This is a genomic window from Amycolatopsis anabasis, from assembly GCF_009765355.1.
GTDB classification, from domain to species: Bacteria; Actinomycetota; Actinomycetes; order Mycobacteriales; family Pseudonocardiaceae; genus Amycolatopsis; species Amycolatopsis anabasis.
Window position 1 is genome coordinate 1 of sequence record NZ_VTHK01000069.1, and the last position, 42,616, is coordinate 42,616.

The 42,616-nt window shown below is 69.8% G+C and carries 39 protein-coding genes, 1 tRNA gene and 1 pseudogene; 23 read left to right on the top strand and 18 right to left on the bottom strand.

The window, feature by feature from the left end:
* Positions 1 to 182: 182 nt before the first annotated feature.
* The 3 genes and pseudogenes from FXO23_RS44255 to FXO23_RS44265 all read right to left on the bottom strand — a co-directional run.
* Positions 183 to 371 (bottom strand): annotated as a pseudogene (locus tag FXO23_RS44255) (hypothetical protein); the annotation flags it as partial.
* Between the two features lie 8 nt (positions 372 to 379).
* Entirely contained in the window at positions 380 to 1,507 is a 1,128-nt protein-coding gene (locus FXO23_RS44260) for a fatty acid desaturase family protein (protein WP_158893841.1), read from the bottom strand.
* 13 nt (positions 1,508 to 1,520) lie between these two features.
* Entirely contained in the window at positions 1,521 to 2,627 is a 1,107-nt protein-coding gene (locus FXO23_RS44265; protein WP_158893843.1) for a ferredoxin reductase, read from the bottom strand.
* 124 nt (positions 2,628 to 2,751) lie between these two features.
* Between FXO23_RS44265 and FXO23_RS44270 the strand changes: the two genes are divergently transcribed.
* The 4 genes from FXO23_RS44270 (at position 2,752) to FXO23_RS44285 (ending at position 6,311) form a co-directional block, all read left to right on the top strand.
* Positions 2,752 to 3,405, top strand: a complete 654-nt coding sequence (locus tag FXO23_RS44270) for a TetR family transcriptional regulator (RefSeq protein WP_179957052.1) — start codon at positions 2,752 to 2,754, stop codon at positions 3,403 to 3,405.
* Positions 3,406 to 3,514: 109 nt separating this feature from the next.
* Positions 3,515 to 4,618: a Re/Si-specific NAD(P)(+) transhydrogenase subunit alpha gene (locus FXO23_RS44275; protein ID WP_158893847.1), complete on the top strand. Its 1,104-nt coding sequence runs from the start codon at positions 3,515 to 3,517 to the stop codon at positions 4,616 to 4,618.
* Positions 4,618 to 4,929 carry an NAD(P) transhydrogenase subunit alpha part 2 gene (locus FXO23_RS44280; protein WP_158893849.1) on the top strand — a complete coding sequence of 104 codons (312 nt, stop codon included), beginning with the start codon at positions 4,618 to 4,620 and terminating at the stop codon, positions 4,927 to 4,929. The genes FXO23_RS44275 and FXO23_RS44280 overlap by 1 nt, the downstream gene beginning before the upstream one ends.
* A complete protein-coding gene (locus FXO23_RS44285; RefSeq protein ID WP_158893851.1) occupies positions 4,926 to 6,311 on the top strand; it encodes an NAD(P)(+) transhydrogenase (Re/Si-specific) subunit beta in 1,386 nt (461 codons plus the stop codon). The genes FXO23_RS44280 and FXO23_RS44285 overlap by 4 nt, the downstream gene beginning before the upstream one ends.
* Before the next feature lie 97 nt (positions 6,312 to 6,408).
* On the opposite strand, the gene FXO23_RS44290 is transcribed toward FXO23_RS44285, so the two are convergent.
* Positions 6,409 to 7,050: a histone-like nucleoid-structuring protein Lsr2 gene (locus tag FXO23_RS44290; RefSeq protein ID WP_179957053.1), complete on the bottom strand. Its 642-nt coding sequence runs from the start codon at positions 7,048 to 7,050 to the stop codon at positions 6,409 to 6,411.
* Between the two features lie 139 nt (positions 7,051 to 7,189).
* On the opposite strand from FXO23_RS44290, the gene FXO23_RS44295 reads away from it, so the two are divergent.
* Positions 7,190 to 8,581: a dihydrolipoyl dehydrogenase family protein gene (locus tag FXO23_RS44295; protein ID WP_179957054.1), complete on the top strand. Its 1,392-nt coding sequence runs from the start codon at positions 7,190 to 7,192 to the stop codon at positions 8,579 to 8,581.
* 6 nt (positions 8,582 to 8,587) lie between these two features.
* Here the strand turns inward: FXO23_RS44295 and FXO23_RS44300 are convergent, their stop codons facing one another.
* Positions 8,588 to 10,108 (bottom strand): hypothetical protein, encoded by a 1,521-nt coding sequence (locus FXO23_RS44300; RefSeq protein ID WP_158893853.1) that lies wholly within the window; start codon positions 10,106 to 10,108, stop codon positions 8,588 to 8,590.
* Positions 10,109 to 10,333: 225 nt separating this feature from the next.
* Between FXO23_RS44300 and FXO23_RS44305 the strand changes: the two genes are divergently transcribed.
* From FXO23_RS44305 to FXO23_RS44325, 5 genes are all read left to right on the top strand, one after another.
* Positions 10,334 to 11,803 carry a S8 family peptidase gene (locus tag FXO23_RS44305; protein WP_158893855.1) on the top strand — a complete coding sequence of 490 codons (1,470 nt, stop codon included), beginning with the start codon at positions 10,334 to 10,336 and terminating at the stop codon, positions 11,801 to 11,803.
* Positions 11,804 to 12,008: 205 nt separating this feature from the next.
* Positions 12,009 to 12,512 carry a DUF3145 domain-containing protein gene (locus FXO23_RS44310; RefSeq protein WP_158893857.1) on the top strand — a complete coding sequence of 168 codons (504 nt, stop codon included), beginning with the start codon at positions 12,009 to 12,011 and terminating at the stop codon, positions 12,510 to 12,512.
* 24 nt (positions 12,513 to 12,536) lie between these two features.
* On the top strand, positions 12,537 to 13,124 hold the full coding sequence (locus tag FXO23_RS44315; RefSeq protein ID WP_158893859.1) for a hypothetical protein: 588 nt from the start codon (positions 12,537 to 12,539) through the stop codon (positions 13,122 to 13,124).
* Positions 13,125 to 13,192: 68 nt separating this feature from the next.
* On the top strand, positions 13,193 to 15,574 hold the full coding sequence (locus tag FXO23_RS44320; RefSeq protein WP_158893861.1) for a cation-translocating P-type ATPase: 2,382 nt from the start codon (positions 13,193 to 13,195) through the stop codon (positions 15,572 to 15,574).
* A 131-nt stretch (positions 15,575 to 15,705) separates the two neighbouring features.
* The gene (locus FXO23_RS44325; protein ID WP_158893864.1) at positions 15,706 to 16,368 is read left to right on the top strand and encodes an HAD family hydrolase; all 663 of its coding nucleotides are present in this window, start codon (positions 15,706 to 15,708) and stop codon (positions 16,366 to 16,368) included.
* On the opposite strand, the gene FXO23_RS44330 is transcribed toward FXO23_RS44325, so the two are convergent.
* On the bottom strand, positions 16,317 to 17,735 hold the full coding sequence (locus FXO23_RS44330; RefSeq protein ID WP_158893866.1) for an aminotransferase-like domain-containing protein: 1,419 nt from the start codon (positions 17,733 to 17,735) through the stop codon (positions 16,317 to 16,319). The genes FXO23_RS44325 and FXO23_RS44330 overlap by 52 nt on opposite strands.
* A gap of 64 nt (positions 17,736 to 17,799) precedes the next feature.
* Here FXO23_RS44330 and FXO23_RS44335 point away from each other — a divergent pair, with 64 nt between their 5' ends.
* Positions 17,800 to 18,129, top strand: a complete 330-nt coding sequence (locus FXO23_RS44335; protein ID WP_158893868.1) for a cupin domain-containing protein — start codon at positions 17,800 to 17,802, stop codon at positions 18,127 to 18,129.
* Positions 18,130 to 18,181: 52 nt separating this feature from the next.
* Here the strand turns inward: FXO23_RS44335 and FXO23_RS44340 are convergent, their stop codons facing one another.
* The 5 genes from FXO23_RS44340 to FXO23_RS44360 form a co-directional block, all read right to left on the bottom strand.
* Positions 18,182 to 19,429, bottom strand: a complete 1,248-nt coding sequence (locus tag FXO23_RS44340) for a beta-ketoacyl-[acyl-carrier-protein] synthase family protein (RefSeq protein ID WP_158893870.1) — start codon at positions 19,427 to 19,429, stop codon at positions 18,182 to 18,184.
* 39 nt (positions 19,430 to 19,468) lie between these two features.
* On the bottom strand, positions 19,469 to 19,714 hold the full coding sequence (locus FXO23_RS44345; RefSeq protein WP_158893872.1) for an acyl carrier protein: 246 nt from the start codon (positions 19,712 to 19,714) through the stop codon (positions 19,469 to 19,471).
* A gap of 66 nt (positions 19,715 to 19,780) precedes the next feature.
* Positions 19,781 to 20,761: a beta-ketoacyl-ACP synthase III gene (locus tag FXO23_RS44350; protein WP_158893874.1), complete on the bottom strand. Its 981-nt coding sequence runs from the start codon at positions 20,759 to 20,761 to the stop codon at positions 19,781 to 19,783.
* The gene (locus FXO23_RS44355; RefSeq protein WP_158893876.1) at positions 20,758 to 21,687 is read right to left on the bottom strand and encodes an ACP S-malonyltransferase; all 930 of its coding nucleotides are present in this window, start codon (positions 21,685 to 21,687) and stop codon (positions 20,758 to 20,760) included. The genes FXO23_RS44350 and FXO23_RS44355 overlap by 4 nt, the downstream gene beginning before the upstream one ends.
* 165 nt (positions 21,688 to 21,852) lie before the next feature.
* Positions 21,853 to 23,067 (bottom strand): PucR family transcriptional regulator, encoded by a 1,215-nt coding sequence (locus tag FXO23_RS44360; protein ID WP_158893878.1) that lies wholly within the window; start codon positions 23,065 to 23,067, stop codon positions 21,853 to 21,855.
* A 334-nt stretch (positions 23,068 to 23,401) separates the two neighbouring features.
* Here FXO23_RS44360 and FXO23_RS44365 point away from each other — a divergent pair, with 334 nt between their 5' ends.
* From FXO23_RS44365 to FXO23_RS44380, 4 genes are all read left to right on the top strand, one after another.
* Entirely contained in the window at positions 23,402 to 24,241 is an 840-nt protein-coding gene (locus tag FXO23_RS44365) for an ABC transporter ATP-binding protein (RefSeq protein ID WP_158893914.1), read from the top strand.
* Between the two features lie 17 nt (positions 24,242 to 24,258).
* Positions 24,259 to 25,443 carry an ABC transporter permease gene (locus FXO23_RS44370; protein WP_158893916.1) on the top strand — a complete coding sequence of 395 codons (1,185 nt, stop codon included), beginning with the start codon at positions 24,259 to 24,261 and terminating at the stop codon, positions 25,441 to 25,443.
* Positions 25,444 to 25,669: 226 nt separating this feature from the next.
* The gene (locus FXO23_RS44375) at positions 25,670 to 26,449 is read left to right on the top strand and encodes a mechanosensitive ion channel family protein (RefSeq protein WP_158893880.1); all 780 of its coding nucleotides are present in this window, start codon (positions 25,670 to 25,672) and stop codon (positions 26,447 to 26,449) included.
* Between the two features lie 129 nt (positions 26,450 to 26,578).
* The gene (locus tag FXO23_RS44380; protein ID WP_158893882.1) at positions 26,579 to 27,214 is read left to right on the top strand and encodes a nicotinamide mononucleotide transporter family protein; all 636 of its coding nucleotides are present in this window, start codon (positions 26,579 to 26,581) and stop codon (positions 27,212 to 27,214) included.
* Here the strand turns inward: FXO23_RS44380 and FXO23_RS44385 are convergent.
* The 3 genes from FXO23_RS44385 to aceE all read right to left on the bottom strand — a co-directional run bounded on the left by FXO23_RS44385 (position 27,195) and on the right by aceE (position 33,142).
* A complete protein-coding gene (locus FXO23_RS44385; protein ID WP_158893884.1) occupies positions 27,195 to 28,811 on the bottom strand; it encodes an L-lactate permease in 1,617 nt (538 codons plus the stop codon). The two genes, FXO23_RS44380 and FXO23_RS44385, sit on opposite strands and share 20 nt — an antisense overlap.
* Positions 28,812 to 28,992: 181 nt before the next feature.
* Positions 28,993 to 30,204: an alpha-hydroxy acid oxidase gene (locus tag FXO23_RS44390; protein WP_158893886.1), complete on the bottom strand. Its 1,212-nt coding sequence runs from the start codon at positions 30,202 to 30,204 to the stop codon at positions 28,993 to 28,995.
* Between the two features lie 145 nt (positions 30,205 to 30,349).
* Positions 30,350 to 33,142: a pyruvate dehydrogenase (acetyl-transferring), homodimeric type gene (gene aceE / locus FXO23_RS44395; protein WP_158893888.1), complete on the bottom strand. Its 2,793-nt coding sequence runs from the start codon at positions 33,140 to 33,142 to the stop codon at positions 30,350 to 30,352.
* A 385-nt stretch (positions 33,143 to 33,527) separates the two neighbouring features.
* On the opposite strand from aceE, the gene FXO23_RS44400 reads away from it, so the two are divergent.
* The 3 genes from FXO23_RS44400 (at position 33,528) to FXO23_RS44410 (ending at position 34,609) form a co-directional block, all read left to right on the top strand.
* Positions 33,528 to 33,959, top strand: a complete 432-nt coding sequence (locus tag FXO23_RS44400) for a DUF3052 domain-containing protein (RefSeq protein ID WP_158893890.1) — start codon at positions 33,528 to 33,530, stop codon at positions 33,957 to 33,959.
* A gap of 79 nt (positions 33,960 to 34,038) precedes the next feature.
* The gene (locus tag FXO23_RS44405; RefSeq protein ID WP_158893892.1) at positions 34,039 to 34,503 is read left to right on the top strand and encodes a peroxiredoxin; all 465 of its coding nucleotides are present in this window, start codon (positions 34,039 to 34,041) and stop codon (positions 34,501 to 34,503) included.
* A 34-nt stretch (positions 34,504 to 34,537) separates the two neighbouring features.
* Positions 34,538 to 34,609: transfer RNA gene (locus FXO23_RS44410), tRNA-Val, on the top strand.
* Positions 34,610 to 34,822: 213 nt separating this feature from the next.
* On the opposite strand, the gene FXO23_RS44415 is transcribed toward FXO23_RS44410, so the two are convergent.
* Complete coding sequence (locus tag FXO23_RS44415; RefSeq protein WP_158893894.1) at positions 34,823 to 35,464, bottom strand: hypothetical protein; 642 nt, start codon at positions 35,462 to 35,464, stop codon at positions 34,823 to 34,825.
* Positions 35,465 to 35,579: 115 nt separating this feature from the next.
* Here FXO23_RS44415 and FXO23_RS44420 point away from each other — a divergent pair, with 115 nt between their 5' ends.
* Positions 35,580 to 35,915: a cytochrome P450 gene (locus FXO23_RS44420; RefSeq protein ID WP_281356729.1), complete on the top strand. Its 336-nt coding sequence runs from the start codon at positions 35,580 to 35,582 to the stop codon at positions 35,913 to 35,915.
* A gap of 69 nt (positions 35,916 to 35,984) precedes the next feature.
* Here the strand turns inward: FXO23_RS44420 and FXO23_RS44425 are convergent, their stop codons facing one another.
* Positions 35,985 to 37,064 carry a serine hydrolase domain-containing protein gene (locus tag FXO23_RS44425; protein WP_218952347.1) on the bottom strand — a complete coding sequence of 360 codons (1,080 nt, stop codon included), beginning with the start codon at positions 37,062 to 37,064 and terminating at the stop codon, positions 35,985 to 35,987.
* A gap of 442 nt (positions 37,065 to 37,506) precedes the next feature.
* Between FXO23_RS44425 and FXO23_RS44430 the strand changes: the two genes are divergently transcribed.
* Positions 37,507 to 38,436 carry an HAD family acid phosphatase gene (locus FXO23_RS44430; protein ID WP_158893918.1) on the top strand — a complete coding sequence of 310 codons (930 nt, stop codon included), beginning with the start codon at positions 37,507 to 37,509 and terminating at the stop codon, positions 38,434 to 38,436.
* A 59-nt stretch (positions 38,437 to 38,495) separates the two neighbouring features.
* On the opposite strand, the gene FXO23_RS44435 is transcribed toward FXO23_RS44430, so the two are convergent.
* On the bottom strand, positions 38,496 to 38,924 hold the full coding sequence (locus FXO23_RS44435) for a tautomerase family protein (protein WP_158893900.1): 429 nt from the start codon (positions 38,922 to 38,924) through the stop codon (positions 38,496 to 38,498).
* 93 nt (positions 38,925 to 39,017) lie between these two features.
* Between FXO23_RS44435 and FXO23_RS44440 the strand changes: the two genes are divergently transcribed.
* Positions 39,018 to 39,593, top strand: a complete 576-nt coding sequence (locus FXO23_RS44440) for a TetR/AcrR family transcriptional regulator (protein ID WP_158893902.1) — start codon at positions 39,018 to 39,020, stop codon at positions 39,591 to 39,593.
* On the opposite strand, the gene FXO23_RS44445 is transcribed toward FXO23_RS44440, so the two are convergent.
* Positions 39,590 to 40,087 (bottom strand): pyridoxamine 5'-phosphate oxidase family protein, encoded by a 498-nt coding sequence (locus tag FXO23_RS44445; RefSeq protein WP_158893904.1) that lies wholly within the window; start codon positions 40,085 to 40,087, stop codon positions 39,590 to 39,592. The genes FXO23_RS44440 and FXO23_RS44445 overlap by 4 nt on opposite strands.
* A 152-nt stretch (positions 40,088 to 40,239) precedes the next feature.
* Here FXO23_RS44445 and FXO23_RS44450 point away from each other — a divergent pair, with 152 nt between their 5' ends.
* Together FXO23_RS44450 and FXO23_RS44455 are read left to right on the top strand one after the other, a co-directional pair.
* Positions 40,240 to 41,124, top strand: coding sequence for an AAA family ATPase (locus tag FXO23_RS44450; RefSeq protein ID WP_246258439.1), 885 nt, complete (start codon positions 40,240 to 40,242; stop codon positions 41,122 to 41,124).
* Entirely contained in the window at positions 41,121 to 42,479 is a 1,359-nt protein-coding gene (locus FXO23_RS44455; RefSeq protein ID WP_158893908.1) for a vWA domain-containing protein, read from the top strand. The genes FXO23_RS44450 and FXO23_RS44455 overlap by 4 nt, the downstream gene beginning before the upstream one ends.
* The last annotated feature ends 137 nt before the right edge of the window (positions 42,480 to 42,616 follow it).

The following is a 42,616-nucleotide window of genomic DNA, read 5'->3' on the forward strand; positions in this document are numbered from 1 at the left end:
CACCCGGTCAACCCCACCCCACCAGCAAAAACCAAGATGAAAAATGCCCATTGGGGGACTCACTCGGTGGGGTCGGGGTCCACGACTCGGGGTGGGGGTTCTGAGGTGCGGTCGCGGGGGAAGGGTTCGGGTTCGGTGTCGGGGCGCAGCGACTCGCCGGTGACCGGCTCGGCCGCCGAGTTCTCCTCGTCGGCCTGGGCCCGCCGGGAGGCTTCGCGCATCTCGATGAAATCGGTGAGCCAGTCGCCGGTCTCCCGGGCGATGTCCCGGATCGCGCCGGTGATGATGGTCGCGATGTTGCCGATGTGCGTCGCCGCCGATTCGGTGAGCTCCTGAACCGTGTCCTTGTTGCGCTCGAACTCTCCCACCATGTCCGTCCCTACGCCGCCGTGAGCTTCCTGTCCCGGTTGAGGGTAGTGGGCTTGGGGCCGGGTTCGCTGCGTTCGCCGGTCCACGGGAGGGCGAGTTTCACGATCTTCTTCGCGACCGAGAAGAGTTGCTTGTGCAGCGGGCCGGTGTGGTAGGGCAGCCCGTATTTCTCGCAGATCGCCCGGACCTCGTCGGCGATTTCCGGGTAACGGCGCGCCGGGATGTCCGGGAACAGGTGGTGTTCGATCTGGTGGGAGAGGTTTCCGGTCATGATGTGGAACAGTTTGCCGCCGGTGATGTTCGCCGAGCCGAGGATCTGGCGCAGGTACCACTGGCCGCGGGTTTCGTTCTCGGTCTCCTCTTCGGTGAAGCTTTCCACGTCGGCCGGGAAATGACCGCAGAAGATGATCGCGAACGCCCAGAGGTTGCGGGTCAGGTTCGCGGTCGCGTTGCCGAGCAGGGTCAGCGGGGCGAGCGGGCCGGTGAGGAGCGGGAAGAGAACGTAGTCCTTGCCGATCTGGCGGGAGGCCTTCCGGATGATCCGGGCGCGGACCTCCTTGAACTCGGACCATTTGCGTTCGCCCTTGAGTTGGCGGTCGACCTCGAGATCGTGGAGCATGACGCCCCATTCGAAGAAGATGGCCAGCAGGGTGGCGTACAGCGGATTGCCGAGGTAGTACGGGCTCCATTTCTGCGCCGGGTCCATCCGCAGAATGCCGTAGCCGATGTCCCGGTCCTTGTCCAGGATGTTGGTGTAGGTGTGGTGGATGTAGTTGTGCGAATGGCGCCAGTTCTCCGCGGGGGCCACGGTGTCCCATTCGAACTGCTGCGAGCTCAGCGCCGGAATGCGCGTCCAGTCGTACTGGCCGTGCATCACGTTGTGGCCGATCTCCATGTTGTCCAGGATCTTGGCGACCGAAAGCGCGGCCACCCCGGCCACCCACGCGGGCGGGAAGAACCCGGCGAAGAGCAGCCCGCGGCCGGTGATCTCCAGCGCCCGCTGGGTTTTGATGATGTTCTGGATGTAGTCGAGGTCCGCCTTGCCGAGGTCGTCCACGATCCGCTGCCGGATCGCGTCGATTTCCCGGCCGAACTCCTCGACCTGTTCCGGCGTCAGCCGGTCTTGCAAGCCAGTCATGGGCGAAACTCCTTCAGCAGTTGATTTCGACGTCGCCGACCGGCACCGAGATGCAGAGCTGGATTTCCTCGTTCTCCTCGGTGGACAGCGCGCCGGTTTTGGCGTTGCGCACGCAGCCGGTGGTCTTGACCTTGGTGCAGGAGAAGCAGATGCCCATCCGGCAGCCGTGCTCCGGCCGCAGGCCCGCCTCCTCGGCCTGCTCCAGCAGCGGGCGGCCGGTATTGGTGATCTCCCTGCCGCTGTGGGTGAACCGGACCTGGCCGGTCGCGTTCTCGGTGTCCAGCTCGAGCACCGGCGGCGCGAACTCCTCAGTGTGCAGCCGTTCACTCAAGCCGTCGGCGCCGAACAGTTCGCGGACCGAATCCATCAGCGGGGTCGGCCCGCACAGGTAGGTTTCCGCCTCCCGGTACCACGGGGCGACCGCCTCGAGGTGCTCGGCCGAGAAGAAGCCGCGCAGTTCGCCGCCGCGGGCGTGGGTGTACGCGAAGACCACGCGCACCGCCGGGTGCCGGGCGGCCAGGTCCGCCAGCTCGTCCCGGTAGAGCACGTCCTCGGCGGTGTTGGCGTAGTGCAGGAAGGTGATCCGGCCGACGTGCCGCTCGTCGGCCAGGGTCCGCAGCATCGACAGCACCGGGGTGATCCCGCTGCCGCCACTGATCATCAGCACCCGGCGCGGCCGGCGCTCGGGCAGGGTGAACCCGCCGTCCGGCCGGGACAGCCCGAGCACCATGCCCGGCGCCGCGTTCTCGTGCAGGTGACGGGAAACCAGGCCCTGCGGATCCGCCTTGACGGTCAGTTCCAGCAGGCCGTCGCTCCGGTGCTGCGAATTGGCGGGGGAGTAGCACCGGGTGCGCCGGACGCCGTCGATGTCCACCGAGACCCGGACGTACTGACCCGCGGTGAAACCGCCCCACGCCCGGCTCGTGCGCAGGGTGAGGGTCACCGTGTCGGCGGTCTGGTGCCGCACCTCGGTCACCACCCCGCGGATTTCGCGGCGGACCAGCATCGGATCGATCAGCTCGAGGTAGCGGTCCATGCCGTGCGGCGTGAGCAGCGCCTCGGCGAGGGACGCGAGCCGCCGCATGCGGGGGCGGGCGCGTCGCGGGAGGAGCGCGGCCATCACAACTCCAGTTCCAGTGAACAGATGTACACTGAACAGTGGAGTGGATTCCGCGGACACTGTCAACTGCGAGGGCGAATGATGTGACGTGAGCGATAGCGCGAAGATCAAAACCTTGGCGGACATGCGTACTCTGACCACCGTGTCGCCGTCTGAACCAGTGAGCCGCCAGGAACGAAAACAGCGCACCCGGCAGGCATTGCTCGATGCCGCACTGGATCTGGTGAGTGAGCGAGCGTTCGCCAGCCTCAGCCTGCGCGAGGTGACGAAGAAGGCCGGAATCGTGCCGACCGCGTTCTACCGGCACTTCGCTTCGATGGACGAACTCGGCGTCGCACTCGTCGAGGAATCGATGCGCACGCTGCGCCGGATGATCCGGTCGGCCCGCAGCGATCCGGCCGCGTACCCCGACCTCATCCGCGCGTCGGTGCGCACGCTGTACGAGCACGTGCGCGCGCACGAGGACCACTTCCGGTTCCTGACCAGGGAGCGCTACGCGGGGACCGGCGCGCTTTCCCGCGCGATCGGCACCGAGCTGAAGCTGTTCGCCAGCGAACTCGCGATCGACCTGGCCCGGTTCGACGAACTGCGCGGCTGGTCGACCGAGGACCTGCACATGATGGCCGAGTTGATCGTCACCGCGATGCAGGCGACGGTGCTCGATCTCATCGAAGCGCGTCCGCGACACGCCGAAACCGACGAGCGCATCATCCGAACAGCGGAGAAACGCCTGCGGCTGATCGTGCTAGGGGTGCCGAACTGGCGTAGCACACCCTAAGGTGGTGCCGCTCCACTGATCTTTCATGGTAAAACCTGACTAGGCGTATTCGGGTGACGACGCCCGGTAACACCGCGCGGGCGGCCCTCACTCGCGAGGAGGTCGTGCAGTGGCAGACAGTGAATCGCTGAGTGTCGGGGTGGTGAAGGAGTCGAAACCCGGCGAGCGAAGGGTCGCGCTGGTGCCCAAACTCGTCGAACGGCTCTCCCGGCGCGGACTGCGCATCGTCGTGGAGAAGGGCGCCGGGGCGGGTGCCCAGCTCGCCGACGACGTCTTCGAGGCGGCGGGTGCCCGGATCGGGGATCCGTGGTCCGCGGACGTGGTGCTCAAGGTGGCCCCGCCGACCAGCGCGGAGGTGGGCAAGCTCGCCGCGGGCACCGTGCTCATCGGCTTCCTCGCCCCTCTGTCCAATGTGGACGGCGTGGCCGCGCTGGACAAGGCCGGGGTGACCGCGTTCGCCGTGGAGTCCATCCCCCGGATCTCGCGGGCGCAGGCGATGGACGCCCTGTCCTCGCAGAGCAGCGTCGCCGGGTACCGCGCGGTCCTGCTGGCGGCGCAGAAGCTCACCCGGTTCTTCCCGATGCTCACCACCGCGGCCGGGACCGTGCCACCCGCGAAGGTCCTGGTGCTCGGCGCCGGGGTCGCGGGGTTGCAGGCGCTTGCCACGGCGAAACGGCTCGGCGCGCAGACCACCGGCTACGACGTGCGGCCCGAGGTCGCCGAGCAGGTGCGGTCGGTCGGCGCGCAGTTCCTCGACCTCGGCATCGAGGCCGTCGGCGAAGGCGGCTACGCCCGCGAGCTGACCGAGGACGAGCGGGCCAAACAGCAGCGCCGGCTCACCGAGGCGATCACCGGATTCGACGTCGTGATCACCACCGCGCTCGTGCCCGGCCGCACCGCGCCGATCCTGGTCACCGAGGAGGCCGTGCGGGGAATGCCCGCCGGTGCGGTGGTCGTCGACCTGGCCGGGGAATCCGGCGGCAACTGCGCGCTGACCGAGGCGGGCACGGACGTGGTCGCCTACGACGTGACCATCACCTCGCCGCTGAACCTGCCCGCCGAAATGCCCGCCCACGCGAGCGAGCTCTACGCCCGCAACGTGACCGAACTGCTGGAGCTGCTCGTGGACTCCGACGGGAAGCTGGCTCTCGACTTTTCCGACGAGATCGTGGCCGGCGCGTGCGTCGCCGGCCGGGAGAAGGGGGAAGCCTGATGCTGGTGGAGAGCCTGGCGATCCTGGTGCTCGCCGGATTCGTGGGTTTCGCGGTGATCTCGAAGGTGCCGAACACCCTGCACACACCGCTGATGTCCGGTACCAACGCGATTCACGGCATCGTGCTGCTGGGCGGGCTGATCGTGCTCGGCCTCGGCGCGGACGGGGTGCTGAACAAGATCCTGCTGGTGATCGCGATCGCGTTCGGCACGATCAACGTCGTGGGCGGATTCCTGGTCACCGACCGGATGCTGTCGATGTTCAAGCAGAAGCCGGCGCCGAAGGACTCCGAGGGCGGGGAAGGCAAATGAGCAGTTTCATCGCCGTTCTCTACATCATCGCGTTCGCGCTGTTCATCTACGGCCTGATGGGCCTGACCGGACCGCGGACCGCGGTGCGCGGCAACTGGATCGCCGCGGCCGGGATGGTCATCGCCGTGGTCGCGACCCTGCTCACCCCCGGGATGGGCAACTGGCTGCTGATCATTCTCGGCGTGGTGCTCGGCACGGTCGTCGGCGTCCCGGCCGCCCGCAAGGTGAAGATGACCGCGATGCCGCAGATGGTCGCGCTGTTCAACGGCGTCGGCGGTGGCGCGGTGGCGCTGATCGCGTGGGTGGAATTCCGGACCACCGAGGGCTACGCGCACGAACCCGAGTACGTGGCGATCGCGTCGCTGTTCGCCGCGCTGGTCGGGTCGATCTCCTTCTGGGGCTCGAACATCGCGTTCGGCAAGCTGCAGGAGCTGATCTCCGGGCGCCCGATCACCCTCGGCAAACTGCAGCAGCCGCTGAACGTGATCGTGCTCGTGGCGGCCCTCGCGCTCGCCGTGGTCATCGCGGCCGGCGGCGATTCCGAATGGCTGATGATCGGGCTGCTGGTCGCCGCGGCGGTGCTCGGGGTGCTGGTGGTGCTGCCGATCGGCGGCGCCGACATGCCGGTGGTGATCTCGTTGCTCAACGCGCTCACCGGGCTTTCGGCCGCCGCGATGGGGCTGGCGCTGGACAACACCGCGCTGATCGTGGCCGGGATGATCGTCGGCGCGTCCGGTTCGATCCTGACCAACCTGATGGCCAAGGCGATGAACCGGTCCATCCCCGCCATCGTGGCCGGCGGGTTCGGCGGCGGGGCCGCGGCGACCGGTGGGCGGTCCGCCGAGGACCGGCCGGTGCGCAGCACGAGCGCGTCCGACACCGCGATCCAGATGGCCTACGCCGGCAAGGTCGTCGTCGTGCCCGGGTACGGGATGGCCGTCGCCCAGGCCCAGCACGCCGTCCGGGAGATGGCGCAACTGCTGGAGTCCAAGGGGATCTCGGTCGCCTATGCGATCCACCCGGTCGCGGGCCGGATGCCCGGGCACATGAACGTGCTGCTGGCCGAGGCGGACGTGCCCTACGACCAGCTCAAGGAAATGGACGAGATCAACTCCGAATTCGCGCAGACCGACGTGGCACTCGTGATCGGCGCGAACGACGTGACCAACCCGGCGGCCGAGACCGATCCCGGTTCGCCGATCTACGGGATGCCGATCCTCAAGGTCAACCAGAGCCGATCGGTGATCGTGCTCAAGCGCTCGATGAGTTCGGGATTCGCCGGAATCGACAACGAGCTCTTCTACGACGCGAAGACCAGCATGCTCTTCGGCGACGCGAAGACCTCGGTCGGTGACATCGTCGAGGAACTCAAGGCGCTGTAGCGCGTCCCTGCCGTCCCTACGGCAAAGCGCCCCCTTTCGATTCGTCGGAAAGGGGGCGCTTCGCTTTGGACCGATCAGCGCATTCGACTCACTCGGCTCACTCGGCGGCGGAGAACAGCACCGGCGGCGCCTTCCGGACACTCGAAGTCCGAGAAGTCTTCTTCGCGGCCGTCGTCGTCTTCTTTTCGGTGGTCTTCTTTTCCGCGGTCGCCTTACGGGCGGCGGTGGCCTTCTGCACGGGCGCGGTGGCCTTCGCGGTCGTGGTCTTCTTCGCGGTGGACTTGGCGGGCGCCTTCGCGGCGGTCTTGGCCGTCGCGCGTTTGGCCGTGGTCGCCTTGGCCGCCGTGGACTTGGTGCCCGCGGACTTCGCCGTGGCTTTCGCGGACGACCGAGTGCCACCGGTCCTGGTGGTGGCCTTCGCGGCGGTCGCGCGCCCGGCGGGTTTCTTCGCGGCCGCCCGTTTCGGTTCGGCCTTCTTGGCCGTGGCCTTCGTCGCGGTGGTGCGGCCCGCGACCTTCCGCCCGCGCTTCGGCCGTCCGATGCGGCGAATCGCGCGCTTCCGGCCGCCGACCCGGCGGCCGTGTTCGACATACGTCTCAAGGATTTCCCGCAGCGCGTCCGCGTTCTCCCCGGACAGGTCGATGTCGTATTGGACACCGTCCAACGCGAACCGGACCGTCTCCTCCGCGGGCTCGCCATTCAGGTCATCCAGCAACTGCACCGCTGTGTTCCTAGCCACGAAAACCTCCCGTGCTCGATGTCGAAGGGCAATCGGCATCGCGACCGTCGTGAAGAACGTTGCCGCCGACCTTTTCAACTTGCCAGCGAGACTACCGTTTAGGTTGCGCGCGGCGCGCGTGTGGTGTGCGCTGGGATGCATGACGGAGACTTTCGATGTGATCGTGGTCGGCGGCGGACCGGTCGGGGAGAATGCGGCGGGCCGTGCGGCTCAAGGGGGACTGACGGTCGCACTGGTCGAGCACGAGCGGTTCGGCGGCGAATGTTCCTACTGGGCCTGCATTCCGAGTAAAGCATTACTCCGCCCCGCGAACCTGCTCGCGGCCGCGCACCGCATGCCCGGCGTGCCGGTCGGCGACGCGCTCGACGCGGCCAAAGTGTTCGAGCGCCGGGACTCGTTCACCAGTAAGGGCGACGACTCCGCGCAGGAGGACTGGGTGCGCGGCGCCGGTATCGAACCGGTGCGCGGGCACGGCCGGATCACCGGCGAGCGTGAGGTCACAGTGGACGGCGGTCGCGTGCTGCGGGCGCGGCACGGTGTCGTGGTCTGCACCGGCAGCGTGCCCAAGACCCCGTCGATTCCCGGGCTGGACGAGGTGCCGACCTGGGGCTCGCGGGAGGCGACCTCGGCGAGTGCGGTGCCGGGCCGGCTCGCCGTCCTCGGCGGCGGGGTCGTCGGGGTGGAAATGGCGCAGGCATGGGCCAGGCTCGGCTCGCGGGTTGACCTGATCGTGTCCGGTCCGCGGCCGTTGCCGAAGTACGCGGACTTCGCGGGCGACGCGGTGGCCGAGGGATTGCGCGAGGCCGGGGTGGAAGTGCACCTGGAATCCGGGCTGACGGCGGTGTCCGAAGTGGACGGCAAGACCCGGCTCGAACTGCGTGGCGGGGCGACGTTGACCGCGGACAAGCTGCTGGTCGCCACCGGGCGGCGCCCGGCGACCGATGACCTCGGGCTGGAATCCATTGGCATGACTGGGGGTCAGTCGCTCGCCGTGGACGACTCCGGGCAGGTGTCCGAAGTGGACGGCGGCTGGCTGTACGCGGCCGGGGACGTGACCGGCCGGGCGCCGCTGACCCACCAGGGCAAATACGCGGCGCGTGTGGTCGGGGACGTGCTGGTGGCCAAGGCGAAGGGGGAGCGCGTCGAAACGCGACCGTGGACCCGGTACGCCGCGACCGCCGACCACCACGCGGTGCCGCAGGTGGTGTTCACCGATCCCGAGGTCGCCGCGGTCGGGCTGGCCGGGCCGCGGGAGGGCAGCGCCGATCGCGTGGTCGATCTGGACATCGCGGTCGCCGGTTCGTCGTTGCACGCGGACGGGTACCAGGGCAAGGCGCGGATCGTCGTGAACACCGAACGCGAGGTGCTGCTCGGGGTGACGTTCGTCGGCCAGGACGTCGCCGATCTGCTGCACGCGGCGACCATCGCGATCGTCGGCGAGGTTCCGCTGCACCGGCTGTGGCACGCGGTCCCCGCGTTCCCGACCATCAGCGAGGTCTGGCTCCGCCTGCTGGAGGAATACGGGTTGTGACCCGGATCAGAGGGCGAGGGTCAGGGCGGTGGCGGCGGCCTGGATGAGGGCCGGGTCGTCCGGGGTGGACGGGCCGTCGAGCCAGCAGGCCTGCACGAGCCGGACCGCCGCGCCGTCGGCGGCGCTGGCGTAGGCGCTGCCCTCGAACCGGGGTTTGGGATCGGGCCATTTGCCGGTCTCGGTCGCGAGATCGGTGATCCCGCCGCCGCCCGGGGCGTCGGCGACCTTCTTGAAGTCGGCGGCCATTCCCGGATTGGCGAAGGTGACCACCCCGATCGTCACCGCGGCCGGGCGTCCGTCCACGGTCGCGGTGAAACTGGCGCGCTGGACGCCGTCGCAACTGGTGCGCTGCAGGCTGCCCTGGACGTCCCCGAAGGCGTGCGACGCGCAGCGCTGGTCGGCGTTCGAAACCAGCGGGGTGAACTGAACGCTCGCCGGGGGTTTGCTCGCCGGCGCGCTCGAGGGCGTACTGGCGGGCGCGCTCGGCGGTGGCGGGGCGGCCGGGGACGGGCTCGGCGAGTTGGCGGGCCGCGGCGGTTCCGGCCCGTCCTCACCGCTGGCCGCCACGGCGATCGCCGCGATCAGCAGCGCCACGAGCAGCGCGATGGCGCCCAGGGGCAGCCAGCGGACCGTTCGCGGGGACCGCGGCGCGGGCGGCGGGGCCGGTTCGGGTTCCGGGGGTTGTTCCGCCTGCGGCGGCGAACTCGGCGGCGCCGGTGGACTCGGCTGCGGCTGTGGCGGTGGGCTGGACGGCACCGGCGGCGCGGGCGGGCGCTGCGCGGTGACGACGGGTTTCGGGGCCGGATCGGTCGGGGCGGACAGGGGTTCCGCCGAAGCCTCGGCCTTCGGATGGTCGGCCGGGACCGTCGTCGCGAGCGCGGCCGGCGGATGTTCGGCCGCGGCGGCCGGTTCGGGCTCGTCCCGATCGCTGAACCCCTCGCCGAGCAGCAGTTCGTCGGCCAGTTCCGGCGCGTCCGGCGCCAGCAGTTCCAGGAGCGTGCGGGCATGCCGGATCGAGCACGGTTCGGCGGCCGAGGCGAGGGACACGGTCGCGGCCAGCATGCTGGTCGGCGTCGGGTGCAGGACGCGCACCGGTCCGGCGAGGTCGGCGGCGGGCTGCTCGACCGTCTCGACGAACGGGCCCACCGCGACCACGGTCCCGATCGGGACGGCCGCGTGCACGGACGAACGGATCCGTTCGGCGACCGCTTCGGACCGCGCGAGCGCCTCGGTCGCCGGGTTCACCGCGTCGTCGGCGCTGACCAGCGGCCAGCCGTCCGCCTTCCACTGGCCCCGCAGCGGCGCGTCCAGCCGCATGGCCGGATCCGGCAGGTCCACCCCGATGATGACGAGCAGCCCGCGGGGGAGCAGCGCGACGGCGTCCACGACCTGCGAGCTGTCCGGCAAGCGCACCCCGATGAGCGCGACGCCGCCGACCACCGTGCTGCCGCGCCCGAGTGAGGCCAGCGCGGCCCGGATGTCGTCGGCCACCCGCGACGGCTGTCGAGCAAGGCGAACCAGCCGCACTGCGCACCTCCCCGAGTCCAACTTGTGCTCGGGTGCACACGCTAGCGCGGGACCGTCGATTCCCTGCGTATGACGGCACCGACCGGCCGAAGGACCTCGATCGGCTGAAAGTGCGCGGTCCGGAGAGCGGGACGTGACCATTGACAGTGGTCCTTGTCACCTAGTTGAGTGCCTACCCGTTGGTAACAACCGGGGGGTCTTCAACGGAGAAGACAGGAGACCGAGATGCACAGACGAATCGGGCGATGGCGAAAGCCCGGCGCCCTGGCCGCGGCTTTGCTCGCACTCCCGTTCGCCGGGACCGCCCCGGCGAACGCCCAAGGCTCGGCCCCGGTCTCCGGGTCCCTCGGCAGGCTGCTGTCCACGCTCGGCGGTTCCGCCGAGGTCACCGCGCTCGTGCACGGGACCGACCTCGCCACCGCGGACCGGGCGGTCGGCCGGGCCGGACTGCGCAAGGTCGGTTCGTTCGACCGGATCGGCGTGGTCGCCGCGCAGGGCACCGCCGACCAGGTGCGGGCCGTGCGGCGCGCCGCGGGCGTCACCTACGTGGAGAACAACGATCCGCTCGTCGCCCGCGGCGGCACCGGCACCGCGGCCACCCGCAGCGCCGCGGCCCAGGCCACGCTGACCGGGACGAACGGCAAACGCCTGGACGGCAGCGGTGTCTCCGTCGCGATCATCGACACCGGCGTCGACCCGAACCACCCGGCGTTCCGGGCGGCCGACGGCGGCACCCGGGTGGTCCGCAACCTGAAGAGCCTCTGCCTCGACGGCACGGCGACGAACTGCATCACGGACGTGCCGAACTTCGTCGACACCGACGGCCTCTCCCTCGGCGGGCACGGCACGCACGTCACCGGGATCGCGGCCGGTAACCCGCGCACGCTGTCCGACGGCACGAAGGTCGGCGGCTCGGCGCCCGGGTCCAAGATCGTCTCGATCTCGACCGGCGCGGCGATCCTGGTGCTGGGCACCGATGCCGCGTTGAACTGGGTCCTGGAGAACCACGCCGCGCCCTGCGGCCCCGGGGTGCCCGCCTCGGCCTGCCCGCCGATCAAGGCGATCAACAACTCCTACGGGCCGAGCGGTGGCGGCGCCTTCGACCCGAACTCGGCGACGGTGAAACTGCAGCGCGCGCTGGCCGCCGAGGGCGTGGTCACGGTGTGGGCGAACGGCAACGACGGCGGCGACGGCTCGGCGAACCTGTCCAACCCGCCGGGTCAGGACCCGACCCCGGGCGTGCTGTCCGTGGCCTCCTACAACGATCAGGGCACCGGGACCCGGGACGGCGCGGTTTCCGGCTTCTCCTCGCGCGGGCTGGCCACCGATCCGGCGACCTGGCCGGACGTGTCGGCGCCGGGCGAGAACATCCTGTCCGCCTGCCGGCCGTGGCTGGTCATCTGCACCCAGGGCCTGCAGCCGAAGAACGGTCCCGGGCTGCTCGACCTCGGCACGTACAACGTGATCAGCGGCACCTCGATGGCCGCGCCGCAGATCACCGGCATCGTGGCGCAGTTGTTCCAGGCCAAACCGGCCGCCACCCCGGCCGAGATCGAGAACGCGATCAAGGCGACGGCGCACAAGTTCACCAACGGCGCGCCGTATTCGCCGGTCGGCGGCGGTTTGACGTCCAGTGTGGACAAAGGCGCGGGCCTGGTCGACACGGTGGCCGCGGCCAACCTGCTCGGTTCCTGAGGCGGAAGCAAGGGAGCTTTACCCCTCAGTTGAGGGAGTAAAGTTCCCTTGCTCCACATCTGTGGTGCGATTTCTGGGGTTCGTGTGGCCAAAGTGCACTCATGGGGTGCACAATGTCGGGGCAAGCGTCACGGACGGGATCGGACCGCCGGAACTCGCGAGGTCGTAGGGGAAGACGCCCCTCGTCGAGTAGCGGAGGTCAGCAGTGAGCACCCGTGGAAACACCCGTGGCGTGGTGTACGTCCACTCGTCGCCGTCTGCGGTTTGCCCGCACGTCGAGTGGGCCATTTCGGGCACCCTGGGTGGCCGAGTCGATCTACAGTGGACGGCGCAACCAGCCGCTCCAGGGCAGTTGCGTGCCGAATGCGGCTGGAGCGCGGCCGCGGGCACCGGCGCCAAACTGGTCGCCGCGCTCAAGGCGTGGCCGATGCTGCGCTTCGAGGTCACCGAGGAGCCCAGCTACGGCGTGGACGGCGAACGGTTCTGCTTCGCGCCCGGGCTCGGGCTGTGGCACGGGCGCACGAGTGCCAACGGCGACATCGTGGTCGGCGAGGACCACCTGCGCGCCCTGGTCGCGCAGTGCCGCGCGGGCGAGCAGCTCGCGCACAAGCTCGACGAACTGCTCGGCGCGAACTGGGACGAAGCGCTCGAACCCTTCCGCCACGCCGGCGACGGCGCGCCCGTTACCTGGCTGCACCAGGTCGGGTGATCGCTCCCGGCTAGGCTGCCGGGTATGCCAGCCACCTCGACCACCCGCCTGCGCTGGCTGGTACCCGCGCTCATCGTGGTGCTCTCGCTCACGGTCGGCGGGGGCCTGCTGGCGCGGGAGTTGTACCGGCAGCCGGTGGAGGAACTCGGCACCGCCGACGAGCTGCCGACGTCGAGTTCGCTCGCCCCGGAGCAGCAGCCGGGCGATCCCACGGTGAAGCTCAGTGCGGACGCCGTCTTGCACCCGCACGACGAGGACGTCCGGGACCTGCTGCAGAACTTCTTCGACGCCATCAACCACCGCAACTTCGAGCAGTGGCGCGACACGGTGACCCGGGAACGGCTCCAGTCCAGGACCCAGTCGCAGTGGGAGCGGGAATACGAGACGACCAGGGACGGCAGCATCGTCGTCCACCGCATCGAAGCGGTCGGGCCGAGCGCGCTGCACGTGCTGGTCACCTTCACCAGCACCCAGAACGTCAAGTACGCGCCGCCGGAGTTGCCGGAGGGCTGCATCCGCTGGCGGCTGGTGCTGCCGGTGGTCCAGGAGAGCGGCCGGTGGCGGGTCGACCAGGTGTTGCCGGGTACTACACCCGAGCACGAGAAATGCTGACTTTGGTCATCCGGTAGTAGTCCCGAAGGGTGACGCGGGGGCACAACCCGGACGAATAGAGTCGGCACATGTCGAGCGACCAGCACGTGCTCCTGCCGGACGTCGCGAACGGGTTGAGCGCCGCGGAGGTCGCCGAGCGCGTCGCCGCCGGCCAGACCAACGACGTCGCGACCAAGGCGAGCCGGACCACCGGCGAGATCATCCGGGCGAACGTGTTCACCCGGATCAACGCGATCTACGGGGTGCTCTTCGCGATCATCCTGTCCACCGGATACCTGGTCGACGGCTTGTTCGGCGGGCTGATCATCGTGAACAGCGCGATCGGCATGATCCAGGAGCTGCGCGCCAAGCGGACCCTGGAGCAGCTCGCGATCGTCGGGCAGGCCCGGCCCCGGGTGCGCCGCGACGGGGAGAGCCGGGAAATCGATCCGGCCGAGGTCGTGCTGGACGACGTGATCGAACTGGGGCCCGGGGACAAGGTCGTGGTGGACGGGGACGTGCTCGCCTCCGACGCCCTGGAGGTCGACGAGTCGCTGCTCACCGGGGAATCCGATCCGGTCGTCAAACAACCCGGCGACCACGTGATGTCGGGCAGCTTCGTGGTCGCCGGATCGGGGGCGTTCCGCGCGACGAAGGTCGGGAAGGACGCCTACGCGGCGAAACTGGCCGAGGAGGCCAGCAAGTTCGCCCTGGTCAAATCCGAGCTGCGGTCCGGAATCGACAAGATCCTCAAGTTCATCACCTACCTGCTGATCCCGGCCGGGGCGCTGACCATCTACAACCAGCTGGCCGGGGACCAGGCGCTGCCGGACGCGCTGCGCGGCATGGTCGCCGCGCTGGTGCCGATGGTGCCCGAGGGGCTGGTGCTGATGACCAGCGTCGCGTTCGCGGTCGGGGTCATCCGGCTGGGCAAGCGGCAGTGCCTGGTGCAGGAGCTGCCCGCGATCGAGGGGCTGGCCCGCGTCGACGTGGTGTGCGCGGACAAGACCGGCACGCTCACCGAGAACGCCATGCGGCTGGGCGAGGTGCGGGGCCTCGCCGAGGACGGCGTGCCGGTGCCGACCGCGCTGGCCGCGCTCGCCCGGGCCGACGCGCGGCCGAACGCGAGCCTGCAGGCGATCGCCGAGGCGTTTCCCGACGACCCCGGGTGGCGGGTCGAGGCGGTCATGCCGTTCTCGTCGGCGCGCAAGTGGAGCGGCGCGAGCTTCGCCGGGCACGGGAACTGGGTGCTCGGCGCGCCGGACGTGCTGCTGGACGCGGATCATCCCGAACGCGCGGAGGCCGAGCGGATCGGCGCGCAGGGGCTGCGGGTGCTGCTGCTCGGGCAGGCCGAGCGCCAGGTCGACGCGCCGGACGGACCGGGTGCGGTGACCCCGCTGGCGCTGGTCGTGCTCGAGCAGAAGATCCGCCCGGACGCCAAGGACACCCTGGACTACTTCGCGCACCAGTCGGTCACCGTGAAGGTGATCTCCGGGGACAACGCGGTGTCCGTCGGCGCGGTCGCCGGTGCGCTGGACCTGCCCGGATCCGGGAACCCGGTGGACGCGCGGAAGCTTCCCGAGGACGCGGCGCTGCTCGCGGACACGGTGGAGAACTCGGCGGTGTTCGGCCGGGTGACCCCGTTGCAGAAGCGGTCGATGGTCGGCGCGCTGCAGTCGAAGGGGCACACGGTCGCGATGACCGGCGACGGCGTCAACGACGTGCTCGCGCTCAAGGACGCCGACATCGGGGTGGCGATGGGCGCGGGCAGCCCGGCGACCCGCGCGGTGGCGCAGATCGTGTTGCTGGACAACAAGTTCGCGACGCTACCGCATGTGGTCGGCGAGGGCCGCCGGGTGATCGGCAACATCGAGCGCGTCTCGAACCTCTTCCTCACCAAGACCGTGTACTCGGTGCTGCTGGCGCTCGCGGTCGGCCTCGCGCAGGTGCCGTATCCGTTCCTGCCGCGGCACGTGACCATCACGGCGTGGTTCACCATCGGGCTGCCCGCCTTCGTGCTGTCCCTGGCGCCGAACAACGAACGCGCCCGCTCCGGGTTCGTCGGCCGGGTGATGCGCACGGCGATCCCGGCGGGCGTGGTGATCGCCGCGGCCACCTTCGTGTCGTATCTGCTGGTGTACCAAGGATCCGGCGCCACCGAACTGGACAAGGAACAGGCCGGGACCACGGCCCTGATCACCCTGATCTCGATCGCGCTGTGGGTGCTGGCGATCATCGCCCGGCCCTACGCCTGGTGGAAGATCGGGCTCATCGCGGGCATGGTGGCGCTCACCCTGGCGATGTTCCTGATCCCGTTCACCCAGGACTTCTTCCTGCTCGACCCGAGCAACCTGGGCTACACCGGCATCGCCTTCGCCTGCGCCGCGGTCGGCATCGTCCTGGTCGAAGCCGCCTGGTGGATCAACGGCTGGGCCCGCGGCGAAAAACGCACCCTCATCGCCCCGAACTGAGTTCCACGTTCGGGCAAGCGAGTTTCACACTCAGGTAAGCGAGTTTCACACTCAGGCACCTGAGTTCGACGTTCGGGCACGCGAGTTCCGCTTTCGGTGCTCAGTTCGTCTTCGAGTGGTAGCAGTGGTACATGGAGATCAACTGTTCCGCCCTGCTGCTGGACATCGACGGCACCCTGGTGAATTCGCTCGGAGCGGTCGAGCGGACCTGGCGGGCCTGGGCCGCCGAGTACGGACTCGACGGCGACGCCGTGCTGCGGGTGTGCCACGGTCGCCGGTCCGAGGAGACGATCGCCGACTTCCTGCCCGGCGAGCAGGTCGAATCCGCCGTCGCCCGGCTGGACGAGCTGGAACTGGCCGACCTCGACGGCGTGGTCGCCTGCGCGGGTGCCGCCGAGTTGTTGGCCGCCAACCGGTTGCCGTGGGCGGTGGTCACCTCGGGCATCGTCGCGCTGGGGACCGCCCGGATGAAGGCCGCCGGGTTTTCCCTGCCGGAGGTGTTCATCACGGCGGAATCGGTGACCGAAGGCAAACCCGCTCCGGAGTGCTACCGGCTCGCCGCGCGGAAACTCGGCGTTCCCGCCGGGGACTGCGTGGTGATCGAGGACGCGCCCGCGGGCGTGCGCGCGGGGCGGGCGGCCGGTGCCACGGTGGTCGCGGTGACCACCACGCACCGGGCCGAGGAACTCGGCGACGCCGATTTCGTCGTGCCGTCGCTCGACCACGTCACCGTGCGGGGAGATCAGATCGCCATCGCGGGCGGGGGCGGGGAGTGCGTGGCGGCCGGGCGGTAGGCGTCCCACGCCCGGGCCAGGCGGCGGACCGCTTCGCTCAGCAACTCCGGCGGGTGGGCGAAGTGGATGCGGACCCGGTCTTCGCTGCCGCCCGAGGGATCCAGGCCACCGCCCGGCAGGAGCACCACGCCCCGGCGCTGGGCGGCCTGCGCGAACGACGTGCCGTCGCCCTCGGGCAACCGGGCCCACAGGATGTGCCCGCCCCGGACCGGCGGCACCTCCCAGCCGGGCAGGTGCCGCGCCAGCTCCGCGCGCAGGTGGTCGTGGCGCGCCTGCCGCTCCTCGGCCCGGCGGCGGCACAGCGCCTCGAGCCGGGGCAGCACGTACGCGGCGGCCAGCTGCGCCGGGATGTTGCCGCCGATGTCGTGCACGGTCCGCAGCCGGGCGAGCCGGGCGATGATCGGTTCGGGCGCGCGGACCCAGCCGACCCGCAGCCCGCCCCAGACGCTCTTGCTCAGCGAGCCGACCGAGATCACCGTCCGCCCGGCGAGCGGAGGCGGCGGCCGTTCGCCGGGGAAACCCAGATCCGCCAGGACTTCGTCGTCGATCAACGGGATGTCCGCGGCGGCCGCGGTCTCGGCGAGGCGGCGCCGGGCGAGCGGGGAGAGCACCGCACCGGTCGGGTTCTGGAAGGTGGGGATCACGTACGCGAGCGCCGGCCGGTCATCGCGGATCGCCGCCTCGAAACCCGCCAGCCCGACCGGCAGCGCCCGCAGCACCGCCGCTTCCTCGCGGAACGCCTCGAGCACGCCCGGGTAGGTCGGCCCTTCCAGGAGCACCCGGTCGCCCGGCCGGATCAGGGCGCGGGCGAGCAGCGACAGCGCCTGCTGGGCGCCGTTGGTGACCAGCACCTGATCCGGTGAAGTGGCCACGCCGCGCCGGGTGTAGTGGTCGGCGATCTCGGCGCGCAACGCCGGGTGCCCGGACGGCAGGTAACCGATGTCGCCGGTGAGCGCGGCCAGTTCGGCCGCGACCCGGGTGTAGGCCGCCGCCAGTTCGGCGGGCGGGGAATCCGGTGCGGCGCAGGCGAGCTGGATCGCGTCGCCGGGCGGTTCCAGCAGGTGCAGGAAGACCGGGGCGCCGGTGGTGTCCGGCACGGCTGCCGCGGGGGAACCGGCCACCCGCGTGCCGCTGCCCTGGCGGCGGGAGATCCGGCCTTCCAGGCGCAGCAGGTCGTAGGCGGCGACCACCGTGCTGCGCCCCACCGCGAGGGTCGAGGCGAGCGCGCGATCCGGCGGCAGGGGCGTGCCCGGCGGGAGCTCGCCGTCGTCGATCAGCTGCCGCAGCCGGGCCGCGAGCAGCAGGTACAGCGGGCCGCGCCCGGAGGACCAGCGGCCGAGCCGTTCGGAGAGGGCGATTGGTTTCATGGGCAAACCAATTGTGCCGGATTGGCTCTGGGGCGCCGCATCCGCCCGCGCACAAGATGGGTTCATGAGCAACGAGACGGTGTCCATCACCGAGGTCATCGAGTCGCTGGCGGGCCCGTGGCAACCGCGGGAACTGGCGAAGGTCAACGACGCCGTGGTGCGCTTCGCCCGGTTCGAGGGCGAATTCCCCTGGCACCACCACGACGAGGACGAGCTGTTCCTCTGCTGGGACGGGACTTTCCGGCTGGAACTGGAGGGCCGCGAGCCGGTCACGCTCAATCCGGGCGAGATCTTCGTGGTGCCCCGGGGCACCCGGCACCGCCCGGTGGCCGCCGAACCCGCGCACGGCCTCATGGTCGAACGCCCGGAAACCAAGCAGTACGGCAACGGGTGAACGCGAAGAAGCCCCCGGAAGTGGCGGCACTTCCGGGGGCTCCTCGGCGTCTTTACGCGGCGGTGAACAGCAGCGCCGTGTTGTGCCCGCCGAAACCGAACGAGTTGCTCAGCGCGGCGGACAGCTCGACCTTGCGGGGCTCGCCGCTCACCACGTCGAGCTGAACCTTCGGGTCGAGGTCCTCGAGGTTCAGCGTCGCCGGCACGATTCCGTGGTACAGCGCCAGAATCGTGGCGATGCCCTCGACCGCCCCGGCCCCGCCGACGAGGTGACCGAGCGCGCCCTTCGGCGCGGTCACCACCGGGTGGTTGCCGATCGCGGTGCGGATCGCGGCCGCCTCACCGACATCGCCGACCACCGTCGAGGTGGCGTGCGCGTTCACGTGGCCGACGTCGGCCGCGGTCAGCCCGGCCATCTTGATCGCATTCGCCATCGCCGCGATCTGGCCGAGGCCCTCCGGGTGGTTCCCGGTGATGTGGTAGGCGTCCGAGGTGATGCCGTAACCGCTCAGCGTGGCGTAGATCCGGGCGCCCCGGGCCTTCGCGCGGTCGGCGCGCTCCAGGATCACCACGCCGGAGCCCTCGCCCAGCACGAACCCGTCGCGGTGCGCGTCGAACGGGCGGGACGCGGCCGCCGGATCGTCGTTGCGCGTGGACACCGTGCGCGCCTGGGCGAAACCGGCGATGGTGATCGGGTGGATGCAGGCTTCCGCGCCACCGGCCACCACGACGTCCGCCCGGCCGGAGCGGATCATCTCGAAACCGGACGCGATGCCTTCCGCACCGGAGGCACACGCCGACGCGGGCGAGTGCACTCCGGCGCGTGCCTTCAGGTCGATGCCGACGTGGGCCGCGGGGCCGTTCGGCATCAACATCGGCACGGTCAGCGGCGACACCTTCCGGATCCCGTGCTCGCGCAGCAGATCGTGCTGGCTGAGCAGGGTGGTCGGGCCGCCGATGCCGGTGCCGATCGAGACGCCGAGCCGGTCCGGGTCGACGTCGGTGTGCTCGTCCGTGGGCTGCTCGAAGCCCGCGTCCGCCCACGCCTGGCGCGCGGCGATGAGGGCTACCTGTTCACAACGGTCGAGCCTGCGTGCCTGTACGCGGGGGAGCCGTTCGGACGGCTCCTCGGCGAGTGTCGCTCCGATCTTCACCGGCAGGTCGAGGCGCTCGACCCACTCGGCCTCGATGGTGCGGACCCCACTCGCTCCCGCCAACAGTCCGTCCCAGGTGGACGCGACGTCCCCGCCGAGCGGAGTGGTCGCACCCAGCCCGGTGATCACGACGTCGGTGTTGCTCATTTGGAGTCTCCCCAAAGTCGGCGCCGGTACGCGCGGGTGTTACTTGGCGTTCGCCGAGACGTAGTTGACGGCGTCGCCCACGGTCTTCAGGTTGGCCAGCTCGTCGTCCGGGATCTTGACGCCGAACTTGTCCTCGGCCTGCACGGCGATCTCCACCATGGACAGCGAGTCGATGTCCAGGTCGTCCACGAAGGACTTCTCCGTGGTCACCTCGTCCTGGGCCACACCGGCGACCTCTTCGACGATCTCGGCCAGGCCGGACAGGATCTTTTCGTTGTCTGCCACTTGCTTTCCCTTCGTGGTTCTCTGGGTTGTTTCACCGGCCGCTGGACGCCCCGGCGTGCTTGGATACTACGGACAGAGGAATGCCTGGCCCGCATAGGACAGTCCGGCGCCGAAACCCACCGCCAGCACCACATCGCCCGACTTGGCGGTTCCGGCCGCACGCATGTGGTCGAGTGCCATCGGGATCGACGCCGACGAGGTGTTTCCGGAGTACTTGATGTCGTCGGCGACCACCATGTCCTCCCGGGCCCCGCGGGCCCGCAACCGTTTCGCGATCGCCTCGACGATGCGCAGGTTGGCCTGGTGCGGGATCAGTACATCCACATCGGACGGTTCGAGCCCGGCGAGTTCGAGCGCCCGCATGGCGATCGGGGCGATCTGCGTGGTCGCCCAGCGGAAGACCGACTGGCCCTCCTGGTAGATGTACTTGTGGTCGCGCATGTAGATGGTGTCGACCAGATCGCCCGCGCTGCCCCAGGCGACCGGCCCGATGCCCGGTTCGTCGGACGGCCCGACCACCGCGGCCCCGGCGCCGTCGGCGAAGATGATCGCGTTCGCCCGGTCCAGCGGATCCACCACATCGGTCAGCTTCTCGGCGCCGATCACCAGCACCCTGCCCGACGAGCCGGACCGGATCAGGTCCGAGGCCACGCCGAGGCCGTAGCAGAACCCGGCGCACGCGGCGTTGATGTCGAACGCACCGGCGCGTTTGACCCCGATCCGGTCGGCGACCTGCGCGGCGGCGTTCGGGATCGGCGCGGGCATAGTGCAGTTCGGCACGATCACGGTGTCCACTTCGGACGGTTCGAGGCCGGCGTCGGCCAGCGCGCGGGAACCCGCGGTGACCGCCATGTCCACCAGCAGCTCGTCCTTCTCCGCGAAGCGCCGCTCGATGATGCCGACGCGATCCCGGATCCATTGGTCGGTGGTGTCCATGATCTGGGACAAATCGTCGTTGGTGACGATCTTGTCCGGCTGGGTGCTGCCGACACCGAGCACGCGCGTCGCGGCGGGTCCCTGCTTGAGCTTCAGCGCCGGGCGGCTCACGCGGCATCCTCCAACTTGGCCAGATCGGCCGGGGTCTTGAGTGCGATGGTCGAGGTCACCACGCCCTTGAGCTGCCGCTTGACCAGGCCGGTCAGCGTGCCCGCGGGCGCCAGCTCCACGGTACGGGTGACGCCGAGCGAGACCAGCCCGTCCATGGTCAGGTCCCAGCGGACCGGGCGGGTGACCTGCTGGACGAGCCGGTCGAGGTACTCCGCGCCGCTGGTGACCACGGTACCGTCCGCATTGGACAGCAGCGGGCGGTTCGGGTCGGCGGGGGTGATCCCGGCGGCGTGCTTGCGCAACGCTTCCTCGGCGGGCGCCATGTATCCCGTGTGGAACGCGCCGGCCACCTTCAGCGCGCGAACCTTGGTGCCTTCCAAGGGTTCGGCGACGATCTGGGCGATCGCGTCGGCGGCCCCGGACGCGACGATCTGACCCGCGCCGTTCTGGTTCGCGGCGGCCAGGCCGTAATCGGCGAGCCAGGCGACCACCCGCTCGGGCTCGCCGAGCATCACGGCGGCCATGCTGGTCGGTTCGGCCGCGCAGGCCTTGGCCATCTCGGCGCCCCGCACCGCGGCGAGCGTGACGGCGTCCTCGGCGGAAAGCACGCCGGCGATGGCCGCGGCGGCGAGTTCACCCACGGAGTGCCCGGCGACCGGCGCGTCGGCGGGCAGTTCGATCCGCTCGCGCAGCTCGTCGTAGGCCAGCAGCGAAAGCGCGACGATCAGCGGCTGGGCGATCGCGGTGTCCTGGATCCGCTCCGCGTCGGCTTCCGTGCCGAGGTGGATCAGATCGAGACCGGTGCGATCGGACCAGCTCCGCACCCGGTCACGGGCGCCGTCGAGTTCGAGCCAGGGGGAGAGCATGCCGGGCGCTTGGGAGCCCTGTCCGGGGGCGAGGACTGCTGTCACGTACTCAGGGAACACGGTCCGTGGGGTTCGACGTGATGTCGGAGCTGACGAAGTCCGCGCGGCGATGTTGGAGGATTCCTACAAAGGTGACGGCCGCATGAACGACTGTTACCGGAATGCCTTGTCGGGTTCAGGGATATTTTGCCGTGATGCCGGTCACCCGATCGTCGGTACGCAGCGTCACCACAAGCCCCGCGCCCGCGCCAATCGGCCCACGGTGAGCGCGATCCGCAGGACCAGCGCGTCCCGGGGGTCGGAGGCGAGGCGTCCGGTCAGCTCGGCCGCCCGGCGAAGCCGGTAGCGCACCGTGTTCGGGTGCACGAACAAGGTCCGGGCGCAGGTCTCCAGCACCCCGCCGCTCTCCAGGTACGTCTCCACGGTCTCCAGGAGGGTCGGACCGGCCTGTTCCAGCGGTTTGGCGATTTGCTCGACGAGCATCCGCTCGGCCTCGGCGTCGCCGGAGAGCGCCCGTTCGGGGAGCAGATCGGCCGACCGGACCGGGCGCGGGGCGCCGGGCCAGCCGACCACCGCGCGCAGTCCGGACAGCGCTTCGGCCGCGCTGTGGTGCGCCTCGGCCAGGCTCGGCACGGTCGGACCCGCGACCACCGGACCGTCGCCGAACGCGACCGACAGCTTGCCCAGGATCTCCTGGTCCTTCGGGCTGCCCTCGGTCGGCCCGCCGACCACCACGACCAGCCGGGAACCCTGGACCGACAGCAGGACCGGGCGCCCTATCCGGGCCGCCCGGGCGCGAACCTCGAAGACGACCGTCGGCGGGTCGTCCGACCGCGGCTTGCCGACCAGGGCGGTCGCGGCGGCGGCCGGATCCCAGCCGAGCGCGGCGGCGCGGGAGAGCACCGATTCCTCGGCGTCGCCACGCACGATGCCGTCCACCACGAGCGCCTCGAGCCGGGCGTCCCAGGCGCCGCGCGCCTCGGCGGCGGCCGCGTAGGAGTTCGCCGTGGTGAAGGCGATTTCCCTGCCGTAGCGGAGAATTCCCTCCAGCAGCGCGGCCCGTTCGGCTTCGTCGGCCGCGAAATCCGGCAGCTGCTCCTCGAACACCTCGATGGCCAGCCGGACCAGGCCGACGGCCTGCCGCAGGCTGATCCACCGGGACAGTTCGGTCGGCGCGCCGCGGAAGGCCTCGGTGGTGAGCTTGGGCGCCTCGTTGGAGTCCCGCAACCAGTCGACGAAACTCGCCGCCGCGGTCTGGGTGATCAGCAGCACGCTGGCGCGCTGGTCGGCGGGCATCCGGCCGAACCAGGGGAGTCGTTCCTCCATCGCGGCGACGCTGGCCGAGGCGAGCCGCCCGGACGCGCGCTCCAGTTGCCGCAAGGTCTTGCCGGAAAGGCCGTGCTGCTCGGGCACGCGCCGCCGGGCGTTCGTCTGGCTCATGGTGTCCCGATCGTACGTCGCGGGCCGCGGCCGCGGTGCGGTGTCGGGCGATTACCCGCCGGGACGAACCCGCAACCTGACCGGCGGAAGCCGCAACTAAGGTTGCTAGCGAACGGCCGGAAACGCTCATTACGATTCCGCCGTCGCCGCCGCGGATATCCGGGTAATTCCCTGAGGCGGGCGGCCGGTCGCAAGAGCAGAATTCGCGCGGAAATCGCGTTTCGATCAGGGCATCGGCGAGGATGTCCGGGGGGAGGGCACTACGGTGGAAGATCGACGACTGGAGATCGACTCGATCTCCAAGCGTTATGGCGATGTCGTCGCGTTGCGCGCGATGACGTTCGATGTCCGGGCGGGCGAACTGTTCGGCTTCGTCGGCAGCAACGGCGCCGGAAAGACCACCACGATGCGGATCGCGCTCGGTGTGCTGTCCAGCGATTCGGGTGCGGTGCGCTGGGACGGCCGGCCGATCACGCTGGAAACCCGGCGGCACATCGGATACATGCCCGAGGAGCGCGGGCTCTACCCGAAGATGAAGGTGGGCGAGCAGCTCACCTATCTCGCGCGCCTGCACGGAATGTCCGTATCGGACGCCAGGAAGTCCGTTGTGGACTGGACCGAGCGGCTCGGGGTGGCCGCGCGCCGGGACGACGAGGTGCAGAAGCTCAGCCTGGGCAACCAGCAGCGGGTGCAGCTGGCCGCGGCGCTGGTGCACAACCCGAGCATTCTCGTGCTGGACGAACCGTTCTCCGGGCTGGACCCGGTGGCGGTGGACGTGATGAGCCAGGTACTCCGGGAGAAGGCGGACGAGGGAGTGCCGGTGGTGTTCTCCAGCCACCAGCTCGATCTGGTGGAGCGCCTCTGCGATCGCGTCGGAATCGTCCGAAGTGGACAAATGGTGGCGAAGGGGACCGTTCCGGAGCTGCGTTCGGGCGGTGCGGTCCGGTTGCTGGTGGACGCGCCGGAGGCCCCGGCGGGCTGGGCGGACGCGCTGCCCGGCGTCACCGTGCTCGGCCACGAGAACGGGGTGACCGAGCTGGAACTGTCCGACGGCGCCGACGACCAGACGGTGCTCAAGGCCGCCCTGGCGACCGGTCCGGTCCGCGAATTCGCGCGCCGCCAGCCCTCGCTTACCGAACTTTTCCGCAATGTCGTTACGCAGGAGGCAGCGTGAGTACCCCGGACGTCCGGATGGGAACGTGGGCGCCGATGTGGCTGGTGGCCTCCCGGGAGATCACCACCCGGCTGCGGTCCAAGGCCTACATCGTCAGCACGGTGGTGCTGCTGGTGCTGATCGTCGCCTCGGTCGTGGTGATGAAGCTGATCAGCGGCGGCTCGGACGCCACGGTCGGGGTCACCGGCCCCGCGTCGTCGCTGGCCGCCCCGCTGGAGGCCACGGCGAAGACGATCGACCAGAACGTGGCCACCAAGCAGGTGCCCGACGAGGCGGCCGGCCGCCAGCAGGTCGCCGACGGTTCGCTGGACGCGTTGCTGGTCGGCGACGGCACCCGGATCGAGGTCGTGGTCAAGAAGGACCTCGACGGCAAGCTGCGGAACGCGTTGAACGTGCTCTCCAGCCAGCTCGCGCTCAACCAGCAGATCACCGACCTGGGCGGCGATCCCGCGCAGGTGGGCGCCGCGGTCGCCAACGCGAAGGTCGAGGTCCGGCCGCTCGAGCAGCCCTACGACTACAGCGGTCAGCAGCTCGCGCTCGGCGCGATCGCGGGCATCCTGGTGTACCTGTCCCTGCTGCTCAACGGCCAGTCCGTGGCGCAGGGCGTGGTCGAGGAGAAGAGCAGCCGGGTGGTCGAGTTGCTGCTGTCCACCATCCGGCCGTGGCAGTTGATGACCGGCAAGGTGCTCGGCATCGGCGCGGTGGGGCTGATGCAGATGCTGGTGATCGGGGTGGTGGGCATCGTGGCGGGCCTGGCCACCGGGGCGTTGACCATTTCGATCTCCGCCGCGGTCGGCACGGTGGTCTGGCTGATCGTGTGGTTCCTGCTCGGCTTCCTGATGTACTCGATCGTGTTCGCCGCGCTCGGGGCGCTGGTTTCGCGGCAGGAGGACGTCGGCGGGGCGGTTTCCCCGGCCCTGATGTTCATCATCGCCGGATACGTCGTCGGGATTTCGGTGCTGCCCTCGGACCCGGGCAACTCCCTGGCCGAGGTGCTGTCGATCATTCCGGTGTTCTCGCCGACGCTGATGCCGATGCGCCTGGCGATGGGCGGCGTGCCGGTGTGGGAGGCCGTCCTTTCGCTCGCCTTGGTCGTCGCGATCATTCCGGTGCTGGTGTGGCTCGCCGCGCGGATCTACCGCAATGCGGTGATGCGGACCGGCGCGAAGGTCAAACTGCGGGAAGCGCTGCGGGCGGCGTGAGTTTTCGACACATCCGTTAATAATCGAGAACGCCCGGCGCGTACGGTTTCCGTCGCGCCGGGCGGTCTCGTCTCCCCGGTCCCCACCGGTACATCCACTATGGACCTTGTGGATCTTCCAGGTCCAGCATTGTCACCCGTTCGTGGAACCCCCGACTTGCCGGTCCCTGCTGGTTGTTCAACGCTTTGACCTAGCAACCTCAATTGCCGACAACGAGGAGGACATTGTGGGCGAGCAACTCAAGAACGGGCTCGGCCAGGCGTGGAATCTCGTGGCCACGTTCGTCCCGAAGCTCATCGCATTTCTGATCATCCTGTTGATCGGCTGGCTGATCGCGAAAGCGATCGCGAAGGCGCTCACCTTGGTGCTCGGTAGGCTCGGATTTTCCAAACTGGTGGACAAGACCGGGCTCACCGGAATGCTGAAGCAAACGAATATCGACGCCACCGGCATTATCGCGAAACTGGCGTATTACTTCATTCTGCTGATCGCGTTGCAATTGGCGTTCGGGGTGTTCGGCGAGACCAACCCGGTGAGCCAGTTGCTCAACGAAGTCATCGCGTTCCTGCCCAGGATCGTGGTCGCGCTGGTGCTCATCGTGGTCGCCGCGGCGATCGCGAACGTGGTTCGCGGCGCGGTCCGGGGAGCGCTGTCCACCCGGCCCGCGGGCCGCCTGCTGGGCACCATCAGCTACTGGCTGATCATGGCATTCGGCATCATCGCGGCGCTGAACCAGATCAACATCGCGACCACGGTGACCACTCCGGTGCTCGTGACCGTGCTGGCGACCATCGGCGGCGTGCTCGTCGTCGGCCTCGGCGGCGGCCTGATCAAACCCGCCCAGCAGCGCTGGGACGGCTGGCTGGCCAACCTCCAGGGGCAGATCGGCCAGGGCGGCGGCGACCGGTCTCAGGTGAACGGCGGCCCGGGGCAGCAGCGGTCCGCGGCCACCGCGCAGACGGACGTGCCCACCCCGCCGCAGGGCATCAACCGCGTCGATCGGTAGTTCCCGTTCCGGCCCGGCTCCGAAAGTGTCGCCACTTTCGGAGCCGGGCCGTGTTCTGTGTCTCACAAACGGGTGGGGAATGCCGTCCGCGGCGCGCATGTTGGGTGCAGCGAGGGAAGGAGCGCGCCGGTGGACTTGTTGCTGCAGCACGGCCTGACGGTGTTCGGTCAGTCGATTTCCTTCGCGGAGCTCGCCGGCCAGCTGTGCGCGCTCGCCGTGGTCTTCCTGGCCGAACGGCGCACGTTGTGGACCTGGCCGGTCCAGGTCGGCGCCACCGTGCTGCTGTTCTCGGTCTACGTCTCGGCTCATCTCGGCGGGCTCGCCACGCGGCAGATCGCGATCCTGCTGATCTCGCTCTACGGCTGGTGGGCGTGGACGCGGCGGCGCGATCCCGTGTACGGCGTGGTGGTGCGCCGGGGCCGGGGCGTCGAACGGCTGGTCATGGCGGGGGCGTTCGTCGCGGGCACGGTCGCGATGGCGTTGCTGCTGGACGCGTTGAACGCCTCCTGGTCGCCGTGGCCGGACGCGGCGATCTTCGTCGGCACGCTGGTCGCCTTCGCCGCGCAGGGCGCCGGGCTGGTCGAGTTCTGGCTGGTCTGGCTCGCCGTGGACGCGATCGGGGTGCCCCTGCAACTGGCGTCCGGGCTGTACTTCTCGGCCGCGATCTACCTGGTGTTCGCGGGCCTGGTCGTGCACGGGTGGTGGAGCTGGAACCGCTCGGCCCGCCGGGTGACCGCGCCCGTGGTCAGGGCAGCATCCAGCTGAGCGCCGCCGTGCTCTGACCGACCACGATCAGGCACATCACCAGCAGCAGCCCGATGCTCCAGGGCAGCACCTTGCGCAGCAGGCGCCCCTCCTCACCAGGGAGGTTGGCCGCGACGCAGGCGATGGTCAGGTTCTGCGGCGAGATCATCTTGCCGAGCACGCCGCCGGAGCTGTTCGCGGCGGCGAGCAGATCGGCCGGGAGCCCGGTCTGCCCGGCCGCGGTGACCTGGAGCGCGCCGAACAGGGCGTTCGCCGAGGTGTCCGAACCGGAGACCGCGACGCCGAACCAGCCGAGCACGGGGGAGAGGAATGCCAGCCCGGCGCCCGCACCGGCGATCAGGTAGCCGATCGTCGTGGTCTGCCCGGACAGGTTCAGCACGTAGGCCAGCGCGAGCACCCCGGTGACGGTGAGGATGGCGAACCGGAGCTCCCGCACGGTCGCCAGCCACTCGCGCAGGGTGTCGCGCGCGGCGACGCGCAGCGCGAGCGCGGTCAGGACGCCCGCGAGCAGGACGAGCGTGCCGCCGGTGCTCAGGAACGGGATCGAGAAGAGGTTGCCGGCGACCGGTTTGCCGTTCGCGTTGGCCACGTCGAGGACCGGCCAGTCGAACTTCCAGGTGGCCGCGTCGAGCAGCTTCTTCACCGGGGGCAGCTGGCCGATCGAGAAGATCGCGATGATCAGCGCGTAGGGCACGTAGGCCCGGACCACTTCGGCACGGCGGTCCGGTTCGTCCAGGACCTCGGTCCGGACGCCGGTGAGCACCTTCCGCCGGACCTCCTCGCGGGCGGGTTTGCGCGCGGCGGGCAGCAGCACCAGCGCGGCGGCCCCGGCGAGGGCGGCGCCGATGTCGGCGAGCTGCGCGGACACGTAGTTCGAGGCGAGGAACTGGAAGACGCCGAACGCGACCCCGCAGACGAGCGCGGGCAGCCAGGTCTCCCGCAGGCCGCGCTTCCCGTCGACGATGATCACCAGCAGCAGCGGGACGAACAGGGCGAGCAGCGGTGTCTGGCGCCCGACGATCGAGGACACGGTGTCCAGCGGCAGGCCGGTGACCTGCGCGAGGGTGACCACCGGCGTGCCCATCGCGCCGAACGCGACCGGGGCGGTGTTGGCCACCAGGGCGACCATCGCCGCCCGGACCGGCGCGAAGCCGAGCGCGACCAGCATCACCGCGCTGATCGCCACCGGCGCGCCGAATCCGGCGAGGGCTTCCATCAGCGCGCCGAAGCAGAACGCGATGATCAGCGCCTGGATGCGGGGATCGTCGGAAACGCGGCCGAACGACCGGCGCAGGACGTCGAAGTGCCCGGTGCGCACGGTGATCCGGTAGATCCACAGCGCGTTCACCACGATCCACATGATCGGGAACAGCCCGAACGCGGCGCCCTGCACGGCGGACGACAGGGCCTGCGGCAGGGGCATGGCGTAGACCGCGATCGCGACGACGAGCGCGACGGCGAGGCCGAGCAGGGCGGCGAGGTGGGCCTTCATCCGGACCACGCCCAGCAGCACGAGCACGGTGGCCAGGGGCAAGGCCGCCACGAGCGCGGACAGGCCGAGCGACCCGGCCAGCGGAGCAAGCTGCTGAACGAACATACCCCGACCTCGTTTCCATAATCCGGAAACAGCCTTCCAGGCGCTGGCCGAGATCCTCGTCACAAACTCCGCGCCACGTCAAGCTCTTGGCGCATTTGGCCTAACGCCCGAGGGCACCGGGTACCGGGGGTCGTGAGTGTTCAGGCCGGTTGGAACCGGACCGAACACTCACGACCCCGGGTCAGCGGAGGGTGGCGTGGGTGGGGCGGAGGTCGGCGATCCGCCGCACGCCTAGCAGCTGCATGGTCCGCACGATCTCCGCCCGCAGGATCTCGACGGTCCGGCGGACCCCGCGCTCGCCCCCGGCCATCAGGCCGTAGAGGTAGGCGCGGCCGATCAGGCAGGCGTCCGCGCCGCGGGCCATCGCGGCCACGATGTCGCCGCCGGACAGGATGCCGGTGTCCAGCCAGACCTCGGCCCGCCCGCCGACCGCGTCCAGCGTCGCGGGCAGCAGTTCCAGCGGGGTCGGCGCGCGGTCGAGCTGGCGGCCGCCGTGGTTGGACAGCAGCACCGCGTCCGCCCCGCGGGAGACCACGTCCCGCGCGTCGTCGACGTTCTGGATGCCCTTCACCACGAGCTTGCCCGGCCACGACTCGCGCACCCAGTCGAGCACGCCGAAGTCGAGTGTCGGGTCGAACATCTCGTTGATCAGTTCGGCGACCGTGCCGCCCCAGGAAGTCAGCGAGGCGAAGGTGAGCGGCTCGGTGGTCAGCAGGTTGATCCACCACGCCGGGTGCATCGCGCCGTCGAGGAAGGTGCGCAGGGTGAGCGCGGGCGGAATGGACAGGCCGTTGCGCACATCGCGCATCCGCGCCCCGGCGACCGGGGTGTCCACGGTCAGCAGGAGCGTGTCGTATCCGGACTCCCAGGCCCGATTCATCAGATCCTGGCCGGCCGCGCGGTCCCGCCACACGTACAGCTGGAACCACTTCCGCGCCCCCGGACCGGCCGCGGCGACGTCCTCGATCGAGGTCGTGCCCATGGTGGACAGCGCATAAGGGATGCCCGCGTCCTGCGCGACCCGGACGACCGCGCGCTCGCCCTCGTGGTTCATCATGCGCGTGAACCCGGTGGGCGCGAAGGCGAACGGGAGCTCCGAGCGCTTGCCGAGGATCTCCGTGCTCGTGTCCACTTCGGACACACCGCGGAGCACGTTGGGGTGGAACTCGATGCCGCGGAACGTCTGCCGCGCCCGGCGGAGGCTGTCCTCGAGCTCGGCGGCGCCATCGGTGTAGTCGAAGACCGCGCGGGGACTGCGTTTGCGGGCGATCATGCGGAGGTCGTCGATCGTGTTCGCCGCGGCGAGCCTGCGCTCGGTCGGGTTGAGCTTGATCGGCTTCGGTCGCAGGATCTGCTTGAGCTCGCTGGGCCGGGGCAGGCGGCGCTGGGTCACTCGGTCATCCTCCCAAGGATCAGGAAACATCCGATGTCTTGAGCTTAGTCCTCGGCGGCAGGAAGGGACCTTCGCTCCCCCAGAACGAGAGCGAGGGACCTTTACTCCGGTTTATCGGTAGCAAAGGTCCCTCGCTATTTTTGGGTCAGGCGTTGCCGGAGTCCGAGGTCTGCGGCCCCGCGGCGGAGACGTCGTCGATGCGGTACTTGCGCGCCGCCTCCACGACCTTCGCCTGGTCCACCTCGCCCCGGCGGGCGAGCGCGGTCAGCACGCCCACCGTGATCGACTCGGCGTCCACCAGGAAGTGGCGCCGCGCCGCCGGGCGGGTGTCGGAGAAACCGAAACCGTCGGTGCCCAGGGTGAGCATGTCGGTGGGCACCCACGGGCGGATCAGGTCCGGCACCGCGCGCATCCAGTCCGAGACGGCCACGACCGGGCCCGCCACGCCCCGCAGCTTCTCGGTCACGTACGGGACCCGCGGATCGCTGGCCGGGTAGAGCAGGTTGTCGTGGTCGACCTCGACGGCTTCGCGGCGCAGTTCCGTCCACGAGGTCGCCGACCAGACGGCCGCCCGGACGCCCCATTCCTCGGCCAGCAACCGCTGGGCCTTCAGGGCGTCCGGCATGGTGACGCCGGAGACCAGGATCTGCGCCTCGGGACCGTCCCCGGCGGGCGCCTCGGCGTAGCGGTAGAGCCCGCGGAGCAGGCCCTCGACGTCGAGGTTCTCCGGTTCGGCCGGCTGCTGGTACGGCTCGTTGTAGATCGTCACGTAGTAGAAGACGTTCTCGCCGTTGCCGTCCGGCCCGGTCTCGCCGTACATCCGGCGCAGGCCGTCCCGCACGATGTGCGCGATCTCGAACGCCCACGCCGGGTCGTAGGCCACCACCGCCGGGTTCGTCGCCGACAGCAGCAGCGAGTGCCCGTCCGCGTGCTGCAGGCCCTCACCGGTCAGCGTGGTCCGCCCGGCCGTGGCGCCGAGCACGAAACCGCGCGCCATCTGGTCCGCCGCCGCGTACAGGCCGTCGCCGGTCCGCTGGAACCCGAACATCGAGTAGAAGATGTAGATCGGGATCATCGGCTCGCCGTGCGTGGCGTACGAGGTGCCGACGGCGGTGAACGACGCCGTCGACCCGGCCTCGTTGATGCCCTCGTGCAGCAGCTGGCCGTGCTCGGATTCCTTGTACGCCAGCATCAGGCTCGCGTCGACCGAGGTGTAGGACTGCCCGTGCGGGTTGTAGATCTTGGCCGTCGGGAACATCGAGTCCAGGCCGAACGTGCGCGCCTCGTCCGGGATGATCGGCACGATCCGCTTGCCGATCTCGGCGTCCTTGGCCAGTTCGCGGACCAGCCGGACGAACGCCATCGTGGTGGCGACCTCCTGCTTGCCCGAACCCTTGCGGACGCCCTCGTAGACCTTGTCGCCCGGCAGCACCAGCGCCTTCGCCTTGGACCGCCGCTCGGGCAGGAAACCGCCGAGCGCCTTGCGGCGGCCGAGCAGGTACTCGATCTCCGGCGAGTTCTCGCCCGGGTGGTAGTACGGCGGCAGCTTCGGGTCCCGTTCCAGTTCCTCGTCGCTGATCGGGATGCGCTGGGCGTCCCGGAACAGCTTGAGGTCGTCCAGGGTGAGCTTCTTCATCTGGTGCGTGGCGTTGCGGCCCTCGAACGCCGGGCCCAGGCCGTAGCCCTTGATGGTGTGCGCGAGGATCACCGTCGGCTGGCCGTGGTGCTCCAGCGCCGCCTTGTACGCCGCGTAGACCTTGCGGTAGTCGTGCCCGCCGCGCTTGAGGTTCCAGATGTCGGCGTCGGAGAGGTCCTTGACCAGCTCCTTGGTCCGCGGGTCGCGGCCGAAGAAGTGCTCGCGGACGTAGGCGCCGTCGTTGGCCTTGTAGGTCTGGTAGTCGCCGTCCGGCGTGGTGTTCATCAGGTTGACCAGCGCGCCGTCGCGGTCGGCGTGCAGCAGGGCGTCCCACTCGCGGCCCCAGATCACCTTGATCACGTTCCAGCCCGCGCCCCGGAAGTAGGCCTCGAGTTCCTGGATGATCTTCCCGTTGCCGCGCACCGGGCCGTCCAGGCGCTGCAGGTTGCAGTTGATCACGAAGGTCAGGTTGTCCAGGCCCTCGCCGGCGGCCACATGGATGAGCCCGCGCGATTCCGGCTCGTCCATCTCGCCGTCGCCGAGGAACGCCCAGACGTGCTGGTCGTTGGTGTCCTTGATGCCCCGGTCGCGCAGGTAGCGGTTGAACCGGGCCTGGTAGATGGCGTTCATCGGGCCCAGCCCCATGGACACCGTCGGGTTCTCCCAGAACTCGGGCATCAGCCGCGGGTGCGGGTACGACGGCAGGCCGCCGCCCTGCCCGGCGTGCGAGTACTCCTGCCGGAACCCGTCGAGCTGGTCCGCGGTGAGACGTCCCTCCAGGTAGGCGCGCGCGTAGATGCCGGGGGAGGCGTGCCCCTGGATGTAGATCTGGTCGCCGCCGCCGGAGTGGTCCTTGCCGCGGAAGAAGTGGTTGAAACCGACCTCGTACAGCGCGGCGGACGAGGCGTAGGTCGAAATGTGACCACCGACACCCACGCCCGGGCGCTGGGCGCGGTGCACCATGATCGCCGCGTTCCACCGGATGTACGCGCGGTAGCGGCGTTCGATCTCCTCGTCACCGGGGAACCAGGGCTCGTTCTCGGTGGGAATCGTGTTGACGTAGTCCGTCGCGGTCAGCGGCGGGACGCCGATGTTGCGTTCGCGGGCGCGCTCCAGAACCCTCAACATCAGGTAACGGGCTCGTTGCTGACCGCCACGAGCCAGTGCCGCGTCGAAGGAATCCAGCCATTCGGCCGTCTCCTCCGGGTCGATGTCGGGCAGGTGGGCGGCCAGTCCGTCACGGATCACGCGGACGCGTGCCGGTGCGTCCTGGCCGGGGGCGCCGTTGCTCTGCGGGGCCAAGGGATCTCCTCGCCGGGTTGTCACTGCTGTTGCTCGCACACTGTGTCGACAGCCATCGTCGTCTTGGTCGGGGTTTGCGTCATCGCTACTCAGCGGTAACGTTTGCCCACTTCGCGGCGGCATTTGGTATCGCGCGCGCGATACTGACCACCCTAGGTTAGCCGCGCTCGCGGCCGACCGCCGCGCCCGTCGAGAGGGGGTTGTCAAGAGGCGGTTTTTCCCTCGTGCGGGGGTCCGGAGTGCCTCTACCCTGCGACACGAGTTACCGACGATCCGGTGTGGACGGTTGCGCTGCAAGCCGCACCAGTGTTCGCTAACCCCATCCGTATCCGTGTGGGGCGGGAGTGGCCCGCCGCACGCACTAGCAGTTGGAGGAGTGAAAGTCGTGGTCGCCGCGGGAGACGCTGGTCGGAGCAGCGTCGCCGAGAGGCTTGGGATCAAGCCGGACATGGTTGTTCAGGAGATCGGTTGGGACGAGGACGTCGACGACGACGTCCGCGCGGCGATCGAAGAACATATCGGCGGCGACCTCCTCGATGAGGACGCCACCGAGGCCATCGATGTGGTGCTGCTCTGGTGGCGTGACGATGACGGTGACCTGGGCGACCAGCTGGTCGAGGTGCGCACGACGCTCAACCAGGACGGCGTCATCTGGGTGCTGACCCCGAAGACCGGCCAGCCCGGGCACGTCGAGCCCAGCGAGATCGCCGAGGCGGTGCCGTCCGTCGGACTGTCCCAGACCTCCAACATCAACATCGGCTCGGACTGGGTGGGCACCCGGCTGGTGCCGCCGAAGTCGCCGAAGTCCAAGCGCTGAACACCCGTCCCCGGAGGTCCTGCGCGCACGATAGGGTTAAGCCGCAGGCATGAGTTCATACCGTGGGAGAGGTGCCAGGATGGCGGTCGAGGTCGGTTCGCAAGCCCCGGACTTCACGCTGAACGACTACAACAAGCAGGAAGTCAAGCTCTCGTCCTTCCGGGGTGAGAAGCCGGTGCTGCTGGTGTTCTACCCGTTCGCCTTCAGCGGCATCTGCCAGGGTGAGCTGTGCCAGCTCCGCGACGAGTTCGCCGAGTACGACGGCCAGGGCGTGCAGGTCCTCGGGGTCTCCGTGGACACGCCGTTCTCCCTCAAGGCGTGGGCCGAGCAGCAGGGCTACCAGTTCCCGCTGCTGTCGGACTTCTGGCCGCACGGCGCCGTGGCGAGCACCTACGGCGTCTTCAACGAGAAGGCCGGGCTCGCCAACCGCGGCACCTTCCTGATCGACAAGGAAGGCATCGTGCGCTACGCCGAGGTCAACCAGCCCGGCGAGGCGCGCGACCAGCAGAGCTGGAAGAAGGCGGTCGCCGAACTGCCTGCCTGACCTGGGTTGCCGCCCCGCGGGGCGGCACCACCCGGGGCGCATAGCTCAGCGGAAGAGCACCGCGCTTACAACGCGGGGGTCGCAGGTTCGAACCCTGCTGCGCCCACCGATCCAGGCGATGTGCGGACCTTACGGTTCGTACTGGTCTGGCTACGGTCGTCGATTCTACGGTCCGGATTGTCCTCACCGAGCCCAATGGGTGGGCTGGAAGGCGACCTGCGCTACGTAGATCCATCTGACGTCTTCGGGATCGGTTCGATTGACGAACGTATTCTGGAAGACCACGTCGGGCGGGGGCTGTTGAATATCGCTTCGCTCCTCAATAAGCGGCACGCCCATATTCACGTAGGTGTGCCACTCTGGCCCGGGTCCGTCTCGCCGAGATCGACGCCGAGGGCTGGGCACTGACCCGGTACGCCGATGTGCGGTGGGCGCTCGCGACCCCGCGGCTGATCCGCCCGCTCATCGACGACTGGCCGCCACGCGAGGGCCCCGGCCTGACCACGATGATGGAGATGGACGGGCCCCGGCATCGCGCGCTGCGTCGGGCCGTGACGCCCTGGTTCAGTCCGCGCAGTGTGCAGACCGGCAGGGGCTGCTCCGTGCCCGCGCCGACGAACTGCTGGACGCGATCGAGGCGGCCGGGCCGCCCGGCGACCTGGTCACCGAGTACGCCGAGTTGTACTCCCTGCGCACGATGTGCGATCTGGTCGGCCTTCCCTACGCGGAACGGGACCGGTTCCTGGACCCCAGCGATGCCGCGCTCGGCGCGCTGCAGACCCTGGAGGAAGGGCGGCGGGTGACCGAATACCTGCGGGACTACACCTGCGACGTAATGGACCGCAATCACCGCCACCCCGGCATGGACATCCTCACCGACCTCGCCCACCGGAACCGGGCGGGAGAACTGCCCGCCGAGGACGTGGTCAACTTCGGGCTGTCCATGATGCTCGCCGGGCACCGGGCCACCACCATGTGCCTGACCAACGCCATCCTCACGCTCCTGGGCAGGCCCGACCAGCTCACCCGGCTGCGCGAGCAGCCCGACCTGATGCCGGGCGCTGTGGAAGAAACTCCTGCGCTACCTACCGGTGTTCAACGGCGCGGTGATCACAATCGCCACAGCGGACCTCCCACTGCACGGGCAGACCGTGGCGGCCGACGAAGCGGTGCTGCCGCTCATCCCCGCGGCCAAGCGGGACAGCGCCGTCTTCGACCGGCCCGACGAACTCGACCTGCGGCGACGGCACAACCCCCACCTGTGCTTCGGCCGCAGCCCGCACAACTGCCTCGGCGCGCACTTCGCCCGCGCCCAACTCGCCACCGCACTACGGGCGTTGCTGGATCGCTTTCCAGTCCTGCACCTGGCCAACACGACGAGGAGCCCTCCCCGCCACGGCCCCCGACGTTGAGCGAGATGTACGGATACGCGTCGCGCGGCCGGACAGTCGATCTACCTCGGCAACGGGCAGATGATCGCTCTAGCTGGGGCAGAGTGCGGAATTGAAGACCCGGTAGAAGTCTTCGGCCATTTCCTGGAGGTAGAAGCCCTGGTTGAGCAGGAGCGTCACGCGGCGGCCGTCGGCGGTCACGCCGGTCTGCGAAACCCAGGCCGGGATCGATCCGCCGTGCCCCCACCATTCCTTGGCGCAGGCGTTCGACTTGTCGTGGTGTTCCAGGCCGAGGCCGTACTGCTCGCCTTCCCCGGAGGGTACGGTTTTCTTCATCTCGGCCAGTTGTGCCGGGGGCAGCAGGTTGCCGTTGACCAGTTTGTCCATGAACCTGTTGAGATCGATGCCGTTCGCGGTCATGCCGCCGGCCGAGTCCGCGGCCGACGGGCTCTGCGCGGTGTATTCGATGCGCTTCGGGGGCTTGCCCTCTCCTTGGTAGAGCAGGTGGTAGCCCCGTGCGTTGGCACCGCGGATCTCGTACTCGTCCGCCTTCGGCGCATCGGTATTGGACAGGTTGAGCGGTTTGACGATCCGCTCGGTCACCGCGTCGCGCCAGTTCTTCCCGGTGACCTTCCCGATCAGCATCCCGGCCACGATGTAATTCGTGTTGTTGTAGACGAACTCGCCGCCGGGGGCCGCTCCCGTCTCGTCGAGCGCGAGCGCCAGCAACTCCTCCGCGGTGAAGTGGCGGTACCGGAGGTTGTCTATACCGAGTTCCCACAGGTCGTCGCTGTGCTCCGGCAAACCGCTCTGGTGGCGCAGCAGGTGCCGCACGGTGATCAGCCGGCCGTCGATGTTGTTGCCCCGCAACACCCCCGGCAGGTAGGTCTCCACCGGATCATCCAGTTTCACCTTGCCCTCGGCGACCAGTTGCAGGACGACCGTGGCGATGAAGGTCTTGGTGATGCTGCCGATCCGGCCGGCCGAGGGTTTCGGGAACGGTGCGCCGGTTTCCAGGTCGCCGACCCCGGCGTTCAGGATCCGCGCCGGCTTGCCCGGCACCTCGAGCACGACTTGCGCGCCGGGAAGGTCGTGGTTTTTCACCAGTGCGTCCAGCGCGACCTGCACCGGGTCACCCGATCCGCCTTCCGCGGCGGCGGGGGAGGTCATCCCCGTCGCCAACGCACCAACCAAGCCGAGAATCGCGCAGGCGCGACGCACCATCACCATGTCAGACCCCAGTTGCTCGAATCCCTGTGCGGGGAACGGGAAACGATGTGTTCCCGCGAGAGCTGCCCCAGCACACCAACATCGTCATCTTGTCGGGCGGATCATGGCGCGCGCAATACGATCACCACTAAAGCGGTAGGTGCACGCGAAGATCTCCCCCGCGTGCACCGAAGGCCGCAGTGATGCTCGCCTACTCCCGAAACGGGGAACACACCCGACCAGAACGGGGAACTCGCGGCAGCGCCCCCTCACCTGCCGCGAGTCCCCCGTTTCGGCACACCGAGTTCCCCATCTCGTCCGCGGGGTGGAAGACGTGGCGATCCGGGCGGGCCAAGCTGGCGGCCTGGTTCACACACCGTCGCCGGACGTAGGAAGGTTCATTATGCAGCGCTACGCGATTACGTTCCGGGTGCGTCCCGGCACCGCGGACAAGGTCAAGGAATTGTTGAGGGACTACGACCCGCCGGAGTGGGTGACGCCGGAGGGGGCGGAAGCCGTGCGTGGTCTTGACGGGGTGCGCGGCCTGGTGCAGCTGGTCGGCCGGTTCGCCGCGGACCCGCTCGCAGTGAACCCGGTTGCCGCGTACGAGGAACTGTTGCGTGCCAACTTCCTGTCCGCGGTAGTGGCCACCAAGGCCGGTGACCCCGCGGGCCGATTTCGCGTACTGGGCATCTTTCGTTGGTGTAGTGCGCGGAACGCGGTGCGTAGGGTCCGGGCCGACGCGGTGCGACGGGCGCGCCGGTATCCGTTGTGGAGGGTCGAGATGTCCCTGAAAGGGGTTGTCGTCGTGGTCGCCGCGGCCTGCGCGGTGAGCGCCGGGCCGGCTGTCGCGGTGGCCGAGGAACTGCCCAGTTATGCGCAGTGGCAGGCCGATGTGGAGCGGGCGCTGGACGGCGCGACGCGGTACCTCGACGAGCACGCGCACGATCCGGGCAAACCGGCCATCGTGCTGGACATCGACAACACGTCCCTGGAGACCGAGTACAACCCGGGCAAGGCCAACAAACCCGTGCTGGCGGTGGAAAAGCACGCGAAGGACCTGGGGATGCGGATCATCATCGTGTCCGCGCGCAAGGTCGGCGGGGAGCGGGAATCCCTGGCGCAGCTGCGACGCGCGGGATACGCGCCGGACGAGATCTGCCTGCGCAAGTCCGGTGAGCACAAGGAGGACGGCAAACTCCGCTGCCGCAAGCAGTACGCAGCGGACGGTTTCACCATCACCGCGAACATCGGCAACCGGGACACCGATTTCTACGGCGGCTACTTCGACCGCGCGTTCCGGTTGCCGGACTACGACGGCCAGTTGAGCTGAGCCGCCGGGGAGCGCGGTTCGGGCCGCTCCCTCTCCCCGGCCCGAACCGCCCCCCGAACTCAGCCTTCCTGGCTCTGCTTCGCGGCCGCCGCGAGTTCGGCGAACTTGACGATTCGCCCGGCGCCGCCCCAGGTTCCTTCGGGCTGTTCGTGGATCAGCACCCAGACCCGTGCGGAGTCGGCCTCGGTCAGCCCGGCGGCCTTGAGCACCTCCGCGGTCACGTCTTCCACCAGCCCCGCCTTGCGCCGCTCGGACAGCGCTCCGGCCGGGACCGTCGCGTCGACCCGGAACCGCGGTTCGTCGTCCTCCAGGTTCACCACCGCGCCGCGCGGGATCTCGTGCAGGTAGCTCCAGGAGATGCTCCGGATGAACGCGGTGTCCGGGGCGCCTTCCCACTTCAACAGGGTTTTCGCCAGCGTGCGCTGGATGTGCTCGCGGCCGTCCGCGGGCAGGGCCCCTTCCGGAACCGTGAGTTCGATCAACGGCATGACCTGGCCTCCTCGGGCTCTATGACGAGCGTTATAGCCGGAACGCTAGTTATGACGGCTGTTATAGTCAAGGCCGGATCGGAAAGGTGGCAGATGAGTTCGGAAGTCCGTCAGCGCATCGTGGCCGGTGCGGCCGACATGATCCGCCGGCGCGGCCTCAACGCGACCAGCGTGCGGGACCTCGCCGTGCACGCCGGGGCGCCGCTGGGTTCGACGTACCACTACTTCCCCGGCGGCAAGCAGCAGCTCGCCGAGGAGGCCGTGCGGTTCACCGGGAAACGCGTGCACAAGGTGCTCGAGCGGGAACTGGCGGCCGGTCCGGTGGCCGGGCTGCACGCCTTCCTGAAGCTGTGGCGCGAAGTCGTGGTGAGCAACGACTTCCGGGCGGGCTGCCCGGCGCTGGCGGTGACCGTCGAGGAGCTACCGGAGGGGGAGGAGGTCCCCGGCGCGCTCGCCGCGGCCGCCGAGGTGTTCCGCGACTGGGCAGCGCTGCTCGCCGGTGCGTTCGCCGAACACGGGGTCGAACGCCACCGGGCCGACCGGCTGGCCACGGTGATCATCGCCGCGATCGAGGGCACGGTCGCGCTGTGCCGCGCTCAGCGCAGCGTGCGACCGCTCGACGACGTCGCCGCCGAGCTGGAACTCCTGGTCGAGGCCGCGCTCGGCTAGAGGTATCGCGCGGTCGAGCCCGCCAGCGGCATCGGGTCGAGGCCGAGCTTGCGGTGGTCCCATGACCGCACTCGCTCGGCGTCCACGCGGATCACGATGCGCTTGTTCATCATCGCGTCGACGAGCGGCTTCAGGTCCTCGGTGTAGGGGCCGTTGTAGCGTTCCCAGACGCTGATGCCGACCGCCTCGATCGATTCCGGATCGTCGAGGATCACGCCGCGGCCCTCGAGCGAGACGCCGCGCAGCGAGTCGTAGGTCTGCCCGTCCTCGACCAGGCAGGTGATCCGGTCGTTGCGGCGCAGGTTCCGGACCTTCTGCGACTTCGCCTTGGTCTCGAACCAGAGCTTGCCGTCGATCACCGCGTACCACATGGCGACCAGGTGCGGCGCGCCCGAGGGGCCGATCGTGGCCAGGGTCGCGGTACGGCTCCGCTCCAGGAACGTCGCGACCTCCTCGTCGGACATCCGGATCTGCGCCCGCTGGTTCGTGCCCATCGCTCGTGGTCCTTTCGCAGGTGGCGCCCGGCACCATACCGGTACACCGCGTACCTGGCACCATGCCTGGGTACATGATCACCACGTCGTTGACTATGACAGGTGTCATATCTACCGTGAAGGCTCGCGCGCGGAAGGGATTGGGTGGGCACGTGACCGGAACTGGGTACTTCGCCTCGGTCGACGAGGTGACCGAACGGCTGGCCGAGACCGGGTACCTGGCGTCCACCGCGGTCGCCACCACGGTGTTCCTCGCCGACCGGCTGGGCAAACCGCTGCTGGTGGAGGGCCCGGCGGGGGTCGGCAAGACCGAGCTGGCCCGGGCGGTCGCCCAGGTGACCGGCTCGCGGCTGGTGCGCCTGCAGTGCTACGAGGGCGTCGACGAGGCTCGCGCGCTGTACGAGTGGAACCACGCCAAGCAACTGCTGCGGATCACCGCGGGCCGCGACGAGGGCTGGGACCGGGCGCGCACCGACATCTTCAGCGAGGAGTTCCTGCTCGCCCGTCCGCTGCTCACCGCGATCTCCGGGGACGAGCCGACGGTCCTGCTCATCGACGAGACCGACAAGGCCGACGTCGAAATCGAGGGCCTGCTGCTGGAGGTGCTCGGCGACTTCCAGATCACCGTGCCCGAACTCGGCACGATCACCGCGACCCGGCGGCCGTTCGCCGTGCTGACCTCCAACGCCACCCGGGAACTGTCCGAGGCGCTGCGCCGCCGCTGCCTGTTCCTGCATATCGACTTCCCGGACGCCGAGCTGGAACGGGACATCGTCCGGCTCAAGGTGCCGGGCGTCGACGCGGCACTGGCCGACGCGGTGGTCCGGGTGGTCGGCGCGCTGCGGGCGATGGAGCTGCGCAAGGCGCCCTCGGTCGCCGAGACGATCGACTGGGCGCGGACCCTGCTCGCGCTGGGCGCGGACACGCTGGACGAGGGCGTGGTGCGGGACAGCCTCGGCGTGCTCCTCAAGCACCAGGACGACGTGACCAAGGCCTACGCGCAACTCCGGCTGGACCAGGTGCTGGACGCTTCATGAGCGTCCCGGATCGGCTGGTCGAGTTCGTCGGGGCGCTGCGGGAGCAGGGAATCCCGGCCGGGCCCAGCGAGACCGTCGACGCGGCGGCCGTGCTGGAGGTGCTCGGGCTCGCCGACCGCGAGCGGATGCGCGAGGGGCTGGCCGCCGCGCTGGTGCGCCGGGGCGGGCAGCGGGCCGTGTTCGACGCGGCCTTCGACCTGTTCTTCCCGCTCGGCGTGGGCACCCCGGAGCGGGGCCGCGAGGAGTTGCCGGACCTGGAGCGGCTGCGGAACGAACTGGTCGAGGCACTGGCCACGAACGACGAACAGAACCTCGCGCAACTCGCCGGGCTCGCGGTCGAGGCGCTCGGCCAGTACGGCAGCGGATCCGGGCCGGGCGGCGGGTTCTCCGCCTACCAGGCGCTGGACCGGTTGCAGCCGCAGACGTTGCTGGTGCGGGTCCTGGCCGCGATCCGCGCCGGGGCCCCGGCCGGGGAGTTCACCGAACGGCTGGAACGGGACGAGATCCGGCGCCGGATCGAGGCGTTCCGCGGGCGGGTGCGGACCGAGGGCCGCCGCCGCGCCGCCGAGCTGCGCGGCCGGGAACAGGTGGCCCGGCACGCGATCGCGCCCGCGGCGGATCGCGTCGATTTCCTGATAGCCAGCCGGAGCCAGCTCGCCGAACTGCGGCGGGCCGTCCACCCGCTGTCCCGCAAACTCGCCACCCGGCTCGTGGCCCGGCGGCGGCGCCACGCGCGCGGGCAGATCGACGTGCGCCGGACCTTGCGCCGCTCGCTGAACACCGGCGGCGTCCCGGTGCGGCCCGCGTACCGGCGGCATCGCCCTGGCCGCCCGGAGATCGTGCTGATCTGCGACATGTCCGGCTCGGTGGCCGGATTCGCGAACTTCACCATGCTGCTCGTGCAGGCGCTGCGCGACCAGTTCAGCAAGGTCCGCGTGTTCGCGTTCATCGACACCATGGACGAGATCACGCACCTGGTGACCGCCGGTTCCGCGGACCCGGAACGGCTCGGCAGCCGGATCCACGCCGAAGCGACACTGTCCACTTGGGACGGACACAGCGACTACGGCCGCGCGCTCGGCGATTTCGCGGAACGCTACGCCGGCGCGGTCGGTTCGCGGACCTCGGTGCTCATCCTCGGCGACGCCCGCACCAACGGCGGCGACCCGAATCTCGCGGCGCTGCGGCGAATCCTCGCGCCCGCCCGGCACGCCTACTGGCTCAACCCCGAACGGACCACCCTCTGGTCCACCGGCGACTCGGCCGCCCGCGCCTACGCCGAACTCGTCGAAATGCACGAGTGCCGCAACGCCCACCAGCTCACGCGCCTGGTCACCCGCCTCCTCCCCACCTGATACCGCAAATCCCCCAATGTGGCTTTCGGGGCGTTGAAGGTACCCAATGCGGCATTCGGGGCGTTGAAGGTTCCGAACGCCACATTGGGGAGTTTTCATCCTGTTGGTGCTGGTCAGTGGGGTTGACGGTGGCGGGT

What these genes read in the sequence shown, in the direction of transcription:
- FXO23_RS44260 (WP_158893841.1), bottom strand. Translation starts at nt 1,507, where the DNA reads ATGACTGGCTTGCAAGACCGGCTGACGCCGGAACAGGTCGAGGAGTTC.
- FXO23_RS44265 (WP_158893843.1), bottom strand. Translation starts at nt 2,627, where the DNA reads ATGGCCGCGCTCCTCCCGCGACGCGCCCGCCCCCGCATGCGGCGGCTC.
- FXO23_RS44270 (WP_179957052.1), top strand. Translation starts at nt 2,752, where the DNA reads ATGCGTACTCTGACCACCGTGTCGCCGTCTGAACCAGTGAGCCGCCAG.
- FXO23_RS44280 (WP_158893849.1), top strand. Translation starts at nt 4,618, where the DNA reads ATGCTGGTGGAGAGCCTGGCGATCCTGGTGCTCGCCGGATTCGTGGGT.
- FXO23_RS44285 (WP_158893851.1), top strand. Translation starts at nt 4,926, where the DNA reads ATGAGCAGTTTCATCGCCGTTCTCTACATCATCGCGTTCGCGCTGTTC.
- FXO23_RS44295 (WP_179957054.1), top strand. Translation starts at nt 7,190, where the DNA reads ATGACGGAGACTTTCGATGTGATCGTGGTCGGCGGCGGACCGGTCGGG.
- FXO23_RS44305 (WP_158893855.1), top strand. Translation starts at nt 10,334, where the DNA reads ATGCACAGACGAATCGGGCGATGGCGAAAGCCCGGCGCCCTGGCCGCG.
- FXO23_RS44315 (WP_158893859.1), top strand. Translation starts at nt 12,537, where the DNA reads ATGCCAGCCACCTCGACCACCCGCCTGCGCTGGCTGGTACCCGCGCTC.
- FXO23_RS44320 (WP_158893861.1), top strand. Translation starts at nt 13,193, where the DNA reads ATGTCGAGCGACCAGCACGTGCTCCTGCCGGACGTCGCGAACGGGTTG.
- FXO23_RS44325 (WP_158893864.1), top strand. Translation starts at nt 15,706, where the DNA reads ATGGAGATCAACTGTTCCGCCCTGCTGCTGGACATCGACGGCACCCTG.
- FXO23_RS44330 (WP_158893866.1), bottom strand. Translation starts at nt 17,735, where the DNA reads ATGAAACCAATCGCCCTCTCCGAACGGCTCGGCCGCTGGTCCTCCGGG.
- FXO23_RS44335 (WP_158893868.1), top strand. Translation starts at nt 17,800, where the DNA reads ATGAGCAACGAGACGGTGTCCATCACCGAGGTCATCGAGTCGCTGGCG.
- FXO23_RS44340 (WP_158893870.1), bottom strand. Translation starts at nt 19,429, where the DNA reads ATGAGCAACACCGACGTCGTGATCACCGGGCTGGGTGCGACCACTCCG.
- FXO23_RS44360 (WP_158893878.1), bottom strand. Translation starts at nt 23,067, where the DNA reads ATGAGCCAGACGAACGCCCGGCGGCGCGTGCCCGAGCAGCACGGCCTT.
- FXO23_RS44365 (WP_158893914.1), top strand. Translation starts at nt 23,402, where the DNA reads ATGACGTTCGATGTCCGGGCGGGCGAACTGTTCGGCTTCGTCGGCAGC.
- FXO23_RS44370 (WP_158893916.1), top strand. Translation starts at nt 24,259, where the DNA reads ATGGGAACGTGGGCGCCGATGTGGCTGGTGGCCTCCCGGGAGATCACC.
- FXO23_RS44385 (WP_158893884.1), bottom strand. Translation starts at nt 28,811, where the DNA reads ATGTTCGTTCAGCAGCTTGCTCCGCTGGCCGGGTCGCTCGGCCTGTCC.
- FXO23_RS44405 (WP_158893892.1), top strand. Translation starts at nt 34,039, where the DNA reads ATGGCGGTCGAGGTCGGTTCGCAAGCCCCGGACTTCACGCTGAACGAC.
- FXO23_RS44425 (WP_218952347.1), bottom strand. Translation starts at nt 37,064, where the DNA reads ATGACCTCCCCCGCCGCCGCGGAAGGCGGATCGGGTGACCCGGTGCAG.
- FXO23_RS44430 (WP_158893918.1), top strand. Translation starts at nt 37,507, where the DNA reads ATGCAGCGCTACGCGATTACGTTCCGGGTGCGTCCCGGCACCGCGGAC.
- FXO23_RS44435 (WP_158893900.1), bottom strand. Translation starts at nt 38,924, where the DNA reads ATGCCGTTGATCGAACTCACGGTTCCGGAAGGGGCCCTGCCCGCGGAC.
- FXO23_RS44440 (WP_158893902.1), top strand. Translation starts at nt 39,018, where the DNA reads ATGAGTTCGGAAGTCCGTCAGCGCATCGTGGCCGGTGCGGCCGACATG.
- FXO23_RS44445 (WP_158893904.1), bottom strand. Translation starts at nt 40,087, where the DNA reads ATGGGCACGAACCAGCGGGCGCAGATCCGGATGTCCGACGAGGAGGTC.
- FXO23_RS44455 (WP_158893908.1), top strand. Translation starts at nt 41,121, where the DNA reads ATGAGCGTCCCGGATCGGCTGGTCGAGTTCGTCGGGGCGCTGCGGGAG.